This window comes from Picosynechococcus sp. PCC 11901 (genome assembly GCF_005577135.1).
GTDB lineage: Bacteria > Cyanobacteriota > Cyanobacteriia > Cyanobacteriales > MRBY01 > MRBY01.
This window is the reverse complement of the sequence record NZ_CP040360.1, coordinates 920,189-977,405: the sequence shown is the minus strand read 5'-3', so window position 1 is coordinate 977,405 and position 57,217 is coordinate 920,189. Positions and strand designations below refer to the sequence as shown.

At 50.1% G+C, this 57,217-nt stretch carries 57 protein-coding genes (2 of these 57 cut by a window edge); 36 read left to right on the top strand and 21 right to left on the bottom strand.

The features are described 5' to 3' along the window. A protein-coding gene (locus FEK30_RS05670) for a hypothetical protein (RefSeq protein WP_138072262.1) crosses the window boundary here: on the top strand, positions 1-1,089 show its 3' portion. It extends 324 nt beyond the left edge of the window; the window shows 1,089 of its 1,413 coding nt (coding positions 325-1,413); its start codon lies beyond the left edge, outside the window; its stop codon occupies positions 1,087-1,089. Between the two features lie 108 nt (positions 1,090-1,197). Here the strand turns inward: FEK30_RS05670 and psbU are convergent, their stop codons facing one another. Then, positions 1,198-1,614 (bottom strand): photosystem II complex extrinsic protein PsbU, encoded by a 417-nt coding sequence (gene psbU / locus FEK30_RS05665; protein WP_012305956.1) that lies wholly within the window; start codon positions 1,612-1,614, stop codon positions 1,198-1,200. 307 nt (positions 1,615-1,921) lie between these two features. Here psbU and FEK30_RS05660 point away from each other — a divergent pair, with 307 nt between their 5' ends. Further along, a complete protein-coding gene (locus FEK30_RS05660; protein ID WP_065715821.1) occupies positions 1,922-2,557 on the top strand; it encodes a peroxiredoxin in 636 nt (211 codons plus the stop codon). A gap of 111 nt (positions 2,558-2,668) precedes the next feature. On the opposite strand, the gene lpxC is transcribed toward FEK30_RS05660, so the two are convergent. From lpxC to purC, 3 genes are all read right to left on the bottom strand, one after another. Then, a complete protein-coding gene (gene lpxC, locus FEK30_RS05655; protein ID WP_138072260.1) occupies positions 2,669-3,496 on the bottom strand; it encodes a UDP-3-O-acyl-N-acetylglucosamine deacetylase in 828 nt (275 codons plus the stop codon). Between the two features lie 45 nt (positions 3,497-3,541). Beyond that, on the bottom strand, positions 3,542-5,713 hold the full coding sequence (locus FEK30_RS05650; protein ID WP_138072258.1) for a BamA/TamA family outer membrane protein: 2,172 nt from the start codon (positions 5,711-5,713) through the stop codon (positions 3,542-3,544). Between the two features lie 174 nt (positions 5,714-5,887). Further along, the gene (purC, locus tag FEK30_RS05645) at positions 5,888-6,640 is read right to left on the bottom strand and encodes a phosphoribosylaminoimidazolesuccinocarboxamide synthase (protein ID WP_138072256.1); all 753 of its coding nucleotides are present in this window, start codon (positions 6,638-6,640) and stop codon (positions 5,888-5,890) included. A 127-nt stretch (positions 6,641-6,767) separates the two neighbouring features. Between purC and coaD the strand changes: the two genes are divergently transcribed. Next, the gene (gene coaD, locus FEK30_RS05640; protein ID WP_012305950.1) at positions 6,768-7,304 is read left to right on the top strand and encodes a pantetheine-phosphate adenylyltransferase; all 537 of its coding nucleotides are present in this window, start codon (positions 6,768-6,770) and stop codon (positions 7,302-7,304) included. Next, positions 7,229-7,942, top strand: a complete 714-nt coding sequence (locus tag FEK30_RS05635) for a DivIVA domain-containing protein (RefSeq protein ID WP_168191120.1) — start codon at positions 7,229-7,231, stop codon at positions 7,940-7,942. Before coaD ends, FEK30_RS05635 begins: the two co-directional genes overlap by 76 nt. Here FEK30_RS05635 and FEK30_RS05630 read toward each other — a convergent pair. Continuing rightward, on the bottom strand, positions 7,924-9,069 hold the full coding sequence (locus tag FEK30_RS05630) for a Gfo/Idh/MocA family protein (RefSeq protein WP_138072252.1): 1,146 nt from the start codon (positions 9,067-9,069) through the stop codon (positions 7,924-7,926). The two genes, FEK30_RS05635 and FEK30_RS05630, sit on opposite strands and share 19 nt — an antisense overlap. A 73-nt stretch (positions 9,070-9,142) precedes the next feature. Then, the gene (locus FEK30_RS05625; protein ID WP_138072250.1) at positions 9,143-10,276 is read right to left on the bottom strand and encodes an extracellular solute-binding protein; all 1,134 of its coding nucleotides are present in this window, start codon (positions 10,274-10,276) and stop codon (positions 9,143-9,145) included. A 222-nt stretch (positions 10,277-10,498) separates the two neighbouring features. On the opposite strand from FEK30_RS05625, the gene FEK30_RS05620 reads away from it, so the two are divergent. Beyond that, entirely contained in the window at positions 10,499-10,885 is a 387-nt protein-coding gene (locus FEK30_RS05620; protein ID WP_065715818.1) for a hypothetical protein, read from the top strand. 54 nt (positions 10,886-10,939) lie between these two features. Here FEK30_RS05620 and lspA read toward each other — a convergent pair whose 3' ends face one another. Genes lspA through bioB form a run of 3 tightly spaced genes read right to left on the bottom strand, consistent with a single transcriptional unit; the run spans position 10,940 to position 13,236 of the window. Then, positions 10,940-11,446, bottom strand: a complete 507-nt coding sequence (lspA, locus tag FEK30_RS05615) for a signal peptidase II (protein ID WP_138072248.1) — start codon at positions 11,444-11,446, stop codon at positions 10,940-10,942. 56 nt (positions 11,447-11,502) lie between these two features. Further along, positions 11,503-12,144: a biotin transporter BioY gene (locus FEK30_RS05610; RefSeq protein ID WP_030006089.1), complete on the bottom strand. Its 642-nt coding sequence runs from the start codon at positions 12,142-12,144 to the stop codon at positions 11,503-11,505. A gap of 3 nt (positions 12,145-12,147) precedes the next feature. Then, positions 12,148-13,236 (bottom strand): biotin synthase BioB, encoded by a 1,089-nt coding sequence (gene bioB, locus FEK30_RS05605; protein ID WP_138073753.1) that lies wholly within the window; start codon positions 13,234-13,236, stop codon positions 12,148-12,150. Between the two features lie 218 nt (positions 13,237-13,454). Between bioB and FEK30_RS05600 the strand changes: the two genes are divergently transcribed. The 8 genes from FEK30_RS05600 to nadB all read left to right on the top strand — a co-directional run bounded on the left by FEK30_RS05600 (position 13,455) and on the right by nadB (position 20,027). After that, positions 13,455-14,192, top strand: a complete 738-nt coding sequence (locus FEK30_RS05600) for an SDR family oxidoreductase (RefSeq protein ID WP_012305942.1) — start codon at positions 13,455-13,457, stop codon at positions 14,190-14,192. Beyond that, positions 14,185-14,547, top strand: coding sequence for a dihydroneopterin aldolase (gene folB / locus FEK30_RS05595; protein ID WP_012305941.1), 363 nt, complete (start codon positions 14,185-14,187; stop codon positions 14,545-14,547). The genes FEK30_RS05600 and folB overlap by 8 nt, the downstream gene beginning before the upstream one ends. A 5-nt stretch (positions 14,548-14,552) precedes the next feature. Further along, positions 14,553-15,104, top strand: coding sequence for a 2-amino-4-hydroxy-6-hydroxymethyldihydropteridine diphosphokinase (gene folK / locus FEK30_RS05590; RefSeq protein ID WP_138072246.1), 552 nt, complete (start codon positions 14,553-14,555; stop codon positions 15,102-15,104). A 125-nt stretch (positions 15,105-15,229) separates the two neighbouring features. Further along, a complete protein-coding gene (locus tag FEK30_RS05585; protein WP_138072244.1) occupies positions 15,230-15,709 on the top strand; it encodes a DUF4079 domain-containing protein in 480 nt (159 codons plus the stop codon). A 441-nt stretch (positions 15,710-16,150) separates the two neighbouring features. After that, the gene (locus FEK30_RS05580; RefSeq protein WP_012305938.1) at positions 16,151-16,471 is read left to right on the top strand and encodes a sll1863 family stress response protein; all 321 of its coding nucleotides are present in this window, start codon (positions 16,151-16,153) and stop codon (positions 16,469-16,471) included. Between the two features lie 50 nt (positions 16,472-16,521). Next, entirely contained in the window at positions 16,522-17,343 is an 822-nt protein-coding gene (locus FEK30_RS05575; RefSeq protein WP_062431951.1) for a ChaB family protein, read from the top strand. A gap of 194 nt (positions 17,344-17,537) precedes the next feature. Next, positions 17,538-18,029, top strand: a complete 492-nt coding sequence (locus FEK30_RS05570) for a Dps family protein (RefSeq protein WP_012305936.1) — start codon at positions 17,538-17,540, stop codon at positions 18,027-18,029. Between the two features lie 324 nt (positions 18,030-18,353). After that, on the top strand, positions 18,354-20,027 hold the full coding sequence (gene nadB / locus FEK30_RS05565; RefSeq protein ID WP_138072242.1) for an L-aspartate oxidase: 1,674 nt from the start codon (positions 18,354-18,356) through the stop codon (positions 20,025-20,027). A gap of 15 nt (positions 20,028-20,042) precedes the next feature. On the opposite strand, the gene FEK30_RS05560 is transcribed toward nadB, so the two are convergent. After that, a complete protein-coding gene (locus tag FEK30_RS05560; protein ID WP_062431948.1) occupies positions 20,043-20,624 on the bottom strand; it encodes a glyoxalase-like domain protein in 582 nt (193 codons plus the stop codon). 82 nt (positions 20,625-20,706) lie between these two features. Between FEK30_RS05560 and FEK30_RS05555 the strand changes: the two genes are divergently transcribed. From FEK30_RS05555 to FEK30_RS05545, 3 genes are read left to right on the top strand one after another with little or no spacing between them, the layout of a single operon-like run. Beyond that, on the top strand, positions 20,707-21,372 hold the full coding sequence (locus tag FEK30_RS05555; RefSeq protein WP_138072240.1) for a sigma-70 family RNA polymerase sigma factor: 666 nt from the start codon (positions 20,707-20,709) through the stop codon (positions 21,370-21,372). Positions 21,373-21,426: 54 nt separating this feature from the next. Continuing rightward, positions 21,427-21,597: an NAD(P)H dehydrogenase subunit NdhS gene (locus tag FEK30_RS05550; RefSeq protein ID WP_012305932.1), complete on the top strand. Its 171-nt coding sequence runs from the start codon at positions 21,427-21,429 to the stop codon at positions 21,595-21,597. An 18-nt stretch (positions 21,598-21,615) separates the two neighbouring features. Further along, on the top strand, positions 21,616-22,275 hold the full coding sequence (locus FEK30_RS05545; protein ID WP_012305931.1) for an HAS-barrel domain-containing protein: 660 nt from the start codon (positions 21,616-21,618) through the stop codon (positions 22,273-22,275). Between the two features lie 73 nt (positions 22,276-22,348). Here FEK30_RS05545 and trpB read toward each other — a convergent pair whose 3' ends face one another. Together trpB and FEK30_RS05535 are read right to left on the bottom strand one after the other, a co-directional pair. Next, positions 22,349-23,602 (bottom strand): tryptophan synthase subunit beta, encoded by a 1,254-nt coding sequence (gene trpB, locus FEK30_RS05540; protein WP_168191118.1) that lies wholly within the window; start codon positions 23,600-23,602, stop codon positions 22,349-22,351. 89 nt (positions 23,603-23,691) lie between these two features. Continuing rightward, positions 23,692-24,864 (bottom strand): sensor histidine kinase, encoded by a 1,173-nt coding sequence (locus FEK30_RS05535; RefSeq protein WP_099240297.1) that lies wholly within the window; start codon positions 24,862-24,864, stop codon positions 23,692-23,694. 554 nt (positions 24,865-25,418) lie between these two features. Between FEK30_RS05535 and FEK30_RS05530 the strand changes: the two genes are divergently transcribed. From FEK30_RS05530 to FEK30_RS05480, 11 genes are all read left to right on the top strand, one after another. Then, complete coding sequence (locus tag FEK30_RS05530; RefSeq protein WP_012305928.1) at positions 25,419-26,222, top strand: PspA/IM30 family protein; 804 nt, start codon at positions 25,419-25,421, stop codon at positions 26,220-26,222. A 214-nt stretch (positions 26,223-26,436) separates the two neighbouring features. Next, positions 26,437-26,763 carry a thioredoxin family protein gene (locus FEK30_RS05525; protein WP_012305927.1) on the top strand — a complete coding sequence of 109 codons (327 nt, stop codon included), beginning with the start codon at positions 26,437-26,439 and terminating at the stop codon, positions 26,761-26,763. Between the two features lie 27 nt (positions 26,764-26,790). Continuing rightward, entirely contained in the window at positions 26,791-27,969 is a 1,179-nt protein-coding gene (locus FEK30_RS05520; RefSeq protein WP_138072238.1) for an LL-diaminopimelate aminotransferase, read from the top strand. Further along, positions 27,966-30,668: a PEP-utilizing enzyme gene (locus tag FEK30_RS05515; protein WP_138072236.1), complete on the top strand. Its 2,703-nt coding sequence runs from the start codon at positions 27,966-27,968 to the stop codon at positions 30,666-30,668. Before FEK30_RS05520 ends, FEK30_RS05515 begins: the two co-directional genes overlap by 4 nt. Before the next feature lie 60 nt (positions 30,669-30,728). Next, a complete protein-coding gene (locus FEK30_RS05510; protein WP_138072234.1) occupies positions 30,729-32,510 on the top strand; it encodes an ArnT family glycosyltransferase in 1,782 nt (593 codons plus the stop codon). A gap of 161 nt (positions 32,511-32,671) precedes the next feature. Next, the gene (locus tag FEK30_RS05505) at positions 32,672-33,571 is read left to right on the top strand and encodes a circadian clock protein KaiA (protein WP_065715809.1); all 900 of its coding nucleotides are present in this window, start codon (positions 32,672-32,674) and stop codon (positions 33,569-33,571) included. A 66-nt stretch (positions 33,572-33,637) separates the two neighbouring features. After that, entirely contained in the window at positions 33,638-33,952 is a 315-nt protein-coding gene (kaiB, locus tag FEK30_RS05500; RefSeq protein ID WP_030006078.1) for a circadian clock protein KaiB, read from the top strand. A 182-nt stretch (positions 33,953-34,134) separates the two neighbouring features. Further along, positions 34,135-35,685 carry a circadian clock protein KaiC gene (gene kaiC, locus FEK30_RS05495; protein WP_012305921.1) on the top strand — a complete coding sequence of 517 codons (1,551 nt, stop codon included), beginning with the start codon at positions 34,135-34,137 and terminating at the stop codon, positions 35,683-35,685. 188 nt (positions 35,686-35,873) lie between these two features. Beyond that, the gene (gene thrC, locus FEK30_RS05490; RefSeq protein ID WP_012305920.1) at positions 35,874-37,181 is read left to right on the top strand and encodes a threonine synthase; all 1,308 of its coding nucleotides are present in this window, start codon (positions 35,874-35,876) and stop codon (positions 37,179-37,181) included. A gap of 104 nt (positions 37,182-37,285) precedes the next feature. After that, entirely contained in the window at positions 37,286-37,561 is a 276-nt protein-coding gene (locus FEK30_RS05485; RefSeq protein WP_012305919.1) for a MoaD/ThiS family protein, read from the top strand. 264 nt (positions 37,562-37,825) lie between these two features. Then, entirely contained in the window at positions 37,826-38,404 is a 579-nt protein-coding gene (locus FEK30_RS05480; protein WP_138072232.1) for an HPP family protein, read from the top strand. Between the two features lie 40 nt (positions 38,405-38,444). Here FEK30_RS05480 and FEK30_RS05475 read toward each other — a convergent pair whose 3' ends face one another. Continuing rightward, a complete protein-coding gene (locus FEK30_RS05475) occupies positions 38,445-40,484 on the bottom strand; it encodes a cation:proton antiporter domain-containing protein (RefSeq protein WP_138072230.1) in 2,040 nt (679 codons plus the stop codon). Between the two features lie 205 nt (positions 40,485-40,689). On the opposite strand from FEK30_RS05475, the gene grxC reads away from it, so the two are divergent. Then, the gene (gene grxC / locus FEK30_RS05470; RefSeq protein ID WP_065713004.1) at positions 40,690-40,956 is read left to right on the top strand and encodes a glutaredoxin 3; all 267 of its coding nucleotides are present in this window, start codon (positions 40,690-40,692) and stop codon (positions 40,954-40,956) included. 63 nt (positions 40,957-41,019) lie between these two features. On the opposite strand, the gene queC is transcribed toward grxC, so the two are convergent. Beyond that, entirely contained in the window at positions 41,020-41,691 is a 672-nt protein-coding gene (gene queC / locus FEK30_RS05465; protein WP_138072228.1) for a 7-cyano-7-deazaguanine synthase QueC, read from the bottom strand. Continuing rightward, the gene (locus FEK30_RS05460) at positions 41,692-42,348 is read right to left on the bottom strand and encodes a 7-carboxy-7-deazaguanine synthase QueE (protein ID WP_065709960.1); all 657 of its coding nucleotides are present in this window, start codon (positions 42,346-42,348) and stop codon (positions 41,692-41,694) included. It lies immediately after the preceding gene. 144 nt (positions 42,349-42,492) lie between these two features. On the opposite strand from FEK30_RS05460, the gene FEK30_RS05455 reads away from it, so the two are divergent. From FEK30_RS05455 to FEK30_RS05440, 4 genes are read left to right on the top strand one after another with little or no spacing between them, the layout of a single operon-like run. After that, the gene (locus FEK30_RS05455) at positions 42,493-43,560 is read left to right on the top strand and encodes a thiamine phosphate synthase (protein WP_138072226.1); all 1,068 of its coding nucleotides are present in this window, start codon (positions 42,493-42,495) and stop codon (positions 43,558-43,560) included. Next, positions 43,561-43,764 carry a sulfur carrier protein ThiS gene (gene thiS, locus FEK30_RS05450; protein WP_012305912.1) on the top strand — a complete coding sequence of 68 codons (204 nt, stop codon included), beginning with the start codon at positions 43,561-43,563 and terminating at the stop codon, positions 43,762-43,764. Between the two features lie 53 nt (positions 43,765-43,817). Next, the gene (locus FEK30_RS05445) at positions 43,818-44,018 is read left to right on the top strand and encodes a hypothetical protein (protein WP_012305911.1); all 201 of its coding nucleotides are present in this window, start codon (positions 43,818-43,820) and stop codon (positions 44,016-44,018) included. A 31-nt stretch (positions 44,019-44,049) separates the two neighbouring features. After that, a complete protein-coding gene (locus FEK30_RS05440) occupies positions 44,050-45,000 on the top strand; it encodes a DUF4351 domain-containing protein (protein ID WP_138072224.1) in 951 nt (316 codons plus the stop codon). Here the strand turns inward: FEK30_RS05440 and FEK30_RS05435 are convergent. From FEK30_RS05435 to mgtE, 3 genes are all read right to left on the bottom strand, one after another. Further along, positions 44,997-46,490 carry a type II CAAX endopeptidase family protein gene (locus FEK30_RS05435; protein WP_255447967.1) on the bottom strand — a complete coding sequence of 498 codons (1,494 nt, stop codon included), beginning with the start codon at positions 46,488-46,490 and terminating at the stop codon, positions 44,997-44,999. The two genes, FEK30_RS05440 and FEK30_RS05435, sit on opposite strands and share 4 nt — an antisense overlap. Positions 46,491-46,600: 110 nt before the next feature. After that, entirely contained in the window at positions 46,601-48,160 is a 1,560-nt protein-coding gene (locus FEK30_RS05430; RefSeq protein WP_255448011.1) for a WD40 repeat domain-containing protein, read from the bottom strand. A gap of 36 nt (positions 48,161-48,196) precedes the next feature. Beyond that, positions 48,197-49,567, bottom strand: a complete 1,371-nt coding sequence (mgtE, locus tag FEK30_RS05425) for a magnesium transporter (protein ID WP_012305907.1) — start codon at positions 49,565-49,567, stop codon at positions 48,197-48,199. A 375-nt stretch (positions 49,568-49,942) separates the two neighbouring features. Here mgtE and rbp point away from each other — a divergent pair, with 375 nt between their 5' ends. Next, positions 49,943-50,197, top strand: a complete 255-nt coding sequence (gene rbp / locus FEK30_RS05420; RefSeq protein WP_012305906.1) for an RNA-binding regulator — start codon at positions 49,943-49,945, stop codon at positions 50,195-50,197. Between the two features lie 198 nt (positions 50,198-50,395). On the opposite strand, the gene argZ is transcribed toward rbp, so the two are convergent. Further along, positions 50,396-52,507, bottom strand: a complete 2,112-nt coding sequence (argZ, locus tag FEK30_RS05415; protein WP_138072218.1) for a bifunctional arginine dihydrolase/ornithine cyclodeaminase — start codon at positions 52,505-52,507, stop codon at positions 50,396-50,398. Between the two features lie 414 nt (positions 52,508-52,921). Here argZ and sigC point away from each other — a divergent pair, with 414 nt between their 5' ends. Continuing rightward, positions 52,922-54,118, top strand: coding sequence for an RNA polymerase sigma factor SigC (gene sigC / locus FEK30_RS05410; protein WP_012305904.1), 1,197 nt, complete (start codon positions 52,922-52,924; stop codon positions 54,116-54,118). A gap of 235 nt (positions 54,119-54,353) precedes the next feature. Here the strand turns inward: sigC and FEK30_RS05405 are convergent, their stop codons facing one another. Together FEK30_RS05405 and menB are read right to left on the bottom strand one after the other, a co-directional pair. Next, the gene (locus FEK30_RS05405; protein WP_012305903.1) at positions 54,354-55,190 is read right to left on the bottom strand and encodes a photosystem II manganese-stabilizing polypeptide; all 837 of its coding nucleotides are present in this window, start codon (positions 55,188-55,190) and stop codon (positions 54,354-54,356) included. Between the two features lie 182 nt (positions 55,191-55,372). Continuing rightward, positions 55,373-56,209, bottom strand: coding sequence for a 1,4-dihydroxy-2-naphthoyl-CoA synthase (menB, locus tag FEK30_RS05400; protein WP_030006063.1), 837 nt, complete (start codon positions 56,207-56,209; stop codon positions 55,373-55,375). Positions 56,210-56,557: 348 nt separating this feature from the next. Between menB and FEK30_RS05395 the strand changes: the two genes are divergently transcribed. Next, positions 56,558-56,734: a hypothetical protein gene (locus FEK30_RS05395; RefSeq protein ID WP_041443725.1), complete on the top strand. Its 177-nt coding sequence runs from the start codon at positions 56,558-56,560 to the stop codon at positions 56,732-56,734. 462 nt (positions 56,735-57,196) lie between these two features. Then, positions 57,197-57,217 carry the 5' portion of a GuaB3 family IMP dehydrogenase-related protein gene (locus tag FEK30_RS05390; RefSeq protein ID WP_012305900.1) on the top strand. It continues 1,143 nt past the right edge of the window, so only the first 21 of its 1,164 coding nucleotides appear in the window; its start codon is at positions 57,197-57,199; its stop codon lies beyond the right edge, outside the window.

The window sequence follows — 57,217 nt, the reverse complement described above, 5'->3', positions numbered from 1 at the left end:
CCGGAAGCACTCAGTGCCCAAGAATCACCTAAAAAGGCAGCCCTCAAAAACGATGATCTCACCCTGAAACTCCGGCAGCTACTCGCTGCTTATCTATGGAGTATCAAAGTTACCCCTTCCGCTGGGGCCTTGGTGATCAAGTTAACGGTCATTGACCGGCGCGATCGCCAAGATTATTGCCAGATCATCCAGCAGGCTTTACAGCATTTTTCCCTGGACGATGTCGAAAAAGTTTACCTCAATGTCTACCATCGCCAGCAACGGCAATACCTCCTCAAAACTTGTTTTCCTCTCCATGGCGCTCTGCCATCCCAAATCCCCAACCAGCGCCCCCGGTCACGGCAACTGCCTCCGGATACCCCCCAGGCGCTCCTCATTGGTGGCGGCCTAGGTCTGATTCTTTTTTTGCTGCCCCCCAGTCGCTTTATTCTGAATACCTTTCTCACCCTCGTCCATGAAATTGGCCACGCGATCGCCTTTTGGCTGTTTGGTTATCCCGCTGTGCCGAGTTTTGACTTTATCTTTGGGGGGGGAATTACCCTCGCCCTCGGCCGTGCCAGCATTATTTTGTGGCTACTCTACGGGGCGATCGCCTATCTCGCTTGGCAATACCGTCGCAATCGCGGCACCCTAATCACCTTGGCAGGTCTGACTCTCCTGCAAATCCTTTTGATCCTGACGGGTTGGGATCAAATCGCCATTATCGCCATGGGTCATCTCTTAGAAATTGCCGCCGTCTTTATTTGTCTGTACTTTGCCCTCGGCAAATATTTTTGCCATGTCTCCGGCGAACAAACCCTTTATGCTCTGTTGGCCAGTTTTAGCTTTCTGGAAAATGGTGCCTTTTTCGGGCGGCTCATGACCAGCGAAACGTTCCGCATTGCCTACCGGGTCGGGAAAGGGGGCCTCCTCGACCATGACCTGGTGCGTCTGACCCAAGATTTTTTTGCGATGTCCCTGTCAACCCTGGCAGGTTGCTTTCTGCTGCTGACTCTCCTCGCGCCCGTGCTGGCCTTTGGGGCATTTTATTGGGAATCCCGCTGGGTACCTCAGTTTTATCGACTGTGCCAACCGAGCCCCAAACCTTAAAAATTGCCGTAAAAAAACCTATCCCTCAGGAATAGGTTAATTGCCATTGAAAATTTAGGTTTGACTCACAAACATCTTCCTAAACGCAGCAAGATTTCGTTTGTATTTTTAATAGTCACCGGTGTTCAGACGTTGGTCACCATCAATAAACACATCGGCAGGCGGTGTTACAGTGAAACGCTCCAAATTTTCCTCTAACCGTGCCAGTTGCTTCTCGCTGAGGTCGGGGATATTCAATACATCTTCAACGCTGTCATAGGGGGCATTTTCGATGATGCGTTTGGCCAATGTGGGATAAAATCCACGGAGCTCGCGGAAAAGACGGACGCTGGCGTTGTTTAGGTCGATTTTCTTGCCATATTCTGACTCAAGCACCTTGTCAGCGGGATTGACACGCTCACCGAGCACGGCTGCAGAAACAAAGCCATTGCTTAAATCGAGGGCTTGGGCTTGGGGCTGAACGCTAAAGAACGCGCAACCGAACATGAGGACGAGCCCCATTAATGCACTCACAACTCTACTCATTATGATTGATTCCTCCTAGGCTTTTCCCAGCTTTTTTTGATGATTTTTAGATTTATGTAAAATACCAAGCTTCAGGCGGCCTGAAACTACTAACGTAAAAAATTCTGGCTTATTATTTCATTTTTCCGGCTTGATTGTCACCCTCGGCTTTTTTGATTCTGAAGAATGGCAACAAAAGTTAATAAATATTGCGCTGTGTGACGGCAGCTTATCATTTTCCGGTGGTGATCGCCCCCCTTGGCATCTTCCCAGGGAGATGGGCCATAATGATCCTTTGGTAGTTTATTTAACATCAGGAGTTTAGTTTATGTCTCTCCGGTTAGGCGATGTGGCCCCCAACTTTACCCAAGATTCCACCATTGGGGAAATTAATTTTTACGATTGGGCCGGCGACAGTTGGGTTGTTTTGTTTTCTCACCCCGCTGACTTTACCCCCGTGTGCACCACCGAATTGGGCGAAGTGGCTCGGTTAAAGGGAGAGTTTGAAAAGCGCAATGCTAAGGTAATTGCCCTCAGCGTTGATGACACGGCCTCCCACAATGGCTGGGTGGGTGACATTGACGAAACCCAGGGATGCGCTGTCAATTACCCGATTTTGTCCGACGCAGATCAGAAGGTCGCTACCCTCTACAATATGATCCACCCCAATGCCAACCCGAAGGTGACGGTGCGGACAGTCTTTGTCATTGATCCTGAGCGGAAGGTACGTTTAACCATTACCTATCCCCCCAGCACCGGCCGGAATTTCCAAGAAATTTTGCGGGTTTTGGATTCGTTGCAACTCACAGACAACTACAGCGTAGCGACCCCTGTCAACTGGCAAGATGGTGAAGATGTCGTGGTTTCTCCGGCAATCTCTACTGAGGATGCGAAGGTCAAGTTTCCAAAGGGCGTTAAGGAAATCAAGCCTTATCTCCGTATGACTCCCCAACCGAATAAGTAGAGTATTGGCTTATGAGGGCTGGCAGTCTCCGAAAAAGGCGATCGCCAGCCCCAGCAATACAGGTCAAACTATCGGCGTTATCCTTCACCCAATAGCAGCTTGATTAGAATTTTAAAAAAGCGTTGCCTGTAAAGTTTTAGCAAGCTGGGTATGGAGTTTATGGCTTGCTTTATAGGCTAGGTAATGGGCCGTGGGGATCGTACCAAGCAAACTCAAATCCCCGATTAAATCAAGTAATTTGTGGCGAGCCGGCTCATTCTCAAACCGGAGCGGCGGATTGAGCCATTTTTCTTGATCGCAAACGAGGGCATTATCAAGACTGCCTCCCTGAATTAAACCAGCTTTTTTCAATTGCTCAATTTGATCGGCAAAGCCAAATGTCCGGGCCGGGGCGATCGCCTGGGCAAAGGGCTCTGCTGCGGGGCTCCAACTGTGCCACTGGTTGCCAATGGGCTTGTAGGTAAAATCGATGCCATAGGTAAACCGCAGCTCCGGTGAGGGTAAGGCTGCCACAAAAGCGTCATCTTCCCGGAGCCAAACGGGTTCTGCGACCACAGGAACGGCGATCGCTTCATCCGTGAGGGTCTGGGTACCTGCCTTGGCGATCGCCTCTACCCACTGCGCTGCTGAGCCATCCAACAGGGGTAACTCCGGCCCATCTATTTCGAGGCGCACAACATCGATCCCAAGACCCACCAATGCCGCTAACAAATGCTCTGTGGTTCTGACCTTGGCCTCACCCACTGCCAATTCCGTAGACAAAAGGGTTTGATCGACGGCCTCAATGCGGGCCGGGATCTGGGGTTGCCCTGGTAAATCTGTACGCACAAAATAACGACCCTGGTGGCGATCGCCAGGCACGAGCCTTAGGGTGACCCGTTGCCCCGAATGGAGACCCACCCCAGAACATTCAACGGTTGTTTTTAACGTTTTAACCATCACAAAAAAGGGGGTTGCCCCCCACGAAATCAGACCGATAACACCCTAGAAACGCTCACCAATCCCAAAGTGAATACGACTGTCCCCTTGGTCGTTAAGCCCATAATCCACCCGGATTGGCCCCAGGGGAGAATTCACCCGCACACCGATACCATAGCCGAAACCATTACCGGGCTTACCACGGGTTCCCGCCGGATCTCCAGGCACATCATCCCCGGAACCGAGGTCTGTGGCATAGTCAGCAAATAACGCACCACCCACCGCCGAGAAAATGGGGAAGCGATATTCTGCTGTCGCTTGGATGTAGTTACGGCCACTGCCGAGGTCTCCTTCTTCAAAGCCCCGAACCGAGTTACTGCCCCCAAGGGAGAAGGCTTCGTAGGGGGGTAAATCCCCGATAATTGCGCCCCCTTGGATATTGAAGGCCAAAGTATGGGGTTTTTCTTCACTGCCAAAACTAGGGAGTTTAATCGGTGAATCCATATAGATACTGTGGCTGGCCCGGAGTCGGTTAAAGAGAATACTGCCGCTACCAATGGGAATGGTCTGGTCGGTGCCAAAACGGGTAATGGAGCCGCGGGTTGCCCCATCGAAGCTCGTGCGTTTATCGCGCACCACATTTAGACTCAGGGCAAAGATATCGTCAATACCATTGTCAGAGAAACTGAGTTGGTTCCCAGCTTCGTCGATAAACTCTGTATCACCATCGGCATTGGTAATCCGGACGCGATTGTAGTCGAAGCCGAGGGAGGCGCGCCATTCAGAGGGGCCAAAAACATCCTTTGATAAAGGACGACTAAAGGTCACCCCACCGCCAATGCGGTTAATCCGGGGGCGATCGCCACTGGGGTCGAGATCAACATCATTTTCCCCACCATCAAAGATCAGTGAGATAGAACGACGGCGGAAAGCATTGACCGAATAGGACGTCCGGTAAGGATCGCCGGCAATCCAAGGATCCGTAAAGGATAGGTCGAACAGAGCATCCCGTTGTCCTAATTGGAATTCTGCAGCCAGACGCTGGTTATTGCCACCCAGGTTTTGTTGTTGGTAGCTCACACTCCCAAAGAAACCACTGGCGGAGCTAATCCCCCCACCCGCAGCGATGGAGCCTGTATTTCCTTCAATGACATTTAGATTGAGGACGGCCTGGGTCGGATCTTCGGTGCCTGTGGTGAAATCTAACTGGACATCTTCAAATAACCCCAGACCAAACACCCGCTGGAGATCCCGTTGGGCGACATCCCGCCGGAAAACGTCTCCTGGTTTGAGTTCCATTTCCCGCGTGATGATAAAGTCTCGGGTCTTGCCATCAACGGATTCATTGTCGGCGTTGATGAAATTAACCTGAATATCTTCGATTACCCCTTCAACGACGACGAGGGTCACAACCCCATCGGCACTGGGTTCATCAATACCGATCACTTTCGCTAAATCGTAGCCATTGTCTTGGTACCACTGCTGGAGTTGTTGCAGCTTATTACTGCCCTCTTGGAAATCGTTGAGGTTGATAATCTCGCCATAGCGATCGCTAAAAATATTATCGACAACTTCGGGAGGGGTAATATTTTGACTGCCTTCTAGGGGCAATGCCTGCACGACGATATCGGTCAAAACGGGGTTGGGCACCACGTCAAATGTCACCCGTACCCCCAGGGGCGTATCTTCCGGGGTGGCGACTACATTGGCAAACAAACCTGTCGCATAAACGCGGTTCACGTCATTACGAATTTGCGAAACCGTCGTCGGCCGCCCGGCTTGGGTTTCAATGGCCCGGATAATTCTTTGTTCCAGTTCGACGTTGTCGCCCACACCATTAATCTGAATTTCTGCGACCAATACCCTAGGCTCGTTGGGGTTGGCTTGCTGGGCATTGGAATTTCCCTGCTGCTGGGCGTAGAGTTGCGGCAGATTACTATCTTGGGGAGCTTCTTGAGCCTGAGCAACGGGAGAGGTAACAGCTTGGGTTGATGATTGGGCCAGGTTTTCGGACTGGGGCGCTGGCGTCTGGGAAGCTGGTGCTGCTGTGGGGGCTACATCCTCCACGGGCAGAGCTGGCACAACAACTTGGGTCGCCGTTGGCACCAGGGGATCGGAGTGACTCCCTTCTGATCGGGGTTCGGCATGGGCCGGAGACATCACACCCAAAGAGGCGATCGCCGCCCAAAGTGCGAGGGCCTGGGGGGAAAAATAGTCTAAATTTTGTTGTTTCTGCACGTCCAAACACCAGATCAAACGAAAGTTATCAGCACTATATTTATAAGTGCTTTTTCTGTAAATCGGCCAACATGAGTAATTTACTCTGCTGGATTGTACCAGAGTCGAAGACGGGGAAGCGTTGCTTATGTTTCCATGTCTAGACCCCGTAATTTAGCCTTGGGTCGGGAAAATTTAGGCGAGGGATTGCAATTGCTGCACCTGGGCCAAGACCCTAGCCTGGACAGTTTGATAAGCGTTTTCGATGTTACCGAGGTCTTGACGGAAGCGGTCTTTATCCATCACCCGCAGGTTGGGGTCTGTTTCGGTTTGATCCCACAGGCGGCAGGTGTCGGGACTAATTTCGTCGGCCAAAAGAACTGTCCCTGTTTTGTCGGTGCCAAACTCGATTTTAAAATCCACCAGGGTGATCTGACAGCGCTCAAAAAAGCCTTGCATCAGACCATTGATCCGCAGGGCATAGTCCTGGAGTTGGGCCAGTTGCTCGGCGGTGACAATCTGCAGCAGCATAAGGCGATCGCGGGTCAAGAGCGGATCACCGAGGTCATCATCCTTGAGATAAAACTCCACGAGGGGTTGGGGGAGAACTGTGCCCTGGGCCAAACCCGTTTGTTTACAAAGACTACCCGCCGCAATATTGCGCACAACCACTTCTACCGGCAGAATCTTGACTGCTTTTACGAGCATTTCATCGGCTTTGGTTTGTTCGATAAAGTGGGTCGGAATGCCCTGGGTTTCCAGCCATTGGAGGAGGGCAGCGGCAATGGTGCAGTTCATTTCCCCTTTACCCTGGATGGTGCCTTTTTTCTGGGCATTAAAGGCGGTGGCGTCATCTTTGAAATAGGTGAGGAGAACATCAGGGTTGGCGGTGCTGTAGAGAATTTTTGCCTTACCTTCGTATTTTTTTTCCGGGTGGTGCTCGCTCATAAGCTGGTTAAAATCGTGGATAAAATCATTCTCCATTGTAGGGGCTGATGTCCCTGGGTTTGCCTAGGGGCTTGGGGAAACAATATGTCACAATAAAGCCGATCTCTTCTGTGTGGCGCTGTATTTTGTGATTGCTATTTATCCTGGAAGCTTTGATCCGATCACCCTGGGTCATCTCGATATTATTGAACGGGGCGATCGCCTCTTTGAAAAAGTAATCGTGGCGGTGCTGTGCAATCCCAGTAAATCGCCGATTTTTAGTCTCGAAAAGCGCGTGGCCCAGATTCGTCGCTGTACCCAACATTTACCCAATGTAGAAGTGGCGAGTTTCACGGGTTTAACCACCGACTACGCGCGGCAACGTAATGCGGGTGTATTACTACGAGGACTACGGGTGCTGTCCGACTTCGAGAAGGAGCTACAGATGGCGCATACAAATAAGACGCTTTGGGATAATATCGAGACAGTATTCCTGGCGACCTCCAACGAATATAGTTTTCTCAGCAGCAGCGTCGTCAAAGAAATTGCTAAATTTGGTGGTTCCGTTGATCACCTCGTTCCTGACAATGTCGCTGAAGATCTTTATCAATGGTACAAAGTTCATCCTCCCCAGGTAAGCCCACCGACAATAATGCCAACTCCCCAACCCTTTATCGAGGGGTAGACTTGAATGTGCAGGAACAGCTCACCCATTTAGAAGAAGTAATTTTTGAAGGCTTTCAAATTCCCCTCACGGGACTAACCCTCGTTAAAGACAACGATGTTTTAGACCAGCTCGATGCGGTACGGACCAGTGTTCCTGAAATTATTGAGCGGGCCGTCGAAGTGCTCCAGTATAAGCAACACCTCGTTGAACAGGCCGAAGCCGATGCGGATCGGATTGTCACCAGTGCCAAGCAGCAGGCCGCCCAATACTTAGACGAGATGGCCCTCACCCGGCAAGCTGAGCAACAAGCGGCCCAATTGCGCTACACCACAGAGCAGGAATGCCAAGCCCTCCGCCAAAGTACCCTCGCCGATCTAGAGGCCTTTCGGCAGCAGGTGTCCCAGGAAGTGCAGCAAATGAAAAACCAGGCGATCGCCGAGGCCCAGGCCATCCAACAAGACGCGGATCAATATGCCCACAGTCTCCTTGGCCGCCTTGAGGTGAATCTCCGGGAACAACTAGAAATTGTTCAAAACGGACGGCGGCAACTCCAACCACCACCATCCTCAAATAATGGGTTAGCGCCCCAGGCGACTGGCCAAAATCCCCAGGGACGGCGTACTTCTCCCCAACCGCGTCAGCCTAGATCGAGATAGGTATCGAGATCCGGCACCGTTAACCAACGGCCTTGGGTATGGGCCTGGTGGGTTAAATCCATTAACAACTGAGAATAGACCCCTTCCCGGAGCGTCGGGGCGATCGCCACTGGATCTGCGGGGATCCCTTGATTTTGCTGGCAGCGGTCGATGGCTTTGACCCAATGATCCACTACTCGAATAAAGGGCGCAAGGCGTCCATCGGCAAAGGTTTGGGGAAATTCAAGGCGCTCCGGAATGGCCACAGGTTGCAGTGCTTCACCCGCCTGGCCCGCCTGGAGCGTAAAACCATGGACATAATCCTTGAGGTTGCTACTCCCCAAAACCAGGGAACCGCGATCGCCATAGACTTCAACCCAGTGGCCCCGACCGTGGTGACTGACGGAGGTGATATTAATTTGACAGGGTGTGCCGTCAGCTAGCTCTAGCATGATCAAGCAGGTGTCATCGGCATCGACGGGTTTAAGGCGATCGCCATCCTTGGGGTCGGGTCGCTCTTTAATGGCGCAACTGAGATGACCCGCCAAACGTTTCACAGGGCCAAACAACCAATGGACATAATCAAAGGCATGGGAACCCACCGCCCCCAAAGCACCGCCCCCTTGATCCTGGCGAGCATACCAATTCCAAGGTCGGTCTGGGTTGGCTCGACTGGTCACTAACCAGTTGATCGTAATCAGGCGTTTTTCACCAACAAAACCCTGTTGTAGATATTCCGCGAGACATTGCCAAGCAGGGACAAAGCGAAATTCAAAATCTGGGGTCACAACTAGATTTTTTTTGGCTGCCAGATGGTAAAGCTCCCGCGCCTCAGCCCCATTCAAGGTCATGGGTTTTTCTAAGAGGACGTGTTTTCCGGCCAGGAGAGCTTGTTTGGCCATTTCATAATGCAAAAAAGGGGGCGTCGAAATGGCAACAGCAGCAACGGCAGGATTTTCTAGGAGGGCATTAAAGTCGCTGGCACTTTCGGCAATTTGATGGGCAGCGGCGATCGCCTGGGCTTTGTCCGGATCGCGATGGTAAACCGAGACCACTTCGGTGCGGTGGTGGTGTTGGAGGCCGGGAATGTGAATTTTTTGGCCAAAACCGGTACCGGCGATCGCCACCCCAATGGTGTCGTGGGTCATGGGAACTCCTCAATCGATGATCTTCCTCCGCATTATCCAGAACAGCGGTGGGCAAAATCAAAATTTTTCTGGCCTAACCCTGGCGCACTGCTTGCCAAACCTGTTGATACTGGGCTGTCACCTCCGGGTTTAACATCTCAATGATTTCACTGGCCCGGAAGGTATTTTGATCGAGGTAAATTAACGGATTATCAGTGATGGCAGGCTCTAAATTAGTCGCCGCATAAATTAGTGGAGAGGCCCCGTGACTACTGCGGGAAATCTGCTGAATCGCTGCCGGTTCCCAACAAAAATCTAACCAAGTTTTTAGGGTCTCAAAAGAAGTTTGGCTGCGTTGGGGCTGCACCCACAGATCACACCAGAGGGCCGTGCCACTGGCGGGAATCACTGCCCCTAAATTGCGGTAGCGTTGCAGGAGCGGCAAAATATCCTGGGACCACCCCTGGGCAATCCAGGTGTCGCCCATGTTGAGGGGCTGGAGATAGTGGGTGGAACTATAGAATTTGACCTGGCGGTGGAGGGTTTGGAAATCGCTCTCTAAATTGGCGATCGCCTCTGGATCGGTTTCGTTGTAGGATTTCCCCTGTTTTTTCAGCAAAAGCCCCAACACTTCCCGCGATTGATTCAGCAGAGAAATTTTTCCCTGTAATTCTGGCCGCCATAGATCTGCCCAATCCGTCGGTGTCCACCCCAGGTTTTTCAACTTATCCTTGCGGTAGACCAGCATCGTCGTGCCCCAGCGGTAGGGCTGTCCCCACAGTTGCCCTTGGGGGTCGATCTCGCCCTGGACATTGCGGCGCAAAAACCGTTGCCAAGGTTCCCCCAACTCTTCCCACCGCGTTAGTTCCTCCAGAGATAACGGTTGAACAAATCCCAAGGCGATCGCCTGTTGATACCAACCATGGCCCAGGGTCAGCAGATCCGGCACCGCTGCCGAGCGATTGAGGAAATTTTCAGAAGTCTCCGGCATCTTCATCGCCGCATCCTGCAACACCTCAAATAATTCTTGGAGCTGTTCTAGGGGTTTGAGATCTAAGCTGACCGTTTGCCCTTGGTTTTGCCGAAACAATGTCAACAGTTGTGGCGAGATTGACCCCCGTAATGTATTGATTTGTAAAGTTGTCTCCGAGGTTCGTTGACACCCTCCCAAACACCCAGCAAGGGCATAGAGTGCGGAAATAGTCAAAAAATGGCGGCGATTGGGCATAAATCTAAATGTCGTTTCCCCTGGGAAATATCTTTTCAAAAAATAGCAAATTTAGCCTTTAATCAAGTGCAACCTTGGCCAGGACAATTGCAACTTTATCCTTGGAGATACAAGGTTTTCTTAAGGTTTTCTAAGAGAATCTTAAATATATCAGGATAAATATTCACAGCCTTGGGGTTGGTACTAGCATGGGACAAAGACCCGACTTTAGGCTGACAAAATATGAGTGTTCAAGGCTATATCAACGAGTTGAAACATCAGCTTGATCTGTTGTATCAAACCGTCGAACAAATGCAGCAGGGGCTAGGCCCAACGGGACAATCCTTGTCGGAAGCAGATTTGATGGCAATGGTTCCCAAAATTGATCCAGCGGTCTTTGGCTTAGATTTTCGGGTCGGGGGAGAATCCTTTCACCACAAAGATGTTTTATTTGATGAAACCCTAGGCTTAGAAGGGCGTTCCATGGACGAGAAGCAAATGAGCCCGGAATGGCAGATCAAGCGACTAACGGCCCAGTTGACGGTGGCCTACAAACGTATTGCTCAATTAGAAGAGCAGTTGCTCTCGCAGCAAAACGAACACAATGGTAGTGAATATATCTATTCTTGATATTTTCTGAGAATCCATAACGGCGATCGCTCCACCCTCCAGATTATTAAAAGATTACTTAGAGTTAGGGGGCGATTCTGTTTGGGCGAGGCGGTAGGAAAACCATAAATTGAGCAATAAACAGGCGATGCCAATGTTGATACAGACATCGGCAATGTTAAACACGGGAAAATTAATCAGGCGAAAGTCGAGAAAATCGACCACATAGCCAAATAAAAAGCGATCGACGCCATTGCCCATCGCCCCCGCAAGGATAAATCCGTAGCCACTTTGTTCCCAGAGCGTTTGGCGATCGCCAAACCAAGCCAAGGCCATCAAACCCACACTGACTCCCAAGGACAACCACCGGAGCCAATGCACCCCATCGGTAAAGATACTGAAGGCAGCCCCAGTGTTTTGCACATAGGTGAAGTGGAAGATATTCGGCCAGAGGGCAAAGGTATCACCCACCTCCGGCAAGGTCTGGAGCACAATGGTTTTTGTGAGTTGATCGAGGACTAATCCGAGGAAGGCAACAAGCCAAAACCAGCGATTTTTCAGTAAATCTTGGCGCAGATCCATGGAGAGAGAGTTTCCGTTTCGCTAAAAAGAAAGAATATCAAGCCCAATGCTTTGGCCTAATAGAACAAAATCCGTCGTACCCCATAGGCCAACACGGCCACACCACAGACTAGCATTAACTGACTCGGAAAGGGAGTCACACTGTAGAGGGCGATCGCCTGGAGCAAACTCAGTTCCGTCGCCTGTAATTTTTCCAGGAGGGTCAGCCCCACCAGATAAAGAATGCCGCAACTATGGAGAGCGATCAGACCACAAAAAGCACTGAGGGCGAGGGCTTCTAAACTCAGCACATACCGAAAGGCAAGCCAACCACAAATGCCCGCCGCTGGGATAAAGCCAAGAATATAACCAAAGGTGGGTTCTGTCAGATATCCCAGTTTTCCCCCTTGGGAGAACACCGGCAACCAAAACAAGCCGATCAGAATATAGGCAATCTGGGCGATAATCCCCGCATTTTTGCCCCCCAAACAGCCCGTGAGGAGAACGGCAGCCACTTGACAGTAAATCCCCAAAGACTGAGTTTGTAGTCCCGCCGTTGACCAGTCCCAAGGGAGATTGAGCCGATGGGCCTCGATGAAGGTGCCCCCAATCGTCAGGGATACACCGATCAATGCCCACAGGAGTTGGTTAAACCAGTTCGGGCCAGTGGTGGCAGTTTGCTTTGGGGACAAGGATCTGGGGAGGGCTTTCGCTTTCAAGGGTTATTGGGCGGCGGAATATTGGCCAGGAATCGGTGCTTCACCCCCTTGTAAGCCGAGGGATTCGAGCATCGCTTGATCCTGTTCAGGGGGTTGGCCCATGGTGGTGAGGTAGTGGCCGATGAGCATCGCGTTAATGCCTGCCTTCAGGCCGAGGTGTTGTAGTTCACCCATTACCGCTTCGCGACCGCCAGCATAGCGGATAATTTGTTCGGGCAAGATGAACCGGAAGATTGCCATGCATTTGAGGGCTTCGTAGACATCGAGGCGGTCATTGCTTCCGAGGGGAGTTCCCTGACGGGGATTGAGGAGATTTAAAGGCACAGATTCGACTTCGAGATTCCGCAGGGCGATCGCCAAATCAACCCGGTCTTCCCAACTTTCACCGAGGCCCATGATGCCGCCGCTGCACGCCTGAATGCCTGCTGCTTTGAGATTTTTGATGGTTTCGACCCGGTCTTGCCAACTGTGGGTGGTGACGATATCGGGGAAGAAATTTTCCGAAGCTTCGAGGTTGTGGTTGTAGCGGGTGACGCCGGCTTCCCGGAGCTGTTGGGCTTGTTCTGGGGTGACTTCGCCGAGGGCACAGCAGGGTTTGATCGCTGTTTCTGCCTGGATACGGCGCACGGTTTCTAAAATTTGCTCAAATTCATTGTCTCTGGGGCTGTTGTACTTAATGCCCCGGCCTTGGCTGACGAGACAAAAACGTTTGGCACCAGCGGCTTCGGCTGCTTTGGCCTGTTCAATAATTTCTTCGGCGGTTTTGAGGCCATACACAGGGGAATCTTCGCCGGGGTGGTGGGCGGACTGGGAGCAAAAACTACAGTTTTCGGAGCAACTGCCAGATTTGACATTAACAATGCTGCAGAGGTCAACGGTATTGCCACAGCATTCGTGCCGGATCAGATCCGCAGCGGCACAGAGTTTGAGGATATTTTCGGGGCCAGTGATGGCGGTGAGACGGAGAGCTTCAGTACGGGTGAGGCGATCGCCATTAATAATCCGCTGCGCCCAGTCATTTAACCAAGCTTCGAGGGCCGGGCCATTGGGAATTGCAGTGGTGGGGGCGGGGGTTTGCGGGGTGGGCTTGATCGGTACTTGAACCACGTTGACCTTCTCTCTCTTTCACTAAAAAAGTATTCCAAATTTTATCATTCCCGTTTCCCTGGCTTAAAGGTTCTCTGTACATCTGTTACATCTTGGGGCAGCGGTGGCAGATCTCTCGGTTGGTACGCATCATCCGGGTCACGCTTGCTTTCTCCAGAAAGAATAGGTTAACTTCTATGGGTTTTAATTGCCGAACGGGAACCATGAGTCAACAAACCGCTTTAATCACAGGGGGGGCAAAACGCATCGGTGCGGCGATCGCCCGGACCCTCGCCCAGGAAGGAATCAATCTCATCCTCCATTACCGCTCTTCCCAAGCCGAGGTAGAACAACTGGCCGAAGAACTTTCTGCTTTACCAATTTCGGTGGATATTGTGGCGGCGGATCTGCTCCAGCGGGACAGTGTGGAGGCGATGATCGAGACGGTGAAAGCAAAAACGCCCCAACTAGACATCTTGATTAATAATGCCTCGATGTTTAATAAAGAAAGTTTGTTTGCCCTGAGTCCAGAAAATCTCTGGGACAATATTCAAGTTCACGCCCTGCACCCTTTTCTGTTGACGAAAGCGTTCTTTTCTAAAGAATCTAGCCACGGGAATGTGATTAATTTCCTTGATACGCGCATCTACGGCTACGACCATGAGCACGTGCCCTACCACCTGAGCAAAAAGATGCTCCATAGTTTCACGAAGATGTTAGCATTTGAGCTTGCCCCCAATGTTCGTGTCAATGCGATCGCCCCAGGCCCCATCTTGCCACCAGTCAATGCGGAGGGAGATGAGCGGGTGCAAGCCGTGATTGCAAAAACCCCCCTGGGACGGTTTGGTGATCCACGCAATATTACCCAGACGGTACTGTTTTATTTAAAAAATGACTTCATCACTGGCCAAGTCATTTGTGTTGATGGTGGGTTTCACCTAGGAGAAAATTTCTATGTCTAAAAGCCTCGATAAAATTTACATTCGTGACCTGCTGCTGCGCTGCATTATCGGCATTTTTCCGGAAGAACGCACCAAAAAACAGGATGTGGTGATCAATGTGGTGATGCACGCGGATCTCACCAAAGCGGGCCAAACCGACAGTATCGATGACACCGTTGATTACAAACGAATCACCAAGGCAATTTTGGCCGCCATTGAGCCTTCTAGCTACAATTTGATCGAAAAAATGGCCCAGGTCGTCGCTGATATTTGCTTTACCGATGCCCTTGTCGAAAAGGTAGAAGTCACCATTGATAAACCCGGCGCCCTCCGTTTTGCCAAGGCTTCGGCGGTTACCATCTACCGGGAGCGTTAAAAGCCATGGCCCAGAATCGTGTCTACCTCAGCGTCGCCTCGAATATTCAACCGGAAGCCAATATCTTGCAAGCGATGACGGAATTAAAGCAGTTCTGTCAGCTCAAAGCGGTCTCGCGGTGTTTTGTGACGGACGCGATTCCGGCCCCAGGCCAAGCCCCCACCAAGGATCTGCCCTATTACATTAACTGTGTTGCCTTTGTCGAAACAGCGTACGAGGCGACAGCATTTAAGTTTGATATTTTGCGATCGCTCGAAACAAAGCTCGGCAGAGTCCGCACCGCTGATAAATATGCCCCCCGCACCCTGGATCTCGATATTTTGCTCTTTAATGACGCGGTGATCCAGGCAGAAAATCTGGTCATTCCAGATCCGGATATTAAAAAGCGTTGGTTCCTCACCCAGGGCATCCTCGATATCAACCCAGACCTTTCCCTCCCCGATGATGAGCAGCCGCTCCGGGTTTATCTACAGCCCCTCTTGGATGATTTGGCAGCCACCAACCAGACCTTCACCGAAGACCAAACGCTCCGGGGAAAAATTTTGGCGATCGCCTAACCATTACCTCACCCAACCATTTGTGATCCATTGGCCATATTTCCTCTCGCCGAAAGTCGTGGGCGGTTTAACGAATCCTCTAAGATAGAGAACGCAAACTTTTTAAGAAAATTTTTAGAAATAACATGGGTGAGTTCATTCGTCCTTATCTAGAACCAATTGCCGCTTGGTTCAACACTTTACCGATCCCAGAAATCGTTACCCACTGGGGGCATCCCTTGATGATGAGCATTGTCATCGTGGCTGTTGGTGGTTCTGTGGCCGTTAAGGGTTGGCAGATTCGTCGTAGTGAAGATGTCAGCGACAAGAACGAGAGTGCCTACTGGCACAAAAAAGCAGCGCTCTGGCTCACAACCTTTATCAGCTTGGGTTGGACAGGGGGCGTTCTTTCTCTAGTCATGCAGGGAGAGCCAATTTTTGAAAGTCCCCACTTCTGGACGGGCACGATCGCCATTGGGATGTTGATGGCCAACGGTGCGCTATCGATCACAAAATTCCTCGGCAAAGATTCCCTGCGCACGGTGCATGCCTATGTGGGGTCAGCGGCGATCGCCCTCCTTGTGGTCCATGCTGCCCTCGGCATTAATCTCGGTTTATCCTTCTAAATTAACAGCTTAAGTTTTACGCCTAAAAAGAAAATTTCTGGGGGTCGTCATCCAAGCGGCCTCTTTTTTATTGCATCCGCCCAGATGTTTAGTGGCAGCTTACTAAAATTATTTGGGAGCAGAATTAAGCAATAAAAGATTATATTAAAGTCTCTTTTGCGCAATTCAGAAAGACTTCCAAAAAACGGTTCGGTTTAGGTTCGGGAAACCGAATAAATATTACAAAAACAATACCTTTGAAATTTGAAACCCTTGATAAATAAGCATTTCAGGAGCGATCTATACCCATCGATAGATGTACCCAGTCGGAATATTTTATAATATTAAAAGCGTAGTCAAGCAAAAACAAATTTGATTTCAAAACAACATTTTGAACTTTGAATCTGACCCGTGCTTGATTTTTTGAAGAACACATCAACAAGGAGGTTTAAGCCTTACTTTATGGCTAACCAACTAAACAAAACCCTAGAACAAAACGCAGAAAATCAAAAACGCTATAAAGAGAAAGTCAAAGCGCAGATTGATAAAATCGACGCCCGCATTGATGAGTTCCGCGCCAAAGTTGACCAAGCAGAGGCAGACGGCAAACTCAAGTACCAAAATATGCTCGAAGAGCTAACCGCCAAGCGGGATGCTGCCCAACAGAAATTTGACGAACTTCAGAATGCCAGCGAATCAGCCTGGGATGACTTGCAGAAGGGCTTTGAAAGCGCTTGGCAAGAGCTAGACCAATCCTTCCAGAAAGCTGTCAACAACTTCTAATCCTCTGTCTCACCACGCAACACGAACAAGAGACAATAGGAGGATAATCCATGACTACGGCAACCCTTGATCAGAACCAAAACAACCAACAAACGGCTGATCTTCAGACCAAAGTACCCTGTACTGTTTCCGCGATCTTTGAGGATCGCCAACAAGCAAACAAAGTACTAAGGCAGTTGCTCGATATGGGGGTGAAACGAGAAGACATCTCCATCATCGGTAAGAATTTGCAGTCAGAAACCCAAATCACTGGTTTTTTCGGTCGGGCAGATTTTATTAAAGAAGGTCTGCAGTCCGGCGCAATCTACGGTGCCCTCTTCGGAACCCTGTTTAGTGCCCTGAGTGGCTTCGGTGTCCTATTTGTTCCCTTCATTGGTACGGTGGTCGCGGGTGGCCCCATCGGTGCGGCCCTCCTCGGTGCAACTAGCGGGGCGATCGCCGGTGGTGCAGGTGTCGGACTCATCTCTGCCCTCGTTAGCCTCGGTATGCCCAAAGAAAAGGCAGCCATCTACGAAACGAAGATTAAAGCAGGTGGCTTGATGCTGACCGCCGAAACAAGTCAGGGTACTGCCACAGAATTAGAAAGCCTCTTCCAGGCAGAAGGTGGGACAGACATTCTCTCCTGTAAAGACTTCTTGCTCTCCCGCTTTGATACTGGAAAAGTCAGCTCAACCGAGGATTTGCCGGAGTCTGTGCGTTCACGCCTTGCTGATGCGGCCCAAGAAACCTTCGTCGAGGTTTACAACCAGGTCTACGCAGAGAAGCAAAATCAACACGTCGCTGCCTACCGCGCTTGGATGCGGGTCGAAGATGAATACGAGCAGAACAGCCAGGGCATCTGGGCAAAACCCAAAACCCTACAACAGGCCTAGGTTAAAACCTTGACTCACAGTGAGCATGCTGAAGCATTTAAGAACCATGAATTCTAAAAAACCTTAAAGCAGAGTTTGTCCTAAAGCGAAACTCTGTTTAGCCCAGGGGTCGGAGCGAATGACTTCACCCTGTTAACCGGGCTTCTCTAACCCATTTACCAAATCCCTTTAACAACTTAGGAGGAAAATATTTTATGGCTACGACTTTACAAGCCCCCACCACTGGTACAACGACCCAAAACCAAGAGGCATCCTTAACGATCGCCCAATCTCTGTCCCACATTCTGGCAGATACCTATTTGCTTTACCTAAAGACCCAGAATTTCCACTGGAATGTCCAAGGGAATCTGTTCTACGGTATTCACAACCTACTTGAAGAGCAGTATCAAGCCTTGGCGATCGCCGTAGATGACATTGCCGAACGTATCCGGGTCTTAGGCTTATCCGCCCCTGGTTCCTTCCATCAGTTTCTAGAATTGAGTTCTCTCAAGGAGGCCAGTGGTTTAGCCAGCGCCGAAGAAATGATCGCCGAGCTATCGAATGACCACATCACCCTGACCGAGAAGCTGAAGGGCGTCCTGCAACAGGCAGAACAAAACCACGATGTTTCTACAGTAGAACTCCTCAGTGGCCGGATCCGCGATCATGAGAAACAAGCTTGGATGCTCAGTAGCATTGTGCGATAAATCGAAACTTTCACTGAAAATTTGTTGATTTCGGTTAATTTTGCCCATGATGTTCATCTACTGCGGCTATAGCTTCAAGTTATTTTCCCAATGGCTAACTTACCGTTAGTTTCAGCCAGGAAAATTTCCCAACACCCCGAAAAAAAAGCGAGTCCCTCCATTCTGGGGGGATTTTTTTTGTGAATTCAATGGCAGAAATGTTTTTCTTTTGCGCCATCGCCTTGAAATCAACCAGGCGTCATGGGTAGTCAAGGACAACTCACAGTTCGCCGCGGTTTAAAGCTATAGTGATTAGAATTTATTGCCCACCCACTGCCCAAAGGAATGACCAGCGTGACCAATTTGCCGACTCAATTTGATGTTGTTGTCATTGGGAGTGGCGCAGCGGGCTTGTATGCAGCCTTGTCCTTGCCGAGTCATTTACAGGTGGGTCTCATCACGAAGGCAAAGCTACGCACTGGATCGAGTAAGTGGGCCCAGGGCGGGATTGCGGCGGCGATCGCCCCGATGGATTCCCCAGAATTACATTTCCAAGACACCCTCAAGGCGGGGGCGGGCCTGTGTGATCCTGAGGCTGTTGAGTTTTTAGTTAACCACGCGAAGGAAGCCATTGATCATCTGGTGGCCATGGGGGTCGCCTTTGACCGCAGGGATGGGGAACTGGCGATGACCCTGGAGGCCGCCCATTCCCGTCCCCGGGTGTTACATTCTGCCGACACCACCGGCAAAGCGATCATTACCACCTTGATCGAGCAGGTGGTTGAACGTCCGAACATTCACATTGTCTCCCAGGCCTTCGCCCTCCAGCTCTGGCGCAATGAAACGGGCCGATGCCAAGGGGTCAGTGTTTTATTTGATCACCACATCCAATGGATTGCCGCAGGAGCCGTAATTTTAGCGACAGGTGGCGGCGGCCAAATTTTCGCCCAAACCACAAATCCCACCGTCAGTACCGGGGATGGGGTGGCCCTGGCCTGGCGGGCAGGTGCCCAGTTGCGGGATCTCGAATTTTTTCAGTTTCATCCCACGGCCTTAACGAAACCGAACGCCCCCCATTTTTTGATTAGTGAGGCGGTACGGGGTGAAGGGGCGCATCTGTTGGGGTTTAATGGCGATCGCTTTGCCTTTGACTACCATCCAGACGGTGAACTCGCCCCCCGTGATGTGGTCAGTCGCGCTATTTTTAGCTACCTAGCCGAAAATGCCGGTGATCCGGCCAATGCCCATGTTTACCTCGATCTGAGTGTGATCCCCGCCGAAAAAATCCGCCGTCGTTTCCCGAACATTATTCGGATGTGTGCCGAGTGGGGGGTGGATGTTTTTACGGAGCCGATTCCTGTGGCCCCCGCCGCCCACTATTGGATGGGAGGGATCACCACCAATACAGACTGTGAAACCTCGATTCCAGGGCTCTATGCCATTGGCGAAACCGCAAGTACAGGCGTCCATGGGGCGAACCGTCTCGCGAGTAACTCCTTGCTAGAATGTCTGGTTTTTGCGGCGCAACTGCGGGATCTCCAACCAAAACCAGCGACCCTAGCGGTACAAGATCCTGAGATCCTGACCATCACCGCAAGCTGGACAAAATTATCCGTTAAAGTGCAAACGATCCGGGCCGATCTCCCCCTATTGCTCTGGCAAAGCGCTGGTATTTGTCGAGAACAAAAAATTTTACAGGAGGCGATCGCCCAGGTAAGCACCTGGCAAAAACAACTCCAGCAAATGCCTCTGGCGCAATTTCTTCAGGGCCGTCCCCCGCAGCAGATCCACCTCACTCATCCCGATGCCGAGGCGCAAATTCGTCTCTATGCAGAAACCTGTAATCTCACCGATGTTGCCCTCTTAATCCTCAAGAGTGCCCTCTGGCGTACCGAAAGCCGTGGTGGGCACTATCGCACCGACTATCCCAACGCTGAAGTCCCTTGGCAAGTGCATACATTAGTTGAAGGGGAAACGTTGCAACGTTCTGCACCGTCGCGCCTGGGGCCGTTACGTTGATAAACCTGTAGCGAGTTAATTAATGACCTCTGCGAGTTCGATCACCCGTTCATCCCAATCTTTGACCAGAAAGTTTAAGGGTTTTTCCTGGCGAATTTTATATTTGAGACGGCGGGCTTGGATGCGGAGCAGGAGCGCTTCTAGACAATCCTTATCGAAACAAACGTGGCGTTGGCGATTCTTTTTCCCGAGACTCGCCCCAGATACCACATGGAGTTGGGTATTTTTTTTCAGTTGATACCATAACCCGTCTGCCCCCCCCAAGGTTTCAGTGCGGCCCATCGCCATGGGACTAGCTCCCATATACATCGGGTCAAGGCTGGCGGCCCCTAGGGTTTGTTCATAGTTGTAGTAGTAGTGGAGGGGGACATCGGCGACGGGGAGCTGCAAAATTCCTTCATAAAATCCCCTGGCCACTTCTAGATCCGAGACCATAATCGTGTGGACTTTGGGGGCTGTGGTCAGAAACATCCACATGGCGACCCCATAGGCACAGAGCAACATCACCATGATGCCTTGGGTGGAAAATAGGCTATCGAAGGCGGGGAAAAAGGCCGCCATTGAGGGATGGGACAATGCAGAGAAAGCAACGGTCATGGAACAAAAGTTGGGAGGTGAATCGCTTATGATTAAAATCAGGTGACGCCGCACAGGCACTTTTTAGGCATTATTGCAGGACATGATTCAGATTCCGAGTTTTTCTGAAACCAATCATCCACTGATTTTGGCCCTCAACCATTATAGCGATTCGGATCTGCTGACTTTTTGTCAACGCTATTCGGATCAAGGGAAATACTTCACAGGGATTTTTTGTCGATATGCGCCGTTGGTTTATACCCTCGTTGGCCACGGGGGGCGATCGCCTGTGCAGACGGACTATCTTTTTGCCCTGACCTGGCGGCAAATTTTCCACGAAATGCGCACCCTCGATTTAGAGGCCCAAGGGTTTCAATCTTTACAGCAGTGGCTTTTGGAAGTGGCGACGGCCTACCAGGATCAGTTTGAGATTCCGCCAGTGGCCAGCATTAACTATGACATTAAGCGGACAACGCCGCCCCTATGGTGTTACCTCGAACAGGCCTTGGATTTAGTTCCGCCACTGCCCCGGTTGATTGTGGTGCTCGCGGATCATTTTCACTGGAGCTCGACCCGCATTTCTGCCCATCTCCAGGCCGAGAGAGAGTATTTAACCATTGAGGATGTAGAAGATTGGTTGCAACGGGGCCGTCAACTGGTTTTAGAAGAGTTGCCGACAGATATTCGCACGATCTACTTTCCAGAATCCCTACCCCAACTCAATAATGAAGGCGATCGCCTGACAGATTCGGCGAGTAACGCCAATTGAACGCGCTATGATAGGTAAAATTTCTTAGTCATTTCAGTAAAAGGTTTGGAAGCGATGATTCTCCCTGGTAGCACGGTGCGCGTAATCAACCCCGATGACACCTTTTATCGGTTTAAGGGCCTCGTCCAACGGGTCAGCGATGGTCGGGCAGCAGTTCTTTTTGAAGGGGGGAACTGGGATAAATTGATTACCTTTAACCTCGCGGAGCTTGAAGTCACGAAATAAGTCCCTTTGGCTCGTCCTATGCGTCTGCCCTTGCCCCAATTTTCCCCTGGCGATCGCCACCCCGATCACATTGCCGAGGTCATTGAAACTGCCACCACTGAGTTTACCGCCCAATGTTTGGAGCCGGAAGACCTCAGCTTCCCAGTGATGCCCCCCTTTGGCAGTTGGGTAAAATCCTATGACGAAGAATCGGGCAATATTGTCTATGGGGTGGTTACCTACGTCACCACGGCCCCCATTGATTCAGTCCATCGGGCCAGGGCCTTGGGGATGAGCCTCGAAGAGTTGCGAGAACAACAGCCGCAAATTTTTGCGATGCTCAAAACGGAGTTTCGGGCAGCCATCGTCGGTTTTGAAATTCCCAGTAATCGCCGCAATGGTCGGCGGGGCGAAGTGTTTCAATATTTACCTCCCCGTCCCCCCCAAATTCACCAATCGGTTTACCATTGCGAACCGGACGAAATTATTCACTTCACCGACAGATTAGAGTTTCTCCGGGTGCTTTTGCAGGTGAATTGGGTGCCCCCAGAATCCCTGATGGCGGCAGCAGTGCGGGAAGTCTACCGACTGCGAAAAGGCGATCGCCAATGGTTAGTGGATGTGGGTCGGATGATCAGCACCCTCCTCAAAGATGACTACGACCGACTCCGCTACATCCTGAGTCAGATTCATTGGTAGCCACAAAAAGAGAGGGATTACAATCAATCCCCCTCGTTGTTTACCGTAATTTAGACTTTAATCTCGAATTTCTCTAGTCCCAACCATGGCGATCGAGATATTTTGCCACCGTTTGTACATCCTTATCGCCCCGACCAGAACTGTTGATCACAATGCGCGGACTGCCCGACAACTGGGGACAAAGGGTTTCTAGATAAGCAAAGGCATGGGACGTTTCCAGGGCGGGAATAATTCCTTCTAACTCGGACACCCGTCGGAAGGCAGCCACCGCATCCTGGTCAGTGACACTGTAATACTCAGCCCGACAAGTATCTTTGAGGTAGCTGTGTTCCGGGCCGACGCCAGGATAATCTAAGCCCGCACTAATCGAATGGGCCTCGACGACTTGGCCTTCAGTGTCTTGCAATAGGTAGCTCATAGCCCCATGTAGGACCCCTGGTTTTCCTTGGGTGAGGGTGGCGGCGTGGTGGCCACTGGTGATCCCAGACCCTTCGGCCTCAACACCAACTAAGCGCACGGTCGAATCTTTAACAAATTCGTGGAAAAGCCCCATGGCATTGGAGCCTCCCCCCACACAGGCAATCAGAATATCCGGGAGGCCACCCCACTTTTCTGCACATTGTTGGCGAGTTTCGGCACCAATGATCGCGTGGAAATCTCGCACCATCATCGGGTAGGGGTGGGGGCCAGCTACGGAACCGAGAATATAGTGGGTTGTCTCTACATTTGTTACCCAGTCCCGAATAGCCTCGGAGGTGGCATCTTTGAGGGTTCCAGTGCCCGCTTCTACGGGTTGGACGGTGGCTCCTAATAATTTCATCCGGAAGACGTTGAGGGCTTGGCGTTCCATGTCCTGCACCCCCATATAGATAATGCATTCCAGCCCAAACCGAGCACAGACCGTCGCTGTGGCAACGCCATGTTGACCCGCACCAGTTTCGGCGATGATGCGTTTTTTGCCCATGCGTTTGGCGAGGAGGGCCTGGGCGATCGCATTATTGATTTTGTGGGCACCCGTGTGGTTGAGATCCTCCCGTTTCAGGTAAATTTGCGGGCCAGAACCATCGGGGCGAGCATAGCGAGCCGTCAGCCGTTCCGCGAAATAAAGGGGACTGGGACGACCAACATAATCCTTTAATAGTCCAGCTAATTCTGCTTGAAAAGTCGGGTCGTTACGATACTGGGCATAGGCCGCTTCTAACTCAGCCAAAGCGGGCATCAAGGTTTCAGGCACATATTTACCACCATATTTCCCAAAACGCCCAAAGGCATCGGGTTGATTGGGGTTAAAGGTAGTGTCTTGGGGAGAAATGGGAGAAATAGTCACGGTGTCTGTATCAGGTGAAATCAACTAGGTCTGGGTCAGCTTTATTGTAACTTGATCAAACTCCCTCGCAGATACCCTAGAGCTGCTTCCTAGGCATTGTCCTTGGGGGAAGATTGCATCGGAAAGGAAAAGTAAAAAGTAGAGCCTTCACCAAAGGTAGAAGTCAACCAAATTTCACCACCATAACGGCGCACAATTTTTTTACACACAGCGAGGCCAATGCCTGTCCCGGAATATTGACTCTGGGAATGGAGGCGTTTAAAAGCGTAGAAAATTTGCTCAAAATAATCGGCTTCAATGCCAATGCCATTGTCGTGGCAGCTAAAAACCCAGTGGTTATCGTTTTGGACGGCACTGATCCGAATCTGGGGAGGCACCTCTTCCCGGCAATACTTGAGGGCATTTTCGATTAAATTTTGGAAAATTTGACTAATTTGTAGGGGATTTCCCTGAATGGTAGGCAAGGAATCAATGGTGAGCTTGGCGCTTTGTTGGGCGATCGCCGAACTGAGTCGATTACAAACCTGATGGACGATCAAATTACAATCCACATCCACCGCCGTATTTTCTACTCGATCGACCCGCGAATAGGTTAAAAGATCTTCAATGAGCTGGGTCATCTGGCGCACGGAATCTTGGATCGCATTGAGGTAACTACTCCCTTTTTCATCCAGACAATTGCCGTAGCGCACCTGGAGCAGTTGAGACCAAGAGTAAATACTCGCTAAGGGTTGCTTCAAATCGTGGGAGGCAATGTAGGCAAATTGTTCAAGCTCCTGGTTGGATTGTTCAAGTTTGAGCTGCATTGCTTCGCGGGCCTTCATCTCTTGCCGGAGTCGCTCGTTGGCTAACTTGAGGGCCTGTTGATTCCGCTTGCGTTCGATGGCGTAGAGAATTGAGCGGAGTAATGTCTCTTGGTCAAAGGCGATATTTTTTTTGATTAAATAATCCTGAGCCCCTTGGTGCACCGCTTCGAGGGCTAACTCGGCATCATTGGTATTCGTCAGCACCACAATGGGAACGTCCGGAGCAATGCCCATCAGCATCGGGAGGGAGCTGAGGCCTTGGCTGTCGGGCAAGCTCAAATCGAGCAAAATCACGTCAAAGGTTTGGTCTTCGAGACAGGCGATCGCCTTTTCGAGGTGGGCAAAATGCACAATATCGCACTGCACCATCTCAATATCTGCCAGTAGATCCCCTAACAATTCAGCTTCCGCCAAATTATCTTCAATGAGCAGAATATGTAGATCATCTAAGTGCATAGTTTAGTCGCGACAGTTGGGGAAGTCAGGCCAAATTCACTTGCAATCTCGCTTTTTCACCCCAGGCTTTTCCCTTGAAAAGTGGCCGTTACTCGCCTACTTGCATCGATATCAGGAATCTATATCCCTTCGATTTACAACTGGTGCTGAATTTTCACGAGGATGATTTTTCCAGGAAAGTCACTATCTTACAATAACCTATTTAGGCTTTACCCCATTGGTTAGATATTGATTAGATATCGTCATATTTTGTTTTACTAATCTCAAAATAATACGAAAACCAGCCAAGATAGCAGTGTGGTCTTAAAAATTAAACTTAGAAAATCGAACTCGCATTGATCACCAACTACACTAAGATGCAACTTCTGCGGGTGAATACAGCTTTCCTTTGGGCATTCACGCCCGACGAACTTCTTAGCCAATGACCCAAGCAGTAGAAGCGACTACCATAGAAAACCAAAGGAGTGATTAAAATGTAAAGGAGTATGCTTACCCCTTTGCCAGAGTAAGTCACAGTTTAAATTGCACTCAATCACGTATAGAGATATAGCATCATGGGATTTTTAGATCGTCTTGGTCGTGTTGTTAAAGCCAACCTCAATGATATGGTCAGTAAGGCCGAAGACCCCGAAAAAATATTGGAACAGGCCGTTGCCGATATGGGGGAAAGTTTGGTGCAATTACGCCAGTCGGTGGCCCGGGCGATCGCCGCCCAGAAAAAAACTGAGCAACAGCTGATCAAAAACCAAACCGAAGCGACCACTTGGCAAAAGAAAGCAGAATTAGCCATTAAGAACGGTCGAGAAGATCTTGCCCGGGAAGCCCTAGTCCGGAAAAAAACCTTTGCGGACACCGCAGCAGTCCTCCAACAGCAACTGACCCAACAAAATGCCCAGGTAAAAACCCTCAAGGAAAACCTCCTTGCCCTAGAAAGCAAAATCCAAGAGGCCAAAACCAAGAAAGATATGCTTAAGGCCCGGGCCAACGCTGCGAAAGCGAATGCTCAGCTCCAGAGCACCATGAACAACATTGACACCAGTAGTGCGATGAGTGCCTTCGAGCGGATGGAGGACAAAATCATGGAACTCGAAGCCCAATCTGAAGCAACCAATGTCTTGGGCAGTGCCAGTTTAGATCAAGAATTTGCCCAACTCGAAGCCTCCAATTCCATTGATGATGAGTTGGCGATGCTCAAAGCGGCTTCCCAGGAAGCACCAGCCCTAGAAGCGGCCAAGATGGTGGATGAAATGGAAGAAGTATCCGATACTCCCGTCGAAACTCCCGAACCAACGGATGCTGATTTTGCGGCGGTGGATGCTGAGCTGGAGGCCCTACGCACCCAAATGAAAAATCTCTAGGATCTTGCCTTGAGGAGGGGATCTTTATCCTGGTTTTTGGGTCTTGAAACTTTACAAACAGATTACTTGGCTGGGTAGAAGTCCAAAGAACTCCTACCTGGCTCACTTATGGAGTTTTGTGGCTGTTCGTAAATCCATTGATCCAGCGATCGCCGAAAACTGTTAACGTAAGGAACTGTCTTCATTTTGTAAGTAATCAAGGAGTTCACCCCCTGTGAGTGGCAGCGTTTTGGAAATTACCGATTCCCAGTTTGAGCAGGAAGTCCTCAACGTCAATCAAGATATCTTGGTCTATTTTTGGGCCAGTTGGTGTGGGCCTTGTCGGTTAGTTTCGCCCTCGGTCAGTTGGGCCGCCCAGGAGTATGGCGATCGCCTAAAAGTCGTTAAGCTCGAAGTAGACCCCAATCCGGAAGCCGTTGCCCAATGCCAAGTGGAGGGGGTGCCGGCCCTGCGCTTTTTTAAGGCCCAGAAGGTTGTGGCGAGCCATGAGGGGGCGATTACGAAGCAGGGTCTTAAGGATTTTGTTGAAGCCCAACTGTAATATTTGTCAGCGATTTGATTTGCCCCTATGCATTTTTCCCAGCGGTTATCACGGCTTTCGGCAAATGTGTTTGCAGATATGGACTGGGCCAAGGCCAAGGCGGTGGCAGCGGGTCGGGATTTAATTGATCTATCCCTCGGCTCTTCTGATCTCCCTGCTTCAGCGATCGCCACGGAAACCATTGCCCAGGCATTAACAGACTCCCAAACCCATGGGTATGTCCTCCACCGCAATACCCAGGCTTTTCGAGAGGCGATCGCCACTTGGTACACCGAGCGTTATGGGGTTGCCGTTGATCCGAATACCGAAGTCTTGGCACTGATCGGTTCCCAGGAGGGGACAGCACACCTGCCACTGGCCTTGCTCGACCCTGGTGACTATGCTCTACTGCCGGATCCGGGTTATCCCTCCTATGCGGGCGGGGTGGCGCTGGCGGGTGGCGAAAGTTACTTTATGCCCCTCACCGCTGAACATCATTTTCTGCCGGAATTTGCGGTGATCTCCCAGGATATTTTGGCAAAAAGTCGTTTGATGATTCTCAGTTATCCCCACAATCCCACGACGGCGATCGCCACGCTCGATTTTTTTCGGGAAGCGGTGGCATTTTGCCAGGCCCATGATCTGGCGCTGATCCATGATTTCCCCTACAACGACATTTATTTTGCTGGGGAAACGGCACCACCGTCAGTATTACAGGCCGATCCGGAAAAAACCTGTAGCATTGAATTTTTTACCTTTTCAAAATCCTTTAATATGGGAGGCTTTCGTACTGCCTTTGCGGTGGGGAATGCCCAACTGATTGCGGCCCTACGCCAAATTAAGGCGGTGGTTGATTTTAACCAATACCAAGGGATTCTCAACGGGGCGATCGCCGCCCTCCAACGGGATCAAGCCACCATCGCGGAAAATGTGCGCGTTTACCAAGCCCGCCGGGATGCCCTCGTCGAAGCCCTCAATGACCACGGTTGGTCTGTACCCAAGCCTGGGGCGACCCTCTATGTGTGGGCCAAGTTGCCAGAAGATTGGTCAGGAACTTCTTTGGAATTTTGTACCCAATTGGTGGCTCAAACGGGCATTGCCCTGTCGCCAGGATCAGGGTTTGGTAAAACAGGGGAAGGCTATGTCCGCTTTGCCCTCGTTCAGGAACCAGCGGTACTGCGGGAAGCCGTGCGCCGGATCCAAACATTCCTTTCGCCACAACCATGACATTGACGCAGGTCTGGGGTTGTCTACTCATCTTTACTTTAATCCCAACCCTCGGTGCAGTTTGTATTTTGCCCTGGGGCGATCGCCACCCCCCTAGGCAACTGTTGGGAGATTGTCTCCTGGGGATAATTGTGGTGCTCTTCACCCGGTATTTTTTCCCGTACCAATCCCCCTGGGAACTCATCAGTCTTTTAGCTTTTATGATGGGCCGCTATTGGCGCACCCAAGATCTGGCTTTTGCGGCGGTGTGGGGAGGCTTGTTACTCCACGATTGGCAGATTACGCCCATTGTCAGTTTTATTGGCTTGGTGGGCTTAACGGTATTTCGACAAATTCGCCTGGGGATCTGGGCCGTTTTGACTTTGATTTTTGTGGCTCTCACGATCCGCCACGGTGCGGTGCCGGGCTATTGGGTCGCGGCGATCGCCCTGGGGGGACTCCTGGGCTGGTTAAGTCAACAGACAACAAATAGTCGGCAAGTTTGGCAAATTTTTCGGCCTGAATCCGGCTTTCTCTCCCTCGATCAGCGCCTTAGTAGCCCCCAAGTGGGCCAGGATGCGGCGACCCTCAGCCAATTGAAATATTTGGGTTATCCCGTTTTGCCGGGGTGGGTGCTAAAACCAGGGGATGATTTTAAACGACTGGTTGATTTACTAAAACCCAGTGGCGATCGCCCTTATATGGTGCGTCTCTCCAGCGAAAAAGTCCTTCCCAGATTTCAGATTCCCACGGAGCAGCTCACCAGCCCAGAAGCCTTGGAAGTTGCCCTGGTGAATGGCTTTAGTCAAACGGCAGTGGGGAAACAAGCACTGCTGGTGCAAGCCCAACCCACCGTGCAATGGTCTGGCATTACTTACAGTCGCCCGCCGCTCCCCTACAAGCGCCAGGATCCCCTCACGGAAGTTGTCCGGGATTTTATTACGCCGCTCGTGATTGGAGAAGGCCAATTTTTGCTGTACTACGGTCTGGATTCACCCCAGCCCCTGGGCGGGAAACCCTATGCTAACCATCCTCCCTTGGATATTTTGCAGGAAGTGGCCCACCTCAGCCGTCAGTTGGAACATCAACAGGGCAGTCCCCAGGCTCTGGAATGGTGTTTTACGGGCCAGGATATTTGGATTTTACGGGTGCGGCCGATCTATCATCTCCATCCGGTCTGGACGAGGGAAGAAATTGCGAGCCATTTCCCCAAACCTTTATCCCCTTTGAGCGCCTCCCTATTAGAGGTCACGGCACCAGGGGCGATCGCCAGTATCTATAATGCCCTGTGGGAAGGGCGCGAAAATCTCCAGAACATCGCCTTGATTTCCCATCATCGGGGATATAGCTATCTCAATCGCAGCTTTTGGGAGCGGGTCTGTCGCCGGGAAAATTTTGAATTTAGCGACCTCCAATCCCGACTGGGGTGTCTGCTGTTTAGCTTGCGCCATCCTCTGTTTTGTTACCGCTATTTGCGTTGGGATTGGCAATGGTACCCAGAGTTTCAGCAGGAGGCAGAGCGCCTTTGTTATCCCCTGCTAAAAACGATCAAAATGATCAGCCGCAATGATCTGTCGACCCTCAGCCTGGCGGACTTGGTGCAAAATGTCGAGCAAATTACAGAGATACTGGAACTCCTGCTTGGCTATTGGCTCCGGGGCGAGGTGATTCTTTGGCGTCGCCGTTTGACCACAGGACTGTCCCATTTTCTGCCGCCGCTCCCCCCCAAATTCCAAGCTCTCAATCAGTTGGCCGTGGATATCCGGGGGACCCTCCGCACCACAGGGGAACCACGCCAGGGGGCCGTTGAACCCTTTACACGGGCGGCTTTATTTGCCCAACTCGCAGAGCTACCCGATGGTGAACATTTGTTTGGTCGTTTAAATCAGTGGCTGAAGGAGCATGGGGATGGAGCGGATTTCCCTTGGGAGTTGGCCCAGCGGCGCTGGCGAGAAGATTCGGGGACGATCCGCCAACAATTAACGGATTTAGTGAACCAGCCGCGCACCGCCATTTCTCCCCCTGACCTTAGCTCCGCCCAGCGCCAACTCCAGCAGATCTACCGTCAACAGGAAATGGTAACGGGGCTTTGTGAAACGTTCTTGGCCCAGTTGCGCTGGCATTTTTTGGCGATCGCCCAGATTTGGCAAAACCAAGGCTATTTAGAGCAGCCCCAGGATATTTTTTGGCTCAAGCTCCCGGAGGTAAAGGCCTTGATTAATGCCCCCCAATCCCAGGAGTTTTCCCGCCTCCAGCTCAAAATTCAATATCGGCGATCGCAAATGAATTTAAACCAAGAGCAGGGGCCTCCCCCAGAGATTATCTACGGTCAATTGACCACGAAAGAAGATGTTTCGAGTAGTTGCTTTTTACAAAAACTCCAGGGTCAAGCGGTGAGTAGTGGCTCGGTGATTGGCCGCGTCCATCGCTGTTTACCTGGGGAACGGGTCATGTCCTGGAGTCCCAATGATATTTTGGTGACCACCTACATTGATGAACATTTTCTAGAGCATCTCAAGGAGGTCAGCGGCATTATCACAACCCAGGGGGGCATGCTCTCCCAGGGGGCAAGTTTGGCCCGCCAACACCAAATTCCAATGGTTGCCAATGTCACCATGGCCCTTGAGCTTCTCCAACCAGGCCAATGGGTACGCCTCGACGGTCGCCTGGGTCAGGTGGAACTTTTAGATCCAGAAGCCCTGTCTACGGATGCGAATTAGTTGCCCACGTAGCAGGTTACAATCGCTGAAGTTTTTTACTTAAAATCCTCCAATTTGCCCATGTCGCCCCTTGATTCTGTTCGTCGTTGGTACCACAGCTATGAGAAATTTCCGAAAACCACGGGGATCATTTCGGCGATCGCCTTGGGTCTCCTGGGGGGACTCGCTTTTTTTTGGCACCTTGGCGCTGTGGGCCTCGTGGATGAAACGGAACCCATGTTTGCGGATGCGGCCCGACGGATGTTAGCCACAGGGGATTGGATTACGCCCTATTACAACGATGCCACCCGCTTTGATAAGCCGCCCCTAGTGTATTGGCTGATGGCGATCGCCTACAAAATTGTTGGGGTGAATGCCTGGGGGGCCAGATTACCCTCTGCCTTTGCGGCCCTTGGTTTAATGGTCTTAGTCTTTGTGGTGCTGCGTCAGTTTGGTTTTGGCACCACAACAGCGGCCCAAAATCCCGAAGCTCCTAATACCCAACGCAAACTCTGGCTGGCAGCTTGGATCGGCAGTAGCTTAATCGCCTTGAACTTACAAACCATTGTCTGGGCGCGGCAGGGGGTCTCCGATATGCTCCTTAATGGTTGCTTTAGTGGGGGCTTGATTTGTTTTTTCTATGGTTATGGTAGCGGCGGACAGCCGATCAATCGCTGGTTACCCAATAGCTGGTACATGGCGGCTTACGCGTTATTTGCCTGTGCAGTCTTGACCAAGGGGCCGGTGGGGATCGTGGTGCCGGGACTGGTGATCATGATCTTTTTGCTTTATGTCGGCAAGTTCCGTGAGGTACTGCTGGGGGAAGCGAAACCCTTGACTGGGGCTTTGATCTTCACGGCGATCGCCTTACCTTGGTTTGTCCTGGTGACCCTCCGCAATGGCCAAGCGTACATCGATAGTTTTTTTGGCTACCACAATTTTGATCGGTTTACGGGGGTGGTCAATGGTCATGATGCCCCGTGGTATTTTTACTTTCCAGTGGTATTGGTGGGGTTTTTGCCCTGGTCTGTGTATCTACCAGCGGCGATCGCCCGACTCAAGTTACATCGTCCGGCCCGTTGGCGGCAGGAAGCGCGTTCTACCCACCTTGCCGTCTTTGCAAGCATTTGGTTTGGGGTGATTTTTGGCTTCTTTACCATCGCCGTCACCAAACTACCGAGTTATACAATTCCCCTCTTGCCCGCCGCCGCAATTTTGGTGGCGTTGTTTCTCAGCCATGTTATTGAAACGCCCCGGCAACCCTCAACAGGATTCCGTTGGAGTGCGATCGCCAATGTGGGGCTGTTGCTGATTCTCAGCGGGTTTATGATCTATAGCCCCCAAGTCATTGGTTATGATCCTGCGGCCCCGGATCTGGCTACGACCTATGCCCAATCAAACCTTGCTTGGTGGGGCTGTGGGATTTGGCTCCTGGGGGCGGTTGTTCTTGCGGTTTGTGTGTGGCGATCGCGCCTGGGGATCTGGCTAGCTAATGGGGCGATTATGGTGGCATTTATTGTCCTTGTTTTACTACCGGCCAGCACTTTGCTGGATCAAGCTCGCCAAGCCAGTCTCCGGGAAATTGCCGATACCATTACAGCCCAGCAGCGGCCTGACGAAACAGTGATGATGGTGGGTTTTGAAAAGCCGAGCCTCGTCTTCTATACAGGCCAAGATATTCTCTTTATTGACGATGATAAAGAAGAGGAACTCGCCGCCATCGACAGCACCTTAACCCAGGCCAATTCTTCTTTTCTGTTGGTGGTGCGCACATCCACCCGCCCAGAACTTCCCCTAGGGGACAAAACCCTTGATCTCCTCCTGGAAAGATCGCCCTACGAACTGTTGCGGGTACAAAAATAATGCTGGCGCTAAATTTCCGGTAAAATCTCAGCCTATTTTGACAAAAGATGTTACCGTAACCCCAAGCAAGCAAAAAAATTAAGCTTATCTTTATAATTGTCCCATTATTAAAAGAAAGCTATCCTTTAACTTAAGCTTATTTCGATGTTGGTCGGTCTACTTTGGTTTCTAAACTCTCCCTTTATCTAGTTACACCTCCTGGTTTTCAACCCGGAAAAATTGAAGCTCAATTGACAGGCGATCGCTATCAGATCAAGCTCCTTGACTATGGCCAAAAATTCCTGGCATTTCTTGAGGCAAATAAAGAACAAATTGACTGCCTTGTGGTTGTTCAAGGGAAAGAAAACCAAGACTATTTTGAGCGCTTAACTCAGAGTGGAATTTTACTACCCTGTGTCTTTCTTGGGCCGACCACTGCCTGTGAAATTTCCCAAGAGGATGTCTCCGAGCAGCTTTACCATAGTGCCGAAAAATACCTGGATTTTGCCAATCTCGAAAACTTATCGTTGACCATCGACCAGGCGATCGCCCAATTTTTGCACCTCGCCCCAAGCTGTGCCCTGAGCGACAAACCCCAAGATCCCCACCACAGCGATCCCGATAAAACCCACCAAGCTTTTTTACTGCTACAACAGCGCCGTCTCGCCGAAAAATTACGGGAACGATTAGGCTACCTCGGCGTTTATTACAAGCGCAATCCCAAATATTTTTATCGCAGTCTTTCCCCCGAAGAACAGCAAGAGTTTCGGGAGCAATTTGTCGCCGATTATCGTGATATTGTCCTAAGCTACTTCAGTGGCGATCTCCCCACAAATCAAGCCATTGATCAATTTGTCAATCAGGCTTTTTTTGCCGATGTTTCTGTCTCCTATATCCTCGAAACTCACATGAAGTTAATGGACGAATTCGCCCAACAGCTCAAACTTGAAGGGAGAAGCGAAGAAATCCTTCTAGACTATCGCCTTACCCTCATCGATATCGTCGCCCACTTGTGTGAAATGTATCGCCGTTCTATCCCCCGTGAAGATCTACCTTTTGAACTTCTATTTCGGATAGACTAGGATGAAATCATTCCCCTCCACGACGCCTAGCACCTAACCCTATTCCTACCCACATCAGCCTTGTCTATGAACCTCCTAAAGAAAACTTATGTTTTAAAGCTTTATGTGGCTGGCAATACCCCCAACTCTGTCCGCGCCCTCAAAACCTTAAAAAATATTTTAGAAACCGACTTTAAAGGGGTCTATGCCCTAAAAGTAATTGATGTCCTCCAAAACCCCCAACTAGCCGAAGAAGATAAGATTTTGGCGACACCAACCCTCTCCAAAGTGCTTCCACCTCCCGTCCGTAAGATCATCGGTGACCTCTCCGACCGAGAAAAAGTATTGATTGGTCTCGATCTCCTTTACGAAGAGTTTTTAGAACGGGAAGAAGAGCTTTAAGAACAGGAGCACTTTCTAGTAGGATAAAGCCATTTGATTTCGTATACTTCCTTCGTCTCGTTGGGTTATCAGGCTACGCCGTCCAAAAAAATGGCGTTTCAAGCGCTTGCTCTCCCTGCATTAGGACAACCTTAGTTAAATCTCTTCATTTTTTTATTTATATCTCCAGTCCCTAAGTCGTAATGAATCAGCCCACCTCCTCTAATAACGGTGCCATCAAAGGCGTCCAAAAAATCCGCACCCTCATCGAAGGTCTCGATGAGATTAGTCATGGTGGTTTACCCTCCGGCAGAACAACCCTAGTGAGTGGTACTTCGGGGACTGGGAAAACCTTACTGGCAATTCAGTTTCTTTACCACGGCATCAAGCACTTCGACTATCCAGGGCTTTTTGTCACCTTTGAAGAATCCCCCCGAGACATTATTCAAAATGCCCATAGCTTCGGCTGGGATCTCCAAAGTCTCGTTGATGAAGGTAAGCTCTTCATTCTCGATGCTTCCCCAGATCCCGATGGTCAGGAAGTAGTGGGTAACTTTGATCTATCTGCCTTGATTGAACGGATTCAATACGCGATTCGTAAATATAATGCCAAGCTCGTTTCCATTGACTCAGTAACGGCGGTGTTTCAACAATATGATGCCGCCCCTGTCGTCCGCCGGGAAATTTTTCGCCTGGTTGCGCGATTAAAGCACCTTGCAGTCACCTCGATCATGACCACGGAAAGACTGGATGAATATGGCCCTGTAGCACGGTTTGGGGTCGAAGAATTTGTCTCAGATAACGTGGTGATCCTGCGGAATGTCCTAGAAGGGGAACGGCGGCGACGCACCATTGAAATCCTCAAGCTGCGGGGAACAACCCACATGAAGGGGGAATATCCCTTCACGATCACCAACGACGGGATCAATATTTTCCCACTGGGGGCAATGCGTCTGACCCAGCGGTCTTCTAATGCACGGATTTCTTCTGGGGTGGAAACCCTGGATAAGATGTGCGGCGGCGGTTTCTTTAAAGATTCGATCATCCTAGCAACGGGAGCCACAGGAACCGGAAAGACTTTACTCGTAAGTAAGTTCCTCGAAGAAGGTTGTCGGCGCGGCGAACGGGCGATCCTGTTTGCCTATGAAGAGTCCCGGGCACAATTATCGCGTAATGCCTCTTCCTGGGGGATTGATTTTGAGGAGATGGAACGCAAAGGGCTGCTCAAGTTACTCTGTTCCTATCCAGAGTCGGCGGGTCTGGAGGATCACTTACAGATGATTAAGTCAGAAATTTCTGAATTTAAGCCGTCCCGAATTGCGATTGATTCTCTGTCGGCGTTAGCGCGGGGTGTGACCAATAATGCGTTTCGCCAATTTGTGATTGGGGTAACGGGTTACGCGAAACAGGAAGAGATTACGGGCTTCTTTACGAATACAACGGATCAGTTTATGGGGGCCCATTCGATTACGGAATCTCACATTTCGACGATTACGGACACGATTCTAATGCTGCAATATGTCGAGATTCGTGGCGAGATGTCCCGGGCGATCAACGTCTTTAAAATGCGGGGCTCTTGGCATGACAAGGGCATTCGGGAATACACCATCAGTGAAGGTGGGGCAGCGATTAAGGATTCTTTCCGAAACTACGAACGGATCATCAGTGGTTCGCCGACGCGGATTGCCGTGGATGAGAAGTCGGAGTTGTCGCGGATTATGCGGGGTGTACAGGATAAGACCTTGCCGGAATAAACCCCTCTGCCTGACGGCATCTCCCCCAGGGGAGAATATTTTTGGGGGAAAAGAGGCGATCGCCTCTTTCTTTTTACACAGATTTAATCCCGACTATTTTTATCGGGTATGATTGACGACAATTTTAGAACTGTTTACTATGGCTTTCAATTAAGCATTCAGCATTCATGGAAACGGAGAAAACCCTAATGACGCAAGCAACCCTTGATACCGCCGTCGCCTCCCTCGACACCGCCAACTTCACCGCCCTCGCCTGTAAGGAATGTGGCGCTGAGTACGAACCCAAAGCCCTCCACGTGTGTGAGTTTTGCTTTGGCCCCCTCGAAGTGAAGTACGACTACGAGAAAATCGCCAGCAAAGTGAGCCGTGAAAGCATCGAAGCTGGCCCCAAGTCCATCTGGCGTTACAAAGAATTTTTACCCGTTGCTGGGGAACCCATTGATGTGGGCACTGGTTTCACCCCCCTCCTCAAAGCAAATCGTTTGGCCCGTCGCCTCGGCATCAAGGAGCTCTACATTAAAAATGACGCGGTGAATATGCCCACCTTGAGTTTCAAGGATCGGGTGGTATCCGTTGCCCTGACCCGCGCCCGCGAATTAGGTTTCTCGACCGTTTCCTGTGCTAGCACTGGTAATTTGGCAAACTCCACAGCGGCGATCGCCGCCCATGCCGGATTAGACTGTTGCGTCTTTATCCCTTCCGATCTCGAAGCAGGGAAAGTCCTCGGCACCCTGATCTACAACCCCATTCTGATGGCTGTCCACGGCAACTATGACCAGGTGAATCGCCTTTGTTCTGAAGTTGCCAACTCCCACGGCTGGGGCTTCGTGAATATCAACCTCCGCCCCTACTACTCCGAAGGCTCCAAGACCCTCGGCTATGAAGTCATCGAACAACTTGGCTGGGAACTCCCCGACCACGTGGTTGCGCCCCTGGCTTCCGGTTCCCTCTTCACCAAGATCTACAAAGGCTTTAACGAATTCGTCAAAGTCGGTCTTGTTGAAGACAAAGCGGTTCGCTTTAGCGGTGCCCAAGCTGAAGGTTGCTCTCCCATTTCTCAAGCCTACAAAGAAGGCCGTGACTTTATTACTCCTGTGAAGCCCAACACGATCGCCAAGTCCATTGCGATTGGCAATCCGGCCGATGGTGTCTACGCCGTAGAAATCGCCAACAAAACCAACGGCAACATTGAAGATGTCACCGATGCTGAAATTGTTGACGGCATCAAACTCCTTGCTGAAACCGAAGGCATTTTCACCGAAACTGCTGGTGGCACCACCATTGCCGTTTTGAAAAAACTCGTCGAAGCAGGCAAGATTAACCCCGACGAGAAGACAGTCGTCTACATCACTGGGAACGGCCTCAAGACCCAAGAAGCAGTACAAAATGCTGCTGGTGAACCCCTCACCATCGAAGCCAACCTCGAAAGTTTCGAGCAGGCTCTTGATCGTGCCCGCACCCTCGAGCGTCTAGAGTGGCAGCAAACTTTGGTATAGTTGCTGTTCTAAATTGGGTCTTTTCTCATTGTCACTGCACGGTAGATCTGACCCAATCCCTGTTCCTTATCGTTTAGTTATTAGAAAAATTTGTCTGACTCAAAATGGCAATTAAAGTTTTAGTTCCAACTCCCCTCCAAAAGTTTACGAAGGATCAACCCACCGTTGAATGCGCTGGTTCTTCCATTAAAGAATTGCTCGATTCCCTAGAAGCAAACTGCCCCGGCATTAAGGCTCGCCTCTGTGATGAACAGGGCAATCCTCGACGCTTTTTAAACCTCTACGTCAATGAAGAAGATATCCGTTTTCTGAACGGTGTCGATACTGCTCTAAATGATGGTGATGAGGTCAGCATTGTACCCGCTGTGGCAGGGGGCTAAAGTTTCGAGTAATAACCATGAATGCTTTTTTACGGGGGAAGAATACTTCCCTCGTTTTTTTATTTTTTGATTTGTTGATGACATTTGATTCGATTAAAAATAGGCTGATTTTTAGCTGACTTTATAAGCAAAAATTGACCTTGAAATTAAAAATTGATCTCATAAAAAAGCCATAAATGCAAGAACGTCATGATAAATTTAAATAATTGCATGAAGCAAGGTTATTAAAATCCAGCAATCCTATCGATCTTGATTGGAAGTTTTATGTCATCATTTCCCCGGCGGGCATCTATTCGATTAAAAAAACGTTCTAATACAGCAATTTTGAGGCGGTGGCGACGCAAATTTTATACGCTGCAACAGAGCCGTAGACATCAACCCAGCTTCTCCCGACAACATATTGGTTTGTCATTTTTAGGCAGTTTTATTGGTATTTCGACCCTGGCTTACATCTCGGTTTATAGTTCCTATCCTTTGATTGCGGCTCCCTTTGGGGCCACGGCCGTGCTGGTATTTGGGGTGCCGGATAGTCCATTAGCCCAGCCCCGCAACGTAATTGTGGGGAATGTAATTGGGGCTTGCAGTTGTGTGGTGTTATTTCACTTGTTCGGAGATGCGCCCTGGGTCATGGGTTTGGCGGTGGCAGTGACGATTAAGCTCATGCAACTGACCCGAACCGTCCATCCGCCTTCGGGGGCCGTAGCCTTAATTGGTATTTTGAGCCATGCGTCCTGGCAATTTATTTTGACGCCTGCTTTATGCGGTTCTGTGTTGATTGTGTGGTTGACGGTAATTTTTAGTCGTATAGTTCCGGGACGTCCTTATCCAAAGCACTGGCTTTAGAGTGAGCTTAGAAACGTTACTTTTGTTGGGTAAGTGAGGGCTAGAGTTCGTTGAAAATGACGACGGATGTTTGGATTTGGCTCGAAATTTTTGTGGTGACATCGCCCACAGCTAGGCCTCCGGCGGTACGGTAACGGGTAGAGTGCAGAATGACAAGGTCGAAGTCTTTGGCGTCATGGAGTACGGCTTTAGCCACATCATGGTAGCGGATGATCCGAATCTGCATTTTGGTGGTGATGCCAGCATTTTGCAGGGCATTTTCTAGGTCAGCTTTGAGGAGGTTGCGTTGGTCTTTGGTCATCCAGGTTTCGCACACATGAAACACGGTGACTTCGGCCTGGTTGGCGATCGCCAAAAGTTCGGCAAATTGTACTATCTGTAAATTTTGAGCCGAGATCCCTTTAAAGGGCACCATAATCCGCCGCAAATTTTTCGGATCATCCAAGAGACGCACCACCGCTACCGGACAATGGGCCGACCAACAGACGTTGTAAACTAAAGTCCCCAGGAGCCTGGCTTTGAGGCCTTCGGTTTTCCCCCAGCCCATCAAAATTAAGTTGGCATTTTCTTCCCGGGCCACGCGACTGATCCCAGCGGCCACATCGTCATCGATGCGAATTTTCGGTTGCATTGTAATTTGCAGTTGCTCCCCCTGGGCGATCGCCTCTTGGAGCAACCTTTGGCTACGGTCGATCCCCGTCATCACCGCCGGATCGTCCATGTGAGCATGGCCCGTCACAATCGACACAGGCATCACAATCCCTTGACGAATGCGAGTTAAAAGTCCTGCCGCTTCGAGCAAATAATCCTTGGTACTGGGATTGGCAATGGGCACAACAATCTTAAAGCTGTCCGTCGATGGCGACACATTAACCGCTGCCAGGGCGACATCTTTGCCACTACTGGGTAATAAACGACCAAAACGACGGGTTAACACCGGCCCCAGCATCGAAGTGACTAGCATCAGCACGATCACCGCATTAAATACCGATTCGCTGATCAGTCCCACCCGGAAACCAACCAAGGCCGCCGCCAGGGTTGCCGCCACCTGGGGGATCGACAACGACCACATCGTGAGGGTTTCGGCCCAGCTATAGCGATAAATCTGTTTGGCGATCGCCGCTGCAATAAATTTAGACAACAACAACCCACCCACAATCGAAAACGTGAGGGGAAACTCATAGAGCAAATTATTAATAAATGCCGGAATATCGAGCAATAACCCCATCCCCACAAAGAAGAACGGAATAAATAGCGTACTGCCCACAAATTCAATTTTTTCCTCTACCGGGCTTTTGCCGACCACATCATTGACCGCCAAACCCGCCAAAAAAGCCCCCACAATTTTATCGACATTGATCACCTGGGCACCCACTGACGCGAGAAATACAGCCAGCAAAATAAATAAAAATTGATTACCTTCTTCATCCCCGTTGCGCTGGAAAAATTCTCGACCAAGCCAGGACAGACCGAAGAGCACCAAGGCCCCATAGCCCACCAATAACGCCAATTGCAATACCAAAGAAGCCGTGGAAAAATCGCCCTGGTGAATCGACACACAGATCGCCAGCACCAAAAGAGCCGCAATGTCCGTAAAAATTGTCGCCCCAATCGTGACCGTTACACTCTCATTATTTAAAATCCCCAACCGATTAAGAATTGGGTAACCCAACAACGTATGGGAAGCCAATAAAGAACCAATGAGAATCGCCGCATTCCAACCAAAATCAAAGCTGAGGCCGACTACCGTCCCCATTGTCAACGGCACAATAAATGTCAAAAAACCAAAACCAATGGAGCGATCTTGGGTTTTCCGAAACTCTGCCAAATTAATTTCTAATCCGGCCACAAACATCAGGTAAATTTTGCCCACTTCCGAGAACAAAACCATGGTTTCACTCTCTGAGTTGAGGAGGCCTAGGGCATTTTCACCGAGGATAATTCCTGCGAAGAGCAAACCCACCAAGCCAGGTAAATTAAGCCGCTCAAAAATAGGGGGAATGGTCAGGGACACTAACAGCAGCAGAATAAACGTAAAAATCGGATTTTCTGTGATGTATTGGATCGATTCGGCAACCATAGTAGTCCTAGAAAAAGGCTAGCCTCCCAGTGTAGCGGAAGAAGTTTATAACGAAAATAAACTGTCGATTTTATGGCAAAAACAGAGGATTTCGGCGCTTCAGCTTGCTCGAACGTCTCCATAGAGAGAAAAAGTCACTGCCGCTCTTGGGCGCAGGAAACGTTAAACTTGAAATAAATCGTTACATTTCAGGAAAATCCAAATTATGGTTGCAACCGTTGAAATTTATACTTGGAGCACCTGTCCTTTTTGCGTCCGCGCCAAGCATCTCCTCGATCGTAAGCAGGTGGAATATACAGAGTATTGCATTGATGGCGATCGCCAAGCGCGGGAGGCAATGACAGACCGGGCCAATGGCCGCAGTAGCCTCCCCCAGGTTTTTATTAATGACCAGCATGTGGGCGGTTGCGATGACCTCCATGAACTAGAGTACCAAGGCAAACTCGATGATCTCCTGATGCAGGCGGCTTAGATTTGACCAATACTGATTTCCCAAACCCTCAGCTGTGGCCTGGGGGTTTTTGTTTGGCTATTTTTAGACATTTTGGCTTGTGAGCTCTGGATAACCGGCCTTGATCAGGGCTTCATCTCGGATGCGGCAGGAGTCACACAAGCCGCAGGGATGTTCTCCCCCCTGGTAACAAGACCAAGTTTCGGCAATGGGAACGCCCAATTTCACGGCTTTTTGGATAATTTCTACTTTGGTATCAAGCACAAGGGGCGCAACCAATTGGGGCGCGTGACCTTCGATGCCAACTTTAGAAGAAAGATCCGCTAACTTCTGGTAGGCGGCAAGATATTCGGGGCGACAGTCAGGATAACCGGAATAGTCCACGGCATTGATCCCCAGGTAGATCGCTTCGGCTTGTTTTGCTTCAGCGAGAGAAAGGGCGATCGCCAAAAATACCGTATTGCGACCGGGGACATAGGTCGAGGGAATATCCCCCGTCTGGACACCGCTTTGGGGAATTGCTTGATTAATGTCAGTCAGGGAAGAGCCACCCCACTGGGACAAATTTACATCCATCACAAAATGTTCTGTGATCCCCAGGTGTTCGGCAATTTTTTGAGCGGCCCTCAGTTCTCGGCTATGTTTCTGACCATAGCGAAAGGAAAGGGCAAACACTTCATAGCCATCGGCGATCGCCTGGGCGGCACTGGTGGCCGAATCCAAGCCACCGGAGAGTAAAACAACAGCCCGTTTCATCTAGCGCACCCCCAGAAACTTATGGGTTTGCAGACCGAGACGCCATTCGGGGTGAGCCAAAATATAGTCGAAAATGAGGCTCTGACTGGCGGGATTTTCCCATTGGGGTTGGAGATATTGCGGAATTTCTGCGGCAATTTTTTGGGCTTGGGTTTCGGCCCACTGAAAATCCGTGGCTTGGTCGATCACGACCTTTAATTCACTGACCTGATCGTAAATTTCCGGCAATGGCGCTTTAAAAGGCTTTGGGGACAGGGTCAGCCAATCAAAATGACCGCTGAGGGGATGGGCGCCGGAGGTTTCTAGGTGGAGCGGCAAACCCGTTTCTTTCAACCCAATCGTCAAAGGATAAAGGTCATGCATCAAAGGTTCCCCCCCCGTAATGACAATGATCTTCGGCTGGGCCACTTGCACTTGATCTCTTAATTGACCAACGGAAACTTGGGGATGACGTTTCGGATTCCAGGAAATTTTTGTGTCACACCAGGGGCAACCCACATCACAACCGGCAAGGCGAATGAAAAAAGCTGCTGTGCCAAACCAAAAGCCTTCCCCCTGGATCGAATGAAAGGTTTCTACGACGGGATAGGTGACGGATGCAATCTCTAAAGAATCAACGGAATCAAGCAAGGGTCGCGGTACGGTACGAAGGGCCATGGCCTTGGGCAACAAAAAATAACACAGGGTTACTACTGTATTCTAAAAGGCGATCGCCTGTCTCCGGGGCAAAATCCAGAGATCCCCTAGGAGATGCGATAAAGTAAGAATTTGCCTGCCGATTCTGTTTTGTGCGCCGTCACCATGGTTAAACCTGCTTCCACCGATACCACCGCTATTTTTCGCATCCTCGATGCCAACCTTGACCGAGCCAGGGAGGGACTGCGCATTGTTGAAGAATGGTTTCGGTTTGGCCTGAACCATGCTGAACTGGCCGCCCGTTGCAAGGAAATGCGCCAAACCCTGGCCCAATGGCACCATGACGAATTGCGCGCTGCACGGGATACGCCCAACGATGTAGGCACCAGCCTCAGCCATCCCCAGGAAGAAAGCCGCACAGATCTTAATCATTTGCTCCGGGCCAATCTCTGTCGGGTCGAAGAAGCGCTCCGGGTGCTAGAAGAGTACGCCAAACTCTACAAAACGGAGATGGCGATCGCCTGTAAACAGATGCGGTATCAGGTCTATACCCTCGAAAGTCAACTCTTTAGCCCCCAACTGAAACAACGTCTCGAAAAAGCACGACTTTATCTAGTGACTTCTCCCCACGAAAAGCTCTTGGCAGTGACCGAAGCAGCTCTCCAGGGGGGCGTTGAAATTGTGCAATACCGTGACAAAGAAACCCCCGATGAACAACGGTTTGCCAATGCGATCGCCCTGAAAAAATTATGCGATCGCTACCATGCTTTATTCCTCGTCAATGACCGTGTGGATCTTGCCCTAGCCGTGGATGCCGACGGCGTTCACCTCGGCCAAACGGATTTACCCATTGCCACTGCCCGCCAACTCCTTGGCCCCGATAAAATTATTGGCCGCTCCACCACCAATCCCACGGAATTAGAAAAAGCATTGAGTGAAGGAGCCGATTATGTGGGTATTGGCCCCGTGTATGAAACCCCTACTAAACCGGGGAAAGCCGCTGCGGGTCACAGTTATGTCAGCCATGCCAGGGAAAATTGTCCTGTGCCCTGGTTTGCGATTGGCAGCATTGACACCGAAAATCTCGGCGAGGTTCTGGCCGCCGGAGCCGGACGGGTTGCAGTGGTGCGGGCCTTGATGCAGAGTGAAGACCCGACCCTGACAGCTCAGTTTTTTGCGGCCCAATTACACCGCCAACAAACCCTACAAAACCTTGAGGAGGCCACGGCATAAATGATCGATGTTTGGGTGAATGGTGAACTAAAAACCATTGCGAGTGAGTTATCTTTACCCCGCTGTCTTGAGCAATTGGGCATGAACCCGCGCCTCGTGGCAGTGGAATACAACGGCGAAATTTTGCACCGTCAGCGGTGGGAGCATACCTTGATTCAAGCAGGCGATCGCCTAGAAATTGTCACCATTGTCGGTGGTGGCTGAGGCTGAAACCGTTACACTACAAAGCAACACACCTTCAACTCCTTGAGCGAAAAATGAGTCAAACCGTAAATTGTGCCGTTGAGTGCGTCAATGGTTGCATCCTAGGGGAAGACTGCCCCAACAAAGAATATGCGGCCCAAGCCAGCGAATTTGTGCAGACCGTCTCCATCGACAAAATGCACGAAATCGCCGAAGCAGCGCGCCTCAAGAAAATGATGGAACCCCCCAAATGGGTAATCCCCGACGAAATTTAGACGGCTTTTACCTTGGTTTTCCGGTTGAACCATGACCCAAACCATCGATCATGATTTGTTGTTTAAGGAGTTGCTGACGACCTTTTTCTGGGATTTTCTCGCCCTTTTTGCGCCGGAAATCCTCGAAACAGCCGAGCAGAACTCCTTAACTTTTCTTACCCAAGAAGTTTTCAATGACCTACCTGGCCAAACGCGTCGCAATGTAGATATTGTGGCGAAACTTCACTTTCGCGGCCAAGAGACTTGTTTTCTCGTACACGTTGAAAATCAAGCAACCTCCCAAGCAGATTTTGCGGAACGGATGTTTCTCTATTTTGCGCGTTTGTACGAAAAGTATCGTTTACCCATTTACCCCATTGCCTTATTTTCTTACCGCTCTCCCCAGAGGCTAGAACCGGAAACTTTTTCGGTGGCGTTTCCTTCCAAGGAAATTCTCCGTTTTTCTTTCCAGACTATTCAATTGAACCGCTTGCCGTGGCGTGACTTTCTCCGCCAACCAAACCCCGTTGCGGCTGCGCTCATGGCAAAGATGAACTTTAGCTCAGAGGAACGCCCAAAGGTCAAGTTAGAATGTTTACGGATGATTGTGACGCTTCGTTTAGATTCGGCCAGAATTCATTTGTTGTCGGGTTTTGTGGATACTTATCTGAGGTTAAATATGGCAGAACAGCAGATCTTTGAGCAGGAACTACACCGAATTCAGCCCCAGGAGGAAGCCCAGGTACTGCGAATTGTCACGTCTTGGATGGAAGAAGGTCTACAGCAAGGCCGCCAGGAAGGACGACAGGAGGAGGCTTGCAAGTTGATTTTGCGATTTGTTCAGCAACGCTTCCCGGAGCAAGTTTCAGGATTCGCCTCACAAATCCAGGCCCTGAATCTAACTCAACTCGATGCCCTAAGCGATCGCCTATTTGGGTTTGAGTCAGCCGCAGAATTAGAAACTTGGCTGCGGGAAAATTCCACCGAGGGCAACCCTACCTAACTACCGAGAATAAACAAACTCAATAGAGTGCCGCTGTTCCACAAACTATGGAGAAGCATCGGGGCCAAAAGGTTACGGGATTTAACATAAACGAATCCCAAAATAATGCCCAGGGTCATTAAAGGTAGGACTTCCGACAAACTCATGTGGGCGATCGCAAACAAAAACGCACTGAGAATAATGCTGCCCCACACTGGGACATAGCGGGTTAGAGAAGGTAATAGAAAACCTCGGAACATAATTTCTTCAAAGAGGGGAGCCATCACCGAGGCCGTCAAAAAGAAAATCGTTAAAGCCACCTGATCCTGGGCTTTGAGAGCAAGAAACAAAATCGGATTACTGCCCCCCTGACCCTGCCAAATTTGTTGATTGAGTAGGGAAACGAGTAACACCAGCGGCAAGGCCACCATGTAGCCTCCAAATCCCCATACCGTCCAGTTATCCAGCCATTTCACCTGAAACCACCCCTGGGGGAGGGGCCGAAATTCCCAAACCGAAGCCGCTAGAACGATTAAACCAGCGATCGCCATCAGTGAATAGGTGATGAGGGTATAAACAGCTTTTTCACGCACTGTCCAAGCGGTGGCATCGATGCTAAAGGCCTGGAGGGCGATGGGTAAAGCAAGGGGCAAAATAATTTGACCGACGAGAAAGAAGCCGACGATAAAAACTTGCCAGATAATTTCTCCGTTCCAGGGGGTGTTCCAAGTCGCTTGATCATCAATGTGCAAAAGGGCTGCTTCCTGCTTCCGGAAAGCTTGAACGCCCAAAAAGATGAGAAAACCCAAGCCAAAAAGCCCCACACTAAAGGGCAAGACGGTAATGACCGTTAATTTTAAAAAAGCCCGTTGCGCATTCTGTTGTATTTGTTGCTGGAGTTGCTGTTGTGCCGGAAGATTGTCTTGAATTTGGTAGAGCTTTTGGAGATTTTGTTGCTCGAACCAGGTTTCAAGCTGGGCCTGGGTTAAGGCATCTGGGTCAGTGGGAGCTTGGGAGTTAAGCCAGAGGGGCGCTAAAGTTTGGGCCAAACCATCAGATTCTTCTCCGGAAATGGCTTCCCATCGCTGTTGTGCTTGTTCGAGCTTGCCGCGACTGGCATACAAAATTCCGAGTCTGAGCTGGAGTTCATCGATTAAAGTGGCGGTTTCGGCGATCGCCTTTTTGGTCGCCTGGGTTTGAGTCGCGCTTGTTTCTGTGGAGTCTGTGAGAAGTTTTTGGCGGGCTTCACTACTACTGAGCACCTTTTTATACTGGGCGATCGCACTACTGTAGGGATCTTGGCCCGTCAGTTGGGTCACGAGGGTGGCGATCGCCTCAGGGGAGGTAGTGGCCGTGGAATTGGGATCGTACTCTGCGGCCTGAAGCACCAAGTTGGTTTGATACAGTTCGAGGCGGCCCTGGATCTGCGGTTCCTGGAAACTGGCCCACAACGAAGACAGGAGCGGCACCAGGGTAATAATCGTCAACAGAATTAAAATTACGCGCTTCACGTTAGTTACCCGCACAAAAACAGTGGATCTAGCCTAGCCTGTTGCTTCTCACGGAATCAATATTTAACGCTGGATAATTTCCCTGGCTGGCCATGGTGAATGAAATCTGATTAAACTTGCTGCCAAATTTTGATCGTGCCATCGGAACCGCCCGCCGCGAGGGTACGCCCATCGGCAGTGAGGGCTAGGGACAGTAAACGTACATGATCTTCTTGGTCGGGAGTATTGAAATTTAACGTCGTCAAAGGCTCAGTGATGCCTAACTGCCAAATTTTGATCGTGCCATCGACGCTACTGCTCAGGAGAAAATGACCTTGGCGACTAAACAGAAGCTGAGTAATGGGCTTTTCGTGGGCTTCGAGGGTGAAGCAAGGCACGGTTTCTGGTAAAACGTCTAAATGATTGAGATCCACTTGCCACAGATGGATCAGGCCATGTTCGCCAGCAGAAGCAAACAATTTACCGTCGGTGCGAATGGCGATCGCCGCAATGGCGGCGGGGGGATCATTTTTTAAACTACCGAGTAAGCGATGATCCGTGGTGCGCCAAAACTTGAGGATGCCCTCTGTGCCACCGCTAATAAAAAGGTTTTCTTGGGGGGCCAGGGTGATCGCCTGGATCTGATCATTGAGATCAAGGGTTTGTTGATAAACGCTACCATCCTGAAGTTGCCACTGGCGCAGGGTTTGATCGTGACTCCCGGTGATGAGTGTTTGTTGGCCGGTCAAAGCCATGGCATAAACGGCTCCTTGGTGTCCCTCCAGGGATTTTTGGAGCGCGAGTTGGGGCACCGCTTGGCTTTGATCGAGGTGCCAAAGGTTAACTTCCGGCGAAAAACTACTACTGGCGATCGCCAATGTTTCTATTTGTTCTGTCTCCGCCTTGGCTCCGGTCACAGGGGGGATGAATGCTAGATTTAAAAGACCCTGTTCGTGGGCGGTCACTTGGGAAATTTGCTTTTGATCGTCTACGCGCCAGAGTTTCAACTGATGATCCCAACTGCCACTCGCGAGAAATTTTTGATCGGCACTAAAGACTAAAGCACTCACACAATCTCGGTGGGCTGGGATCGTAGCGACTAACTGCCATTGCTGCTTGGGTTGCGGTGCTGCGGGTGGTTCTGGAGCGGGGAGTGTTTCCGTGGCCCAAGGATCGGCGATCGCCTCTGGTTTTAGATCATCGGCAACTGCCTGGGCGATGGCTGGAGATGTTGCGGCTGGGGTAGGTTGCTGCCGTAAAAATTCCTGTTCTAAATTCGTGAGTCGTTCATCCAAAACAGCTTCATTAAGATACTGCACCACATTGGTTAGGGCTTTTTCTAAACTGCGCAGATAGGTTTGCATTTCTCCATCTGTTTCGATTTGGGCCAGGCTGGCATTGATTTGGCTCGCTTGGCGGATTTGTTCGGTGAGGGGTTGCAGTTGCCCTTGAAACTGACCTTGTAAACGTTGCTCAAGGCTCCGCACCATGCCCAGGATTTGTCGCCGCTGGTGTCGTTGATGGGCAATGCGGTTAAAAAAATTTAGCCCTAGGGTGATCCAGAGCAGGAACATGACTAATGAAGCTGTCGAATTACCGTCGCCTTGAATCACATCCCAGATCCACGCCAAGAAAACCAGCAGCAGCAAACCCAATTCTGCAAATTCCAACCATTGCTGCTTTTTTCCCATCAAAACATGACCCTCCTCACGGGTGCGTTCGCCTTATCATAACCTCAACATCATGCGGGCGATATTAAAGTAAATCAAAACCCCAATCACGTCCACCGCCGTTGTAATAAAGGGTGCCGACATTAGGGCCGGGTCTAACCCTAGGTATCGGAACAAAAATGGTAGCGAGGAGCCAGCCACCGATGCCAGCACGGCGATCGCCACCAAACTGATCCCCACCGAAATGGCCACCGCCAGATTTCCCTGGAGAAAGTAGGCCCAGACAATCACCACAATCCCCAGGATCGCCCCTAACAAAGCCCCGGCGATCGCCTCCCGTCCGACTACCTTCGCTGGCCCTAGATCGTTCAAATCTTCCGTATTCAAACCCCGAATCACCACCGTTGAAGACTGTGCCCCCACATTTCCTCCAGTCCCCGTCAAGAGCGGAATAAATGCCGCCAAAATCACCACCTGTTCCAAGAGCGACTGCTGGGAGCTAATAATCCAGCCCGTAAAGGTATTCGTAATTAGCAACACAAACAACCACACAACCCGCTGTCGAGCCACCGTCCACAGATTCATTTGGAAATAATTATCACCATCCGTTTGCAGCCCCCCCAACGCATAGATATCTTCTGTGGCTTCCCGTTCAATAATGTCGATCACATCGTCCACCGTAACGACCCCCACCAGACGATCTTCTCGATCCACCACAGGTAAAGCGAGTAGGTCATACCGTTGAATCGTTCGCGCCACTTCCTCTTGGTCAGTATCTGTATGAACCGAGACCACATCCCTGGTCATAATCTCTGACAACGGTAAATCTGGCTCAGAGACAACAAGATCCCGTAGAGAGACAATGCCTACCAGTTGCCGGGACGCGTTAGTGACATAGAGGTAGTAGATAATTTCCGATTTGCTGGCCTGTTGCCGAATCCGCTCGATGGTTTCTGAAACGGTGAAGGTTTCTTTGAGGGAAATATACTCCGGGGTCATTACCCGGCCAGCGGTATCTTCCTCATAACCGAGCAAAAGATTCGTCGCCTGTCTTTCTTCAGGGCTGAGCTGTTCTAGGAGCTGCCGTACCACCTTCGCCGGTAATTCATCGAAAAGACGAACCCGGTCATCGGGGGACATCTGGTCAACGACTTCCCGCACTTCCTGGCGCTTAAATTTTTGAATGAGGGCCTGCTGCACCGATGAATCTAGATATTCATAGACTTCGATGGCCTCTGCTTTAGAAAGCAGACGGAAAGCAATGACCTGCATCGATTCTGGTAAATCTTCGATCGCCTCGGCAATGTCAACGGGCTGTACGGGCACAAGTAGCGATTTAGCCCCTTGCAAATTATTCGATTCCAGCAAAAGCAACAATTGGCTTCGGACCAACTGGCGCAGCTCAGTATGTTTAGCGGATGTAGTCATCTTGATGGATCGTTTTGCCTCGGAATGTGCGGCCAACAACAGCCTGGGTACCCAGAACAAAGCTTAAAGGAAGGGTGACTCTGCGATTATCTAAGTAAAAGTGCTCAGGCTATCAAAAAAAGGAGAAAGCGCTTCATAAAACTTTATTTATTCTACAAAACAAGTGCCCCCCAAAACTTGTGTTTATTTTTTTGACTGTGCTAGCCTAGTATTGTTGGGAATCAAAAGAATTCGAAAGTACTCGGTTACGGTTTTGTCTCGTTTGGTATTGTGTTTGGTTACGACAGTATTGACAGAAAATCTCCCCGCCCGATACGACTACGAACTCTCCTTCCCCGATGCACAGATTAAGTCATCTTTAAGGAGACAATTTTTATGTCAATTTATGTTGGAAACCTGGACTACGCCGTAGAAGAAGACGATCTTCGTGAAGTCTTTAATGACTACGGTAAAGTAAAACGCGTTTATCTTCCGGTAGACCGTGAAACCCAAAGAAAGCGTGGCTTTGGCTTTGTGGAAATGTCTAACGATGAAGAAGAAGATAAGGCGATTGAAGCCCTCGATGGTGCTAGCTGGATGGGCCGCGACATGAAGGTCAATAAAGCAAGACCCCGCACCAACAGCCGCTAAATATCACCTCTGCGTTGGCATGGGATGTAATTTCTAAGAAACGACCCATGCTTCCAAACAACATGAATTAAATTCAGTGAGGCCACTAGTTTTGTATCTAGTGGTTTTTTTGATCGCCATGATTCGGGAGCAGCAACAAAAAAACTCCCCAGAATTTCCGAGGGAGTTTTTTGGCGATCGCCTAGGCTGTTCCGGAAATTACACAGTAATTGTAGCTTTTTGGTTGAGTCGATCCAGTTGGCGCGTCAGGAGACTGAGGAATAACCCCACATCGGTGACCACGCCGACGGATTCTACCGAGCCGCGATCGCTTAATTTTGTGACCACCGCAGGATTAATATCGACACAGACCATCTTCACCCCGGCAGGAGTCATATTGCCGACGCCAATGGAATGGAGCATCGTCGAAAGCATCAAAACCATATTGGTGCCTTCTAGCAAGCGAGCATATTCTTCCTGGGCGCGAATCAGATCCATTTCTGTATCCGGGAGAGGGCCATCATCACGAATAGATCCGGCTAAACAGAAGGGCACATTATTTTGGACGCATTCATACATTACCCCCTTTGTAATGAGCCCCTGGGCCACGGCATTGGCGATACTGCCACAGCGACGAATGGTATTAATCACTTTGAGGTGGTGACGGTGGCCCCCACGCACAGGGACGCCTTTATTCATATCAACGCCGAGGGAAGTGCCCATCATTGATTGTTCAATGTCGTGGACGGCGATCGCATTACCACCGAGCAAAGTATGGACATAGCCCTGGCGAATTAAATTGGCGAGATGTTGCGCCCCCCCGGTATGGATCACCACTGGCCCAGCCGTGACCGCAACTTTTCCACCCTGGGCGCGGATTTTATGGAGTTCCCAGGCAATTTGCTCAACGACCAATTCCACACGGCGTTCACTCGAAACCCCGGCCCCCATGAAGCTAAATTCTTGTTTTTCGGCGCTGGGACGAGCCGTGGTTTTATGGTTGGTGCGAATCCCGTCGATGCCCACAACAACTTTTTCCCCCACCTGGAGATCCCGCAACAGACGACAGCGGGCGTGAATGGTGCCGTTGCTCTCACTAATGGCGATCGCCCCGTCCATGCGTTGGTGGGTCACCTTAACCCATTGGCCTTTAATCCTGACCTCCGTGGGATAGATATTCGTCACATAAAAATCATCGGGGGCGACTCCCATTTGCTTCACGGTTTCTAGGTGCGCATCCTGGATATCTTCTGCCGAAGCACTGATCGCGCCCATTTCAATGAGGGCGGACATAATGTCCTCCATGGTGGTGGGAGAGGGTGCGGATACCCGTACATTAGCCGATGACGTATTTTTTCGCTCGATGCCGAGGTTGAAATTTAATACTTTTGCGCTGCCGCCCTGTTCATTGATTAAATCCAAGGCTTGGTTCAAAATGCCCGCGTCGAGGAGGTGCCCTTCGAGATGAATAATCCGACTATCAACCGGAGCATTGGCTTGGGCGGTTTCTTGAATCGGTTCTGTGGTTTTTAGGGTTAAACATTTTGCAGCTCCCCCTGCCTTGAGAAATTCCGTGAGGGACGTTTGTCGCACCTGAAAGCCCTTGGTGGCGATCGCCGTTTCGAGTTCTGGGCTGATTTTATTCATGATGATCACATCATCGACATTGACCGCATTGCAGGCAAAATTCACCGCATCTGGTTCGGGGACAACAATACGCTTCTCCGCCGGAATCCGCCGCTCAATTAGGGCATTGGAGTAAGTATCAAAGGCGGGAGGATAGTAGAGGAGATAACCGCCGCTTAGGGGACAAAAGCAAGTATCGAGGTGATAAAAGCGGGGATCGATCAGGCGTAGGGATAAAACTTCCACATCGAGCCATTGGGCAATGTAGGCGTGGGAGTCGAGTTCAGAGCGAAAACCATAACCAGCCCACAACGCTCCAGAATCCCGGTCAAAGAGGGCATCGCCTGCCCCTTCAAAGGGCAAATCCTGGGGCAGCTCATAGACCTGGAAACCATTTTCCGCAAACCATTGCTTAAAGTAGGGTTCTTCCCCTTGGCGCTCTGGGTGATAGAAACGACTGAGAATCGCTTTTTGACCCAAGACCAGACCGGCATTGGCCGTAAAAACCATATCTGGCCAGCCCTGGGCAGGGGGCACGAGATCAACAACGGCATACTCTTTGATGATTTGATGTAGGGCCTGCCACTGTTCAATGGCTTGAGCTTGGGACGATTTGTGGACGTTTCCTTCCATCCAAGGGTTAATGACATAGTCCACCTCGTAATAGTCGGGGGCACACATCAAAATGCGGGTTGGGTTGGTCATGGTCAATTTAAAAGCTGAATGGTTTAGGACTAATCATGCAACGGGAAAAGCGAGCGAATTGTATTGATCGGTACGGTACAAAACTCTGTTTTCTGTGGCGCGAGTTTAATTCTATGGGGTCGCTAGAACCACCGCAAATTAAGTTTTTCGAGTTTTTAGGCTTTGGGGGCAATCGCCCTATTCTTATATTGCTAAATGCTGACAAAAATGCCTTGGATACTGGCAATATTTGACGATTTTGTTGGCCTTTAAAGGATTATTTTGTCATGAAAATTTGACATAAAACTGTAGCGGCGATCGCCTTTGGACTAGGGCCGAGATGTTAATTTATATATCAAAACCTTGAAAAGGACTTTTATTCAGGGAAATTTAAGGGTAAGCACCCCCCTAATATTTTTCAGGAGAGTCGCCATTATGACCACCGCCAAGCAGTCCAAGAGCCAAGGTTCCTTTGACTCCCTAACCGAAACCGCTAGCAACGATGAGCTTGCTGTGTTTGATCCGGATGAAACAACCCTCCGGAATGGCCAGACCACAGATTTAGTGAGGCTGTATCTGCAGGACATCGGGCGCGTACCGTTACTCGAAAGAGATGAGGAGCTAACGGAAGCCCGCAAGGTTCAAAATTATATCCAGCTTTTGGAAAAACGACAAGAGGGGGCAGAAGCAGGCGACGAAATTTTGGCAGAATTTTTGAGTTGTATCAATGTCCATGACCGCCTAGCCATTGAGTTGGGTTGCCGTCCTTCCCTCAATCGCTGGGCCCAGGAAATGAACCTAGAGCGAGCTGTATTGCGGGATATCATTCGCCAGGGTAAACAGCGTTGGGCCGAGCAAGTGGGCTTAAGCGTTAAAGAACTTGACTCGATCCTCAAGGCTGGGGCCAAGGCAAAAGAGCACATGATCCAGGCCAACCTCCGTTTGGTGGTTTCGGTGGCCAAAAAATATCAGAATCGCGGCCTCGAACTTTTAGACCTTATTCAAGAAGGAACCCTCGGTTTAGAGCGGGCGGTGGATAAGTTCGACCCGACAAAGGGCTATCGCTTCTCGACCTATGCCTACTGGTGGATTCGTCAGGGCATTACCAGGGCGATCGCCACCCAAAGTCGCACCATCCGTCTCCCGGTTCACGTCACCGAAAAGCTCAATAAAATCAAAAAAGCACAGCGGCAAATTTCCCAAACCCAGGGTTGTACCCCCAGCTTAGACGACGTAGCCCAAGCCCTAGAGATGACCCCAGAGCAGGTGCGAGAGGTCTTACAAAAGGTTCCCCGTTCCGTCTCCCTCGAAATTCGCGTCGGCAAAGACCGAGACACAGAATTAGGCGATCTCCTAGAAACCCAAGATGCTTCCCCCGAAGAAAATCTTGTGCGGGAGTCTCTGCAACGTGACTTGCATAACTTACTGACAGAACTCACCGACCGGGAACGGGAAGTCATTCAACTGCGCTATGGTCTAGGCGATGGTAAAACCTACTCCCTCGCAGAGATTGGCCGAATGCTAGAGCTTTCGCGGGAACGAGTACGCCAAATTGAGGCAAAGGCCCTCCAGAAACTCCGCCAGCCCAAACGCCGCAATATTATGCGGGATTACTTGGATACATTGTCCTAAACATAAATGAGCCATCCCAAGAGGATGAGGCGATGATCTAGGGTTCCTTGACTCTGGATCTTTTTTATGTTCAGTTTTTTTACGACTAGTTCAAAATCTAGATTTTTTTCTTGGAAGCTTTTTCTAAAAGAGTTTGGGAAAGAGGTAGACGAAAATTTAGTCAAGCACAACGAAAAAAGACCACAAAAAAGGGGCATTGCCGCCCCTCGATTGAACAGTGTTTGAGAAGTTGAAATTAAGCAGCCGTCTTTAGACGTGCATAGAAAATACCGCGAATTCGGACTTCTTCGGGATCTTCTGCACCCATGTCAGTGGATGAAGTTTGCTCGCTTTCAAAGGTGCCGGCAATTTCACCAGTTTTCTCGTCGATTTTGGCAATTTGCAGGGAAATTTCACCAGTGCGAGATTCGTACTGCTTGATGTTGGCGCGGGTTAGCTCTTCTTCATCGGCTTGGGAAGGTAGAGCGACAGCGTTGTCATAACCGCTAGCAGTACCACGGGCCTTGGGATCAAGGAATACAGCACCACGATAGGGGGGAACCCGGAATTCACCGATAAAGTCAGTGGAAGTGTTGATGGAGTCAGACGGGGTAGAGGTCTGGGCCACTAGATTTTTAATGGTGAAGAGGAAAGGTACTTGGTCACCACCGGGCAACTGAACCGTAATCGGTTGGAAATCGATACCGTCTTCTTCTACCAGGGTAAGGAGGCCTTCGCTATCGGCTTTGATCTTCCCGGTCATTTGTTCGAGGGAAGAGGTGTAGCGGGTAAGGGGCTTACCTTCGATGAATTCAGCTTCACGACGCTTGTTGAGGGGCTCTTCCTTAACGAAATAGGTTTGAGGCTCTAAGCAGAGGTCAGAGAATTCGATGGTTTCATTGGGGGCAATGGGAATTGTTCCCCGGGTGAAGTTCGCGATTTGGGGGCAGGAGTTCGCGAGTCCTGTATTGAGAATTTCGTCGTATGTTAGTTGCTTCACATCGACGGTCGCAGCATCGGGCGCTTCACTACAAGCAGTTAGCACGCCGATACACAGAGCCAGAATGGCTGCTAATAACGAACGTAACTTCATGATTAACCTCTTTTTGTCAATCTCAGGGCGGAACTAATCTTGTCCGTTCCACTTAATTTTTTAAAAGTCTGGGATCTAATAGGGACAAGCTATCCGGTTTTATATCGGTATCTACTCTACCAAATTGGGATCCTTTAGTGGTAATGAATCCTCATCTTACCTGGGCGATCGCCTTGGGTTTTTTACGGCAACCAGGGATATTGGCGGAAATTTGGCGATCGCTTTTCCAAAAAAGCCTGCTTCCCTTCTCTGCCCTCTTCTGTCATGTAATAAAGCATAGTGGCATTCCCCGCTAGCTCCTGGAGGCCCGCTTGCCCATCACAATCAGCATTCAGCGCCGCCTTAAGACAGCGAATCGCAATGGGGCTTTTACTCAACACTTCCCTGGCCCACTGCACCCCCTCAGCCTCTAGCTGGGCGACGGGAACCACCTGATTTACCAAGCCCATTTGCAGCGCTTGCTGGGCATCATACTGACGACAAAGAAACCAAATTTCCCGGGCTTTTTTTTGTCCGACAATGCGCGCCATGTAACTCGCCCCAAATCCACCGTCAAAACTGCCTACTTTTGGCCCCGTTTGCCCAAAAATTGCATTATCTGCGGCAATCGTTAGATCACAGAGAAGATGCAGTACATGGCCGCCGCCGATCGCGTAGCCCGCCACCAAAGCGATCACCACCTTGGGCATCGAGCGAATCAGTTTCTGCAGATCCAGCACGTTTAGGCGCGGTACCCCGGCTTGATCGACATAGCCGCCTTCACCCCGCACCGATTGGTCGCCACCAGAGCAGAACGCATACTTCCCATCCGTATGGGGGCCAGCCCCCGTGAGCAGGATGACACCGATGTCTTGATCTTCCCGGGCATCGCAGAAGGCCTCATACATTTCAAAGATTGTCTGGGGTCGAAAGGCATTGCGCTTGTGGGGACGATTAATCGTGATTTTTGCAATCCCATCTAACTTTTGATACAAAATATCTTCGTAAGCTTTGACGGCTTGCCAAGCAAGAGATTCCATAATTTTTCATAGACAATGACTGCCCGTCATCTTATCCCATTCCCCCACTGCTAAGGTTCACTGGCCTTGTGAAAGATGTGTCCCGACGGAGGCTCACACTCTTTTAAAGGGCCGACAAACTTAATGTTTTTTTGTTAACCTTTACTTAAAAGTACGGAAAACCCGAAGCTGCTTTTTGACTATTTTTCGGTAAAAACTTAAATTAGTCTTAAGTATGTTTAGGATCAAAGAAAAAGGTAAGAGAATATTCTTGGGATCAACTTAATTGCATTTAAAAGCTTTTTAATGAAACTTCAAACGACCCTCAAAATCACCGACCTTAATTTTTTTAGAATTCAGGACAAAGCTATGGATTGTTCATATTCGCTCCCCTGTCCGAACTGTGGCGCTCCAGCTCTGCGCCGTTATTTACACAACTCTAGCCTGCGGGAAACAACTTGTGAAACCTGCGATTATTTAATGGTGAGCTGTGAAGAAACCGGTAATGTTGTCGAATCCTATGCCCCTGGCCTTTATAGTTTCTAGGGCCGCTTAATGGTCGATAGTCCCTTGGCGATCGCCAATCACCCATAAATCTTTTTTAAAGACAAAATTTTTTCCCAGGAAAAATTTTAGAACCCTTTAGCGACCTCTCAAGCTTCAACACCTTGAGAGCCTCTTTCCCAGAATATTCTCTACCACTTCTTTGGATCCGACAATCAAAATTCTAGTCATTTTTCACTCTAATTCTCACTCTTATCTGTCAATTCTTTTGCAACAAAGTGATTCTTAACTAGGAGAAATGGTTGTTCGCTTCCGTGAAAATGAGGCTAGTCCATCGAGTTGCTTTTACGTGAATCTACACACGAACTGAGTCACCAGCACCAAGCCCAAAATTCAGCCTCCAGAAAGATTGACGTCTGGTGGTCGCTTTTTTGTAAGAAAATGCAAGCAATCAGTTATCCTAGACTGACACATTTAAGTTTTGGCAATCATTAAGGAGTAAGAGTGGACATTCAAATTGGTCGT

What these genes read in the sequence shown, in the direction of transcription:
- FEK30_RS05455 (WP_138072226.1), top strand. Translation starts at nt 42,493, where the DNA reads ATGGTTAAACCTGCTTCCACCGATACCACCGCTATTTTTCGCATCCTC.
- lspA (WP_138072248.1), bottom strand. Translation starts at nt 11,446, where the DNA reads ATGGATCTGCGCCAAGATTTACTGAAAAATCGCTGGTTTTGGCTTGTT.
- kaiB (WP_030006078.1), top strand. Translation starts at nt 33,638, where the DNA reads ATGAACCTCCTAAAGAAAACTTATGTTTTAAAGCTTTATGTGGCTGGC.
- FEK30_RS05535 (WP_099240297.1), bottom strand. Translation starts at nt 24,864, where the DNA reads ATGCACTTAGATGATCTACATATTCTGCTCATTGAAGATAATTTGGCG.
- FEK30_RS05630 (WP_138072252.1), bottom strand. Translation starts at nt 9,069, where the DNA reads ATGACCCACGACACCATTGGGGTGGCGATCGCCGGTACCGGTTTTGGC.
- FEK30_RS05545 (WP_012305931.1), top strand. Translation starts at nt 21,616, where the DNA reads ATGCGTCTGCCCTTGCCCCAATTTTCCCCTGGCGATCGCCACCCCGAT.
- FEK30_RS05570 (WP_012305936.1), top strand. Translation starts at nt 17,538, where the DNA reads ATGGCTACGACTTTACAAGCCCCCACCACTGGTACAACGACCCAAAAC.
- FEK30_RS05405 (WP_012305903.1), bottom strand. Translation starts at nt 55,190, where the DNA reads ATGAAGTTACGTTCGTTATTAGCAGCCATTCTGGCTCTGTGTATCGGC.
- FEK30_RS05520 (WP_138072238.1), top strand. Translation starts at nt 26,791, where the DNA reads ATGCATTTTTCCCAGCGGTTATCACGGCTTTCGGCAAATGTGTTTGCA.
- purC (WP_138072256.1), bottom strand. Translation starts at nt 6,640, where the DNA reads ATGAGCGAGCACCACCCGGAAAAAAAATACGAAGGTAAGGCAAAAATT.
- queC (WP_138072228.1), bottom strand. Translation starts at nt 41,691, where the DNA reads ATGAAACGGGCTGTTGTTTTACTCTCCGGTGGCTTGGATTCGGCCACC.
- FEK30_RS05485 (WP_012305919.1), top strand. Translation starts at nt 37,286, where the DNA reads ATGGCAATTAAAGTTTTAGTTCCAACTCCCCTCCAAAAGTTTACGAAG.
- thrC (WP_012305920.1), top strand. Translation starts at nt 35,874, where the DNA reads ATGACGCAAGCAACCCTTGATACCGCCGTCGCCTCCCTCGACACCGCC.
- FEK30_RS05635 (WP_168191120.1), top strand. Translation starts at nt 7,229, where the DNA reads ATGGTACAAAGTTCATCCTCCCCAGGTAAGCCCACCGACAATAATGCC.
- FEK30_RS05460 (WP_065709960.1), bottom strand. Translation starts at nt 42,348, where the DNA reads ATGGCCCTTCGTACCGTACCGCGACCCTTGCTTGATTCCGTTGATTCT.
- grxC (WP_065713004.1), top strand. Translation starts at nt 40,690, where the DNA reads ATGGTTGCAACCGTTGAAATTTATACTTGGAGCACCTGTCCTTTTTGC.
- FEK30_RS05475 (WP_138072230.1), bottom strand. Translation starts at nt 40,484, where the DNA reads ATGGTTGCCGAATCGATCCAATACATCACAGAAAATCCGATTTTTACG.
- FEK30_RS05600 (WP_012305942.1), top strand. Translation starts at nt 13,455, where the DNA reads ATGAGTCAACAAACCGCTTTAATCACAGGGGGGGCAAAACGCATCGGT.
- FEK30_RS05515 (WP_138072236.1), top strand. Translation starts at nt 27,966, where the DNA reads ATGACATTGACGCAGGTCTGGGGTTGTCTACTCATCTTTACTTTAATC.
- FEK30_RS05395 (WP_041443725.1), top strand. Translation starts at nt 56,558, where the DNA reads ATGGATTGTTCATATTCGCTCCCCTGTCCGAACTGTGGCGCTCCAGCT.
- FEK30_RS05575 (WP_062431951.1), top strand. Translation starts at nt 16,522, where the DNA reads ATGACTACGGCAACCCTTGATCAGAACCAAAACAACCAACAAACGGCT.
- mgtE (WP_012305907.1), bottom strand. Translation starts at nt 49,567, where the DNA reads ATGACTACATCCGCTAAACATACTGAGCTGCGCCAGTTGGTCCGAAGC.
- kaiC (WP_012305921.1), top strand. Translation starts at nt 34,135, where the DNA reads ATGAATCAGCCCACCTCCTCTAATAACGGTGCCATCAAAGGCGTCCAA.
- thiS (WP_012305912.1), top strand. Translation starts at nt 43,561, where the DNA reads ATGATCGATGTTTGGGTGAATGGTGAACTAAAAACCATTGCGAGTGAG.
- lpxC (WP_138072260.1), bottom strand. Translation starts at nt 3,496, where the DNA reads ATGGTTAAAACGTTAAAAACAACCGTTGAATGTTCTGGGGTGGGTCTC.
- FEK30_RS05550 (WP_012305932.1), top strand. Translation starts at nt 21,427, where the DNA reads ATGATTCTCCCTGGTAGCACGGTGCGCGTAATCAACCCCGATGACACC.
- FEK30_RS05440 (WP_138072224.1), top strand. Translation starts at nt 44,050, where the DNA reads ATGACCCAAACCATCGATCATGATTTGTTGTTTAAGGAGTTGCTGACG.
- FEK30_RS05430 (WP_255448011.1), bottom strand. Translation starts at nt 48,160, where the DNA reads ATGGGAAAAAAGCAGCAATGGTTGGAATTTGCAGAATTGGGTTTGCTG.
- FEK30_RS05560 (WP_062431948.1), bottom strand. Translation starts at nt 20,624, where the DNA reads ATGACCGTTGCTTTCTCTGCATTGTCCCATCCCTCAATGGCGGCCTTT.
- folB (WP_012305941.1), top strand. Translation starts at nt 14,185, where the DNA reads ATGTCTAAAAGCCTCGATAAAATTTACATTCGTGACCTGCTGCTGCGC.
- FEK30_RS05585 (WP_138072244.1), top strand. Translation starts at nt 15,230, where the DNA reads ATGGGTGAGTTCATTCGTCCTTATCTAGAACCAATTGCCGCTTGGTTC.
- FEK30_RS05580 (WP_012305938.1), top strand. Translation starts at nt 16,151, where the DNA reads ATGGCTAACCAACTAAACAAAACCCTAGAACAAAACGCAGAAAATCAA.
- FEK30_RS05480 (WP_138072232.1), top strand. Translation starts at nt 37,826, where the DNA reads ATGTCATCATTTCCCCGGCGGGCATCTATTCGATTAAAAAAACGTTCT.
- rbp (WP_012305906.1), top strand. Translation starts at nt 49,943, where the DNA reads ATGTCAATTTATGTTGGAAACCTGGACTACGCCGTAGAAGAAGACGAT.
- menB (WP_030006063.1), bottom strand. Translation starts at nt 56,209, where the DNA reads ATGGAATCTCTTGCTTGGCAAGCCGTCAAAGCTTACGAAGATATTTTG.
- FEK30_RS05445 (WP_012305911.1), top strand. Translation starts at nt 43,818, where the DNA reads ATGAGTCAAACCGTAAATTGTGCCGTTGAGTGCGTCAATGGTTGCATC.
- FEK30_RS05555 (WP_138072240.1), top strand. Translation starts at nt 20,707, where the DNA reads ATGATTCAGATTCCGAGTTTTTCTGAAACCAATCATCCACTGATTTTG.
- FEK30_RS05530 (WP_012305928.1), top strand. Translation starts at nt 25,419, where the DNA reads ATGGGATTTTTAGATCGTCTTGGTCGTGTTGTTAAAGCCAACCTCAAT.
- psbU (WP_012305956.1), bottom strand. Translation starts at nt 1,614, where the DNA reads ATGAGTAGAGTTGTGAGTGCATTAATGGGGCTCGTCCTCATGTTCGGT.
- sigC (WP_012305904.1), top strand. Translation starts at nt 52,922, where the DNA reads ATGACCACCGCCAAGCAGTCCAAGAGCCAAGGTTCCTTTGACTCCCTA.
- argZ (WP_138072218.1), bottom strand. Translation starts at nt 52,507, where the DNA reads ATGACCAACCCAACCCGCATTTTGATGTGTGCCCCCGACTATTACGAG.
- FEK30_RS05510 (WP_138072234.1), top strand. Translation starts at nt 30,729, where the DNA reads ATGTCGCCCCTTGATTCTGTTCGTCGTTGGTACCACAGCTATGAGAAA.
- FEK30_RS05625 (WP_138072250.1), bottom strand. Translation starts at nt 10,276, where the DNA reads ATGCCCAATCGCCGCCATTTTTTGACTATTTCCGCACTCTATGCCCTT.
- FEK30_RS05620 (WP_065715818.1), top strand. Translation starts at nt 10,499, where the DNA reads ATGAGTGTTCAAGGCTATATCAACGAGTTGAAACATCAGCTTGATCTG.
- folK (WP_138072246.1), top strand. Translation starts at nt 14,553, where the DNA reads ATGGCCCAGAATCGTGTCTACCTCAGCGTCGCCTCGAATATTCAACCG.
- FEK30_RS05660 (WP_065715821.1), top strand. Translation starts at nt 1,922, where the DNA reads ATGTCTCTCCGGTTAGGCGATGTGGCCCCCAACTTTACCCAAGATTCC.
- nadB (WP_138072242.1), top strand. Translation starts at nt 18,354, where the DNA reads ATGACCAGCGTGACCAATTTGCCGACTCAATTTGATGTTGTTGTCATT.